Source organism: Roseococcus sp., from assembly GCF_965227005.1.
Taxonomy (GTDB): domain Bacteria; phylum Pseudomonadota; class Alphaproteobacteria; order Acetobacterales; family Acetobacteraceae; genus Roseococcus.
The window spans coordinates 54,535-107,182 of sequence record NZ_CBDDFJ010000042.1 but is presented as its reverse complement, the minus strand read 5'-3'; the positions used below and the strand labels follow the sequence as shown (position 1 = coordinate 107,182).

Sequence of the window (52,648 nt, the reverse complement as noted above, 5' to 3'; positions counted from 1 at the left end):
TCTCGCAGGAGCTGGGCGGCAAGTCGGCCAATATCCTGCTGGCGGATGTCGACTTCCAGGCGGCCGTGACCAAGGGCGTGGTCGGGATGATGGGCAATAGCGGGCAGTCCTGCAACGCGCCCACGCGCATGTTCGTCCCCGCCGAGCGCCACGAGGAGGCCAAGGCCATCGCCAAGGCGGCGGCCGAGAAGCTCGTCGTTGGCGACGTGAACGACCCCAAGAGCAATCTCGGCCCCGTGGTCAGCGGCGTGCAGTTCGAGAAGATCCAGGGCCTGATCCAGAAGGGCATCGAGGAAGGCGCGGAGCTGGTGACGGGCGGCCCCGGCCGGCCGGAGAACCTCAACCGCGGCTATTTCGTGCGCCCCACGATCTTCGCCGGCGTGCGCAACGACATGACCATCGCGCGCGAGGAGATCTTCGGGCCGGTGCTCTCGATCATTCCTTACAAGGACGAGGCCGAGGCCGTGCAGATGGCCAACGACACCATCTACGGCCTCGCGGCCTATGTGCAGTCGGGCGATGTCGAGAGCGCGCGCCGGATCTCGTCGCAGATGCGCGCGGGCAACGTGTTCATGAACTATCCCGTCGGCGACACGGCCGCGCCCTTCGGCGGCTACAAGCAGTCGGGCAACGGGCGCGAATACGGCAAGTGGGCGCTGGACGACTTCACGGAGATCAAGGCGGTCATCGGCTACCAGGCCGCCTGAGTTCCGCTACGGCGCCGCATCCGTTCGGGTGCGGCGCCTCCCGGCCTTGCGCGACATCAGGGGCCGAGGTTCTTCTCGCTCGCCCCGGCCTCGACCCAGCCCTGGACGTAGCCCACCTTCACCGCCACCAGCACTAGCGCGGCGAAGGGCGCGGCGAGCACCACGCCGATCAGCCCGAAGCCCGAACCCATCAGCGCCTGGGCGCCCAGCAGATAGGCCGGCGGCAGATGGGCCGTGCGGCTCTGCACCATCGGCGTGAGCAGGTTGCCCTCGACGTTCTGCGACACGATGAAGAGCCCGATCACCCAGGGCACCAGCGCCGGATCCTGGCCGAGCGCCACCAGCAGCGCCGGCACGACGGAAATCAGCGGGCCGATATAGGGGATGAAGCCGAAGATCGCGGCGATCAGCCCCAGCAGCCCGGCCATCGGCACGCCGAGCGCCCAGAGCCCGCCGCCGATGAAGATGCCCGTCACCACCATCGCGAAGAGCTGGCCCAGCAGCCAGCCGCGCAGGATCTGCCCGGCCTCGTTCATCAGGGTCAGGAAGCGCGGGCGCGCGGCGGGCGCGACGAGCGCCAGGGCCGCCTTGCGATAGGGGGCCGGATCGCTCGCCAGATAGAGGCCGAGCAGCAGGATGAGCACCACGTCGCCCAGCCCGCCCAGCAGCCCGCCCAACCCGCTGAAGGCATAGGTGGCCGCCTGTCCGGCCACGTCGGGCGAGGGGATGAGGCGGCGCGGATCCACCTGTTCGGTGATCCAGCGGCCCCAGCTGTAATCCGCCAGGCGGGCCTTCACGCGATCCACCAGGCCGGGAAGTTCCTGCCGGAAGCTGTCCACCTGTCCGGTGAGCGCGTCGGAGGCGAACCAGATCGCGACGGCGACCAGCGCCAGCGCCAGCAGCGAGACGATCATCACGCCCCAGCCCCGGCCGATCCCCAGGCGCATCGCGATGGGCACGGCCAGGGCGCGCAGGGCCACCGCCAGCAGCGCGCCGGCGAAGACGACCAGCAGCACCCCCGGCGCCAGAATGAAGAGCGCCAGCAGGGCGGCCAGGAGGACGAGCGCGGAAATCATGGAGCGGGACATGCGCGCTGAATGACGCGCAAGCCGCGCGGTTGCCCCGGCTTCCAAAAAAGGGAGGCGCGGCCTTCCTGGCCCCCTAATCCAGCCGGATATTCGCCGCTTGCGCGACCTCGCGGAAGCCCGCGATGTCGCGCGCCAGCACCTCCGCATAATGCTGCGGGGTCGAGCCGCCGGGCACGGCGCCCTCGGCCTCGTAGATGCGCCCCACATCGGCCTCGGCGAGGCTGGCCGCGATGGCCGCGTTGAGGATCCGCAGGGGCTCGGCCGGGATGCCGCGCGGGCCGAGCAGGCCCCACCAGATGGAGGATTCGTAGTCGATGCCCGTCGCCTCCTTCACGGTGGGGGCGGGCGGGCTGCCGGCGGGCGCGCCGGTGCCGCAATAGGCGAGCAGGCGCACGCGATTCTCGCGGATGGCGGCCGAGGCGCTGGCCATGGTCGTGATCAGCATCGGCACGTGGCCGGCGATGAGGTCGGTCACGGCGGGCGGCATGCCGCGATAGGGCACGTGGTTCAGTCTGAGCCCGGCGCGCAGCGCGAAGAGCTCGGTGACGAAGTGGTTGATCCCGCCGGGGCCCGAGCTTGCGAAATCCACCTCGCCCGGATGGGCGCGGCAATAGGCGACGAGCTCCTGGATGGTGCGGGGCGGGAAGTTCGGATTGGTCAGCACCAGGAAGGGCGCGCGAGCGAGCAGCGAGACCGTGTCGAAGCTGCCGATGGCGTCATAGGGCGTGCGCTGGATGGCCGCCGAGGCGGCGAAGCTGCTGCTCGACACCATGAGCGTGTAGCCGTCGGGCGCGGCCTGCGCGACCTGCGCCGCGCCGATCGAGCCGCCGGCGCCGGCCCGGTTCTCGATGACCACCGGCTGGCCGAGGCGCTGCTGCATCTTCTCGGCGAGCGGGCGCGCGATGACGTCGTTCGAGCCGCCGGGCGGGAAGGGGACGACGATGCGCACGGGCCGCTGCGGCCAGGCGGCCTGCGCTTGGGCGATGGCCGGGGTGGCGAGCAGCGCGAGGGCTGTACGACGCTTCATGATGGTTCCTCCGCGCGCAGTCTGGACCAGCGCGCGGTGGCGGTCACGGGCCTCAGCGCATCGGCGGCGAGAACATCATCCCGCCCTGGTTCCACAGCGCGTTCAGCCCGCGGGGCAGCCGCACCGGGCTGTTCGCGCCCAGGTGACGGTCATAGATCTCGCCGTAATTCCCGACGGCCTTGATGGCGTTGTAGATCCAGCGCCGGTCCATCCCGAGGGCCGGACCCAGATCGCCCGTCTGCCCCAGCAAACGCCGGATCGCCGGGCGCGGGCTGTTCAGCATCTCGTCGACATTGGCCTGGGTCACGCCCAGCTCCTCCGCCTCGATCAGCGCATAGGCGACCCATTTCACAATATCGAACCACTGGTCGTCGCCATGGCGTACGGCCGCCGCATAGGGCTCCTTGCTGATGCGGTCGGGCAGCAGAGTGAAGCTCTCGGGGTTGGGGAAGGCCGCGCGGATGGCGGCGAGCTGCGCGGCGTCGCCCGTGAAGCTGTCGCAGCGCCCGGCCTCGAAGGCGCGCCGCGCCTCGTCCTTGTCGGCGAAGACCACGGGCGTGAAGCGGATATTCGCCGCCCGCGACCAGTCCTGCAGGTTGAGCTCATGCGTGCTGGCCGAGGTGAAGCAGATCGAGGCGCCGTCCAGCTGCGCGGCCCGTGCGACGCCGCTATCCGCGCGCACCAGGAAGCCCTGACCGTCGTAGAAGTTCGGCGCGGCGAAGTTGAGGCCGTTGGTCACGTCGCGCAGATAGGTCACGGTCGTGGTGCGGCTCAGCAGGTCGATCTGGCCGGTGGAGAGCGTGGGGAAGCGGTTCTGGCCGGTGAGCGGATGCCAGGCGACGCGGCGGCCATCGCCCAGCACGGCGGCGGCGACCGCGCGGCAGAAATCGGCGTCCATGCCCTGCCACTCGCCGCGGCTGTCCGGCTGGGACCAGGCGGGGTCGCCCGTGGAGATGCCGCAGGCAAGCTGCCCGCGCGCGCGCACGGTGGTCAGCGTCGGCCCGGTCGAGACCGCGTTCTGCGCCTGGACCGTCGTCGCGAGGAGCAGCAGGGTTGCGGCGATGCGCTTGAGCATGGAGGTGATCCTGAGCTGGGATCAGCATTCCTGGCCCATCCGATGGCACGATCCTAGCCATTTCGAAGGCGGTTTCATTGGCCTCGACGCGGGACGTGCCCGTATAGGAGGCAGGGGACATCAGGTCCCAGGGGGGGAATATCATGGGTATTCTTTGGGTCATCATCATCGGCGCGATCGCCGGCTGGCTCGCCGGGCTGGTGGTGAAGGGCGTGGGCTTCGGCCTGATCGGCAATATCATCGTCGGCATCCTCGGCGCCTTCGTGGCGGGATATCTCTTCCCGCAGCTGGTGTTGATTCTGGGCGGCGGGACGATCGGCGTGATCCTCGCCTCCGCCGCGGGCGCGGTGGTGCTGCTCGTGATCGTCGGGCTTATCCGCCGCATCGTCTGACGGTCATGCCGCCGCAAGGGCTCCAGCAGGGTTAGGGATCGAAGGAGGACCCCTGCCCATGTGGAACCGAGTACCGATGATCGCCCCTGGCCGCGGCCATGGCCGTGCCCGCTGGCCTGGCCGTGGCCCAGCCGCGCGCCGACAAGACCAGCGCCGTCGCCGTCCGCCTCTCATCCGGCGCGACGGCGACCTCCTTTAACGGCCGCGTGCGCGGCAATGAAAGCGTGGACTACCGCCTGAACGCGCAGGCGGGACAAGCGATGACGGTCCGCTTCCGGCCGGGCAACGGCAGCGTGGAGTACGTGGTGCTCGCGCCGGGTGGCGACACGCCGATCCATAACAGCCGGACCGCCGGGAACGAGTTCACCGGCACGGTGCAGGCGAGCGGCACCCATATCGTGCGGGTCTTTCTGGCGCGCGGCCCCGCCCGCCGCGCCAACGAGGCGAGCTTCACCATCGCCTTCGGCCTCGACGGCCACGGCGCGCGCGCGAACGACGCGCTGCCGCCCGCAAGGCCGGATTCCACGCTGCGGGCGCCGGATGCCCGCGTGGTCGGGGGGCTGGCGCGGGGCGATGTGCTGACCGTGCGCAGCGGCCCATCCTATTCCGCGCGGACGCTGCTGCGCTTCCCCGAGGGCGCGGTGCTGCGCAGCTTCGGCTGCCAGGATGTGGCGGGCGCGAGCTGGTGCAGCGTCGGGCCGGCCGATGCGCAGCGTCCGTCCGGCTGGGCCTCGGCTCGCTATCTGCGCGAGGTGGCCGCCCCCACCGCCGCTCCTGCCGCCGGCCGCGATTCACGCGTTCCGGGCACGCCGTTTCAGGCGACGGGCCAGGTGGAATGCCGCCTCCAGGGCCAGGCGCCCGTCACCTGCCCCTTCGGCGTGCGCCGCCACGGACCTGGGACGGCGACGGTGGAGATCACCTTGCCGAATGGCCAGCGGCGTTCGCTCGTCTTCCGTAGCGGACAGGTCTCGACCGAGGGCCGCGAGCCCGTCGTCGCCAGCCGCGAGGGGGACAACATGGTCGTCACGGTGGACGGCAACGAGCGCTACGTGATCCCGGATCTGGTGATCCGGGGCGAGTGACGGTGGATTAGCGCGGCGCGACCAGCGCCAGCATCTCCCGCAGGATCCGGTCGCGCAGCTCGGGCGTGATCGGATCCGGCATGAAGAGCAGGTGGAACCAGATGGCGCCCACCGCCATGTCCACCGCCAGATCCAGGTCGAGGTCGCGCCGCACCAATCCGCGTTGTTGGAGCCGCCGCAGCATTCCGCGTCCCATCTCCAGCCGGGGCCAGGTGATGCGAGCGAGCATCACCGCGCGCAGCGCCGGATCGTCCTGGGGCCGTCACTGCAAGGCTGCGCAGAAGATTGCGGTTCCACGGTCGGTAGAGGCGTTGCAGGCTGACATCGAGATAGGCGGCCAGCGCCGCTTCCAACGGCAGCTCGGCCTCGAGGTCCGGCTCCTCCAGCTCATCCAGATAGAACAGGTCGATCAGCAATTCGCCGCGCGAGGCCCAGCGCCGGTAGAGCGTCTGCTTGCCGATGCCCGCGCGCGCGGGCCACGCCCTCCATCGTGAAATCCCCGCAGCCGACCTCCGCCAGGAGGGCCTTCGCCGCGCCGAGAATGGCCACGTCCACCGCGGGATTGCGCGGCCTGCCTGCGCGCACGGGGCTGTGTTCCATCGTCGATTGACATACGGAACGCGGCGTCTTGTTATTCACTCCACAAGGTCCAACGACGTTTCGGGCAAGCTGGCATCACCCGCCTTGCGTCGCAATCAAGGGACTGACAGGGGCGGACTTGCCGGCACCGATCACGGAGGCTTGCGCGATGGAAACGGACGAACTCGGCTTTATGACGGCCGTCGAATTGCGGCGGGCCTATGCGGCCCGCAGCCTTTCGCCGGTCGAGGTGGCGAAGGCCCCTGCTCGAACGGATCGAGGCGCTCGATCCGAAGCTCAACGCGATCACCATGCTGACGCCGGAGATGGCGCTGGCACAGGCGGCGCGCGGCCGAGGCGGCCTATGCGCCCGGGGGGCTCGCCAAGGCCGCTCGAGGGCGTCCCCGTCACCATCAAGGACATGCACGCCACCAAGGGCCTCGTGACCAGCATGGGCTCCTTCGCCACGAAGGACGACGTGCCGGACGAGGACGCGCCCTGCATCGCCCGCCTGCACGAGGCCGGCACGGTCATGCTCGGCAAGACGACGGTGCCCGAATTCGGTTGGAAGGGCGTCAGCCAGGGCACGCTGCACGGGCATCACCCACAATCCCTGGAAGCACGGCTACAATGCCGGCGCCTCCTCGGCGGGCGCGGCGGCGGGGGCGGCGGCCGGCTACGGGCCGCTGCATCTGGGCTCGGATGGCGGCGGCTCCGTCCGCATGCCCGCGCATTTCTGTGGCGTCTTCGGCCTGAAGCCGACCTATGGCCGCATTCCCTACTGGCCCGTGCCGAACAACGACTACGCGACCCATATGGGCCCGCTGACCCGCACCGTCGCGGATGGCGCGATGATGCTGAAGGCCATGGCCGGCCCGCACCCCTGGGACCACACCTCCTGCGAGACGCCGCCGGCCGATTATCCGAACCTGCTGAAGGCCGACCTGCGCGGCAAGCGCATCGCCTATAGCCCCGACCTCGGCCATGCCCGCGTCGATGCCGATGTCGCGGCCCTGGTGGCCAAGGCCGTGACGGCCTTCGAGGAGATGGGCGCCACGGTCGAGCTCGTGCGGCCCGAATGGGGACCGAAGGGCGTGGATCTCGCGCGCTTCTTCTGGCCGGCCGGCTACCTCGCGCGCGCCAACCTCTATCTCGACAAGTGGCGCTACCAGATGGAGCCCGCGCTCGTCGCGATGATGGAGGCGGGGCGCAGCTTCACGGCGGAGCAGTACCACGTCATGCGCGCCGCCAAGCTCGAATACGTCGAGGCCATCCACCGCTCCTTCCAGGACTGGGATTTCCTGCTGACGCCCGCCGTCAGCACGGCGGCCTTCCCCGCGCATCTCCTCCAGCCCGAGGACTGGCCGCAGCATCCCTGGGACTGGCTGATGTGGGCGGAGTTCTCCTACCCCTTCAACTTCTCCGGCAATCCCGCGGCGAGCGTGCCCTGCGGCTTCACCGACAAGGGCCTGCCGGTCGGGCTGCAGATCGTGGGGCGCCGCTTCGACGACCTCGGCGTGCTGCAGGCCTCGGCCGCCTTCGAGGCGGCGCGACCCTGGGCCGACAAGCGCCCGCCGGTCGCGCAACGGGTGCCCGAGGTGGCGGCATGATCGGGCGCCGACAACTTCTAGGGGCGGCGGGCGCGGGGGCCGTCGCGCAACCGGCGCTCGTCGCCGCCCAGAATCAGCGCGTGCTGAAATTCGTGCCCCAGGCCGATCTCGCGCTGCTCGATCCCGTGCAGACCACCGGCCTCGTCACGCGCAATCACGGCCTGATGGTCTTCGACACGCTCTACGGCGTGGACACGGACCTGCGTCCGCATCCGCAGATGGTGGAGGGCCATGTCGTCGAGAATGACGGGCTGCTCTGGAAGATGCGGCTGCGCCCCAACCTGCGCTTCCATGACGGCGAGCCGGTGCGCGCGCGCGACTGCGTCGCCTCGATCCGCCGCTGGGCCTCACGCGACGCCTATGCGGCGACCATGATGGCCGCGGTGGAAGAGCTCTCGGCACCGGACGATCGCGAGATCCGCTTCCGGCTGAAGCATCCCTTTCCGCTGCTGCCCGACGTCCTCGGCAAGCCGGGCACGAATGTCTGCGTCATCATGCCCGAGCGGCTGGCGGCCCAGGATGGTCTGCGCCAGGTCACGGAGATGGTGGGCAGCGGGCCGTATCGCTTCGTCGCCAATGAGCGCATCGCCGGCTCCCGTGCCGTCTATGCGAAGTTCGACGGCTATGTCCCGCGCGAAAGCGGGACGCCGAACTACCTCTCCGGGCCGAAGCGCGTTCATTTCGATCGGGTGGAATGGCTGACCATGCCGGACGCCGCCACCGCCGCGGCGGCCCTGCAGCGCGGCGAGATCGACTGGTGGGACCAGCCCCTCTCCGACTTCCTGCCGCTGCTGCAGCGGCGGCGCGACCTGAAGGTGGAGGTGCTCGATACGCTCGGCTTCCTGCCGATGCTGCGCTTCAACCACCTGCTGCCGCCCTTCGACAATCCGGCGATCCGCCGGGTGATGCTCGGCGCCATCAAGCAGGCGGACTACATGATCGCCGTCGCCGGCGAGGACCGCGCGCGCTGGCGGGACGATGTGGGCTTCTTCGCTCCCGGCTCTCCCATGGCGAGCGATGTCGGGCTGGAAGCCCTGCGCGGTCCGCACGACTTCGAGGCGGTGAAGCGCGCGCTGCAGCAGGCAGGCTATCGCGGCGAGCGCATCGTCTTCCCCGTGCCCACGGATTTCGCCGCGCTGAACGCGATGAGCGAGGTGGCGGGCGACATGATGCGTCGGATCGGCCTCAACCTCGACTACCAGGCGCTGGACTGGGGCACGGTGCTGCAACGCGTCGCCTCGCAACAGCCGGCCGACCAGGGCGGCTGGCACATCTGGGCGAATTACACGCTGGGCGTGAGCTGCGTGAATCCGGCCTCCCATGCCTATCTGCGCGGTATCGGCCGGGCCACGACCTTCGGCTGGCCGACGAGCCCGGGGCTGGAGGCGCTGCGCGACCGCTGGTTCCAGGCGCCGGACCTCGCGGCCCAGCAGGCCGCCTGCCGCGAGATGCAGGCGCTCGCCTTCCAGGAAGTGCCCTACCTCCCGCTCGGCGTCTTCTACCAGCCGACGGCCTACCGCTCGAACCTCGAGGGGGTGCTCAAGGGCTTCCCGCTCTTCTGGAACGTGCGGCGGGCTTGATCAGGCCGCCTTCGCCTCGCGGCGGTACTTGGTGAGCAGGAACTCGGTGTAGCCGTTCGGCTGCGCCGCGCCCTCGAGCACCAGCGCCGCCGCCGCCCGGAAGGCGACGCCGTCGAAGCCCGGAGCCATCGGCGTATAGGCCGCGTCGTCCTTGTTCTGCTTGTCCACGACGGCCGCCATGCGGCGCAGCGTCTCGACCACCTGCTCCTGCGTCACGATGCCGTGGCGCAGCCAGTTGGCGATGTGCTGCGCGGAGATGCGCAGCGTCGCGCGGTCCTCCATGAGGCCGACATCGTGGATGTCGGGCACCTTGGAGCAGCCCACGCCCTGGTCCACCCAGCGCACGACGTAGCCGAGGATTCCCTGCGCGTTGTTGTCGAGCTCGGCCTGGAGATCCTGCGCGGGCCAGTTGGTCTGCGTCGCGACGGGCACCGTCAGCAGGTCGGCGAGCTGGGCGCGGCGGCCTCCCTGGGCGATCTCCGTCTGGCGGGCGGCGACGTCCACCTGGTGGTAGTGCAGCGCGTGCAGCGTGGCGGCGGTGGGCGAGGGGACCCAGGCGGTGTTGGCGCCCGCCTTCGGATGGCCGACCTTCTGCTCCAGCATCGCGGCCATGGCGTCGGGCATGGCCCACATGCCCTTGCCGATCTGCGCCTTGCCGCGCAGGCCGCACATCAGGCCGATATCCACGTTCCAGTCCTCATAGGCCTTGATCCAGGCCGTGCCGCGCATGTCGTTCTTGCGGATCATGGCGCCGGCCTCCATGGAGGTGTGCATCTCGTCGCCGGTGCGGTCCAGGAAGCCGGTGTTGATGAAGGCCACGCGCTCGGCGGCTTCCTTGATGCAGGCCTTGAGGTTCACGGTGGTGCGCCGCTCCTCGTCCATGATGCCCATCTTGAGCGTGTTGGGCGCCAGTCCCAGCACCTTCTCCACCGCGCCGAAGAGCGACACGGCCCAGGCCACTTCCTCGGGGCCGTGCATCTTCGGCTTCACGATGTAGACGCTGCCGGCGCGGCTGTTCAGCCGCTGGCCGTTGATGTCGTGCATCGCGATCAGGCTGGTGACGAGCGCATCCAGGATGGTCTCGGGAATCTCCGCGCCGTCGAGCGTGGCGGCGTCCGTCATCATGTGGTGGCCGACATTGCGCACCAGCATCACCGAGCGGCCCGGCAGGGTCAGCGTGCCGCCATCGGGCGCGGTGTAGCTGCGGTCCGGATTGAGCCGGCGCGTGATGACCTTGCCGCCCTTCTCCAGATCGGCGTTGAGGTCGCCCTTCATGAGGCCGAGCCAGTTGCGATAGACGTCGACCTTGTCCGCCGCATCCACGGCCGCGACGCTGTCCTCGCAATCCTGGATGGTGGTGAGCGCGGCCTCCATCACGAGGTCGGCGATGCCGGCCGTATCCGTCTTGCCGATCTCGCTGGCGCGGTCGATGCGCAGCTCCAGATGCAGCCCGTTGTGGCGGAAGAGCAGCGCCGTCGGCGAGGCGGGCTCGCCCGTGTAGCCGACGAACTGCTCGGGGCGCTTGAGCGGCACGGAGCCGCCGCCCTGCAGCGCGACATCCAGCGCGCCGGCCTTCACCGTGTACTTCAGCGCCTCGGCATGGCCTGCGCCCATCAGGGGGACGGCCTGGTCGAGCACCTTGCGCGCGAAGGCGATGACCTTGCCGCCGCGCGTGGGATTGTAGCCGCTGCCGCGCTCGGCGCCGTCGGCCTCGGGGATGGCGTCGGTGCCATAGAGCGCGTCGTAGAGGCTGCCCCAGCGCGCATTGGCGGCGTTGAGCGCGTAGCGCGCGTTGTTGACCGGCACGACGAGCTGCGGGCCGGCGACGCCGCCCATCTCGACATCGGTATTGGCCGTGGTCACGGCGAAATCGGCGGGCTCGGGCAGCAGGTAGCCGATCTCGCGCAGGAAGGCCTCGTAGGCCGGCGCGTCGATGGGCTTGGCGGGGTTGGCGCGGTGCCAGGCGTCGATCTTCGCCTGGAGGTTGTCGCGCTTGGCCAGCAGCGCCGCGTTGCGGGGAGCGAATTCGCGCAGGACGGCCTCGAAGCCGGCCCAGAAGGCGGCGGCGTCCACGCCCGTTCCAGGCAGGGCTTCGCTCTCGATGAAGCTCTTCAGCGGTTCGGCAATGTTCAGGCTCATCGGGGGCGCTCCTTCGGACGTCTTTGCCCATGAGCCTTAACCGGCAATCCCGTGAGGGGAAAGGGGCGCACGGGTTGCCGAGCTTTGGGGTTAAGGCGCAGATTGACTTAGCGAAACGAAGGATGCGCGCCATGGAACACCCCTCGCACACCACCCAGCACTGGAATGTCCGCAAGCCGGCGGGCCGGGGCGAGAAGGGGATGGTGGCCAGCCAGTCGCGCGACGCGGCCGAGGCGGGCGTGGCCATCCTGCGCGCCGGCGGTACGGCGGCCGACGCGGCGGTGGCCGCGGCCTTCGCGCTCGCGACCGTCGAGCCCTGGAATTCCGGCCTCGGCGGCATCGGCTTCACCCAGGTGATGAAGCCCGGCGGCAAGGCCGAGACCTTCGACTTCGGCCCCGTCGCGCCGCGCAGCCTCGATGCCTCGGCCTATCCCCTCTCGGGGCGGATGAAGAACGACCTCTTCACCTGGCCCGAGGTCGTGGGCGACATCAACATCCACGGTCCGAAATCGGCGCTGATCCCCTCGGCCGTCGCCGGCTACAAGCTGCTGCACGAGCGTTACGGCCGCCTGCCGATCAAGGACGTGCTGGCCCCGGCGATCGCGCTCGCGAAGCGCGGATTGTCGCAGGACTGGTTCGCCACGCTGAAGATCGCCAACAGCGCCTCCGTGCTGCGCCTCTATGACGAGAGCGCGCGCATCTACCTGCCCAACGGCCTGCCGCCCGTGCCGCCCTATCAGGGCGCGCCCGGCTATTTCAGCCAGGGCAAGCTGGCCGACACGCTGGAGCGGCTGGCGAGCGCGGGACTGGCCGATTTCTACCATGGCGACATCGCGGCCTCGATCGCGGCCGACATGAAGGCGATGGAGGGCTTCGTCACCGCCGCCGACCTCGCCGCCTGCGAGGCGCGCGTCCTGCCGGCGATGGAGGCCACCTTCCGCGGCCGCAAGCTGATGCTCGCCAACGGCTTGACCGCCGCGCCCACGCTCAGGCGCCTGCTCGCCATGATGGAGCAGGCCCCCTACGGCGCGGTGCCGGACGCGGCCTGGTATGCCTATCTCGCCCGCTCGCTGCGCGCGGCCTATGCCGAGCGCCTCGCCGGGCTGGGCGAGGGCACGCCGACCGAGGCCGAGCCCGTGGGCGCCGATAGCTGCACCACCCATCTGACCGTCGCGGACCGCGACGGGATGATGATCTCCATGACCACCACGCTGCTCTCCTCGATGGGCAGCCGCGTGGTGCTGCCGGGCACGGGCGTGCTGATGAACAACGGCGTGATGTGGTTCGATCCGACCCCGGGCAGCCCCAACGCCATCGCGCCGGGCAAGCGGCCGCTGTGCAACATGTGCCCGGTGATCGCGCTCGACGCGAAGGGCAATCCGGAGATCGCGCTGGGCGCCTCGGGCGGCCGCAAGATCATGGCCTCGGTCTTCCAGCAGCTCACCTTCGTCGCCGATTTCGCGATGGAGCCGGAGGCCGCCGCGCATCACCCGCGCCTGGACGTCTCGGGCCCGGACGGCGTGATGGCCGACAAGCGGCTGGGCGAGGCGACGCTCGCGGCTCTGGCCGCGGACGACAAGGTCGAGGTGGTCGAGCACACGGTCGCGCCGGGCAACTTCGCCTGCCCGAACCTGATCCTGCAGCGCGGCGGGATGCGCGTCGGCGTGTCGGACGTGATGTCGCCCTGGTCGGCGGCGATCGCGGAGTAGCCTGCCCTCGGCGCTCCCCTCAGGGAGCGCCGATCCTGACCTCGACGGGCATGCCCGGTACCAGGCGCGTGGCCGCCAGCCGCGCGGCGGCCTCCGCGTCGAAGGCGAGGCGCGTGCGGAAGACCGGCAGCGCGGTCACGGGGTCGACCGTCCGCTCCGTGGCCACCTGCTCCAGGCGCGCGGTCACGGGCGGCGGCGGCAGGCCCGCGACGTGGATCCGCGCGACCCCACCGGCCGCCAGACGCTCCACATCCCGGCCCCGCAGCTCGGTTTCCACGAAGAAGCGGTCCGGCCCCGTCGTGATCCGCAGGAGCTCCTGCCCTGGCGCGACGGCCGTGCCCGGGGCCTGCACCGTCAGTCCCGTCACGATCCCGGCGATGGGCGCGCGCACGTCCAGCCGGCTCAGCTGATCCTCGAAAGCGGCCAGGCGCTCCTGCGCGGCGGCCAATCCCGGCTCCGCCTCCCGCAGCCGCGCGGCGACCTGCTCGGTGAAGTCCCGGCGCAGTTGCAGGGCCTGCAGCTCCGCCTCGCTGATCGTCTGTTCGAGCTGGGCGACGGCGGTGGTGTGGTCGGCCCGCTCGCCCTCCAGCCGCGCGATGCCGCGCTCCAGGTTCAGGACGCGCGAGCGCTGGGAGGACCCGGCGCCGAGGCCGTCCATCTCCAGATACAGCGCCTGGATCTGGCGCGTGCGGGCCTGGCCCTGCGCGGCCATGCCGCCGATCTGCTCGCGCAACTGGCGGCTGCGCTGCTGGAGCGTCGCCAATTGTCCGTCCAGCGTGGCACGGCGCTCGCGGAGAAGGTCGCGCTGCTCGGTCATGGCCGCGACGAGGCCCGGCTCGGCACCGACCGTCAGATCGGGCCGGCCCGCCTGCTCGGCGCGCAGCCGCGCGACCAGGGCGCCGAGCGACGTCGTCTGCGCGCGCAGAAGGCCGGCCTGGGAGGCGAGGCGGCTCGGATCGAGGGCGATGAGCCGGTCGCCGGCCGCGACGCGGTCGCCCTCCGCGACGAGGAGCCGCGCGACATAGCCGCCGTCGCGATGCTGGACGATCTGGCGGCTGGGCTCGATCACGAGCCGGCCCATGGCGCGGGATGCGGGATCGGGCGGCATGAGGAGGGTCCAGCCGCCATAGGCCAAGGCGGCCAGGCCCAGGAAGGCGGCGGTGCCGAAGAGCAGGCCGCGCCGGCGCGACGGCCGCGCGGGGCCGGCGAGGCGAGGGACGTGCGGCGGCGCCTCGTCGCGCGGGAAGAAGGACGCGTCGTCGAGGCCGGGTCGGGTCGCGAGGGGGGCGGTGGGAGGGGGAGGATCCTGTTTCGGCGGCGCGTCGGGAACGACGATGCGGATGCGGACGCTGTCCGTCGTCCCGGCGGTTTCGGCGGGACGGGGCGGCGGTTCCGCACGGGTTCGCCTCGGCACGGCCTCGCGCTTGGGGAAGATGCCGGGCTGCGGCCGAACCACTTCCGAGACGGGGGGCTGGGCCTCGGGCTCCGGAGGCGGAGCGGGCGGGGCTTCCGCCGCTGGCCGACGCCGCCCGGGCTGCTGTCCGAACCGGATCAGCCGCACGTCTTTGAGCTTCGGCGGCGGGGGTGTCGTCATGTTGCGGCCCTGGCCCACGCCAGAAGCGCGTCGGCATTTCGGGGGATTTTACAGCAAGGCCGCGGCTTGAGGTAGCGTCGCAATTCCGGAAGTTTCTCCATTCGAAGAAACGTAGGTCAAAACTTCCGATGTTTCTCTGGCGGATTTTCGCGAATCAGCCCGGTGAGGGTTCGCTCTAGCTGTGCAGCCCCGGCGCCTCATGCCCCGTGCGCGCCACGTATTCGGTGTAGCCGCCGCCATATTGATGGATGCCCTCGGGCGTCAGCTCCAGCACGCGGTTGGACAGGGCGGCGAGGAAATGCCGGTCATGCGAGACGAAGAGCATGGTGCCCTCGAACTGCGAGAGGGCCGCGATCAGCATCTCCTTGGTCGCCATGTCCAGATGGTTGGTCGGCTCGTCGAGCACCAGGAAGTTCGGCGGGTCGTAGAGCATCTTGGCCATCACCAGCCGTGCCTTCTCGCCGCCCGAGAGCACCTTGCAGCGCTTCTCCACATCGTCGCCCGAGAAGCCGAAGCAGCCGGCCAGCGAGCGCAGCGACCCCTGGTTGGCGCGGGGGAAGGAGGATTCCAGGGCCTCGAAGACGGTCTGGTCGCCCTCCAGCAGCTCCATCGCGTGCTGGGCGAAATAGGCCATCTTCACGCTGCCGCCCATGGTGACGCTGCCCTGGTCGGGATCGGTCGAGCCGGTCACCAGCTTCAGCAGCGTGGACTTGCCCGCGCCGTTCACGCCCAGCACGCAGCAGCGCTCGCGCCGGCGGATCAGCAGGTCGAGCCCCTCATAGATCACGCGATTGCCGTAGCGCTTGTGCACGCCGCGCAGGTTCACGATGTCCTCGCCCGAGCGCGGCGGCGCCTGGAAATCGAAGCTCACCGTCTGGCGGCGCTTGGGCGGCTCCACGCGCTCGATCTTGTCGAGCTTCTTCACCCGGCTCTGCACCTGGGCGGCATGCGAGGCGCGCGCCTTGAAGCGCTCGATGAACTTGATCTCCTTGGCGAGCATCGCCTGCTGGCGCTCGAACTGCGCCTGCTGCTGCTGCTCGTTCATGGCGCGCTGCTGCTCGTAGAACTCGTAGTCGCCGGAGAAGGAGGTGAGGCTGCCGCCGTCGATCTCGATCACCTTGTTGATGATGCGGTTCATGAACTCGCGGTCGTGCGAGGTCATCATCAGTGCGCCGTCATAGCCGGCGAGGAACTGCTCCAGCCAGATCAGGCTCTCGAGGTCGAGATGGTTCGACGGCTCGTCGAGCAGCATCACGTCGGGGCGCATCAGCAGGATGCGGGCCAGGGCCACGCGCATCTTCCAGCCGCCCGAGAGGCCGCCCACATCGCCGTCCATCATCTCCTGGCTGAAGCTGAGGCCGGCGAGGACCTCGCGCGCCTTGCCCTCCAGCGCGTAACCGCCGAGGTCCTCGAAGCGGGCCTGGACCTCGCCGAAGTGCTCGATGAGGCTGTCCATCTCGTCCATGCGCTCGGGGTCGGCCAAGGCGGCCTCCAGCTCGGCGAGCTCGGCCGCGACGGTGCTGACGTCGCCCGCGCCGTCCATCACCTCGGTGACGGCGCTGCGCCCGGCCATCTCGCCGACATCCTGGTTGAAGAAGCCGATGCTGATGCCGCGATCGGCCAGCACCTGGCCCTCATCGGGCTGCTCCTGGCCGGTGATCATGCGGAAGAGCGTGGACTTGCCGGCGCCGTTGGGGCCGACGAGGCCGATCTTCTCGCCCTTCTGGAGGCCGGCCGACGCCTCGATGAAGAGGAGCTGCTGGCCGTTCTGCTTGCTGATGTTGTCGAGGCGGATCATGGGCGGGCGGGGCCGGAAACAGTTGCGGCGCGCTTATGCCCAGCCCTGCCGCCCGAGGATAGGCCCGGCGGCAGACCCCCGGCATGCGGTTTGCGAGGCCCCCTGTCGGGACACCCCTTCCGGCCGGGATTGCCAGATATCTGCCCAATCTTTCGGCAGGAAGGTTGAACGGGAGATTACGAAAAATGCAACGTCGCAGTTTTCTTGGGGCTTCTGCCGCAATTATCGGCACCCCCGCTCTGGTCCAGGCGCAGCCGGCCGCGTGGCCGACGCGCGGATCCATCCGCCTGGTCGCCCAGTTTCCTCCCGGCGGCCTGGTCGACACCATCGCCCGCCTCATGGCGCCTTCGCTGAGCCAGGCGCTGGGACAGACCGTGCTCATCGAGAACCGCGCCGGCGCGGGCGGCGTCATCGGCACGGATTTCGTCGCCAAGGCCCCGGCCGATGGCTATACCCTGCTGGTCAGCCACGCCTCGGTGCACGTCTTCTCCACCGCGACGCTGCCCTCGCTGCCCTTCGACCCCATCGCCGACTTCACCCATATGGGCCTGCTGGTCGAGGCGCCGAACGTTCTGCTGGTGAAGGCCAGTTCGCCCTTCCGGACGTTGGAGCAATATGTGACCGCGGCGCGCACGCAGCCGGTGCGCTTCGGCTCCTCGGGCATCGGCTCGGCGCCGCATCTGCTGGGCGCGATGCTCTCCGGCGAGGCGAATGCGCCGAACCTGGACCACGTGCCCTATCGCGGCAGCGCGCCTGCCCTGCAGGACCTGATGGGCGAGCAGATCGAGAGCCTGATCGACCCCGTCACCACCAATGTGCAGATGTTGAAGGACGGCTCGCTGCGCTGCCTGGGCATCTCCACGGCGCAGCGCCTTCCGGCGCTGGCCACGATCCCGACCTTCGCCGAGCAGGGCTTTCCGCGCCTCACCTCGGCGCAGTGGCTGGGGCTCTCGGCGCCGAAGAACCTGCCGCAGCCGATCGTGGAGCGGCTGACGGCGCTGATCCCGCAGATCCTGGCGCGGCCGGAACTCGCGGTCCGCTTCGAGGATCTGCAGACCATGCCGCCGGCGGCGCCCGTCCTGGGCACGGCTTTCACGGACCGGATCAAGGCCGAGATCAACGAATGGACCGGGGTGGCGCGGCGCTACAGCATCAGCGCGGCGTAGGACGCGAGCGGACCCGGGCGAGAGCCCGGGCCCGCGGACTTGCGGTCACGCCGCCAGCGGCAGGCGGTCCTTGCGGCATTGCATCAGCGGCTGGATCCGCGTGCCGAAGATGTCCATCCCGGCGAGGAAGTCGTCGAAGCAGAGCATGATGCCGGCGACGCCCGGCATCGCCGCCACCTCGTCCAGCAGGCGCGCGCAGGTCGCGGGGCTGCCGACGATCGTGCCCATGTTAAAGTTGATGGGCGAGGGATTGCGCTGGACCACCGCGGCCATCGAATTCTCCTCGGTGCCGACGTCCTGCGCCGCATGGCCGAGCAGGTGCCGCAGCGCCTCCCGATCCGCGCCCTTCTCGTAGCCGTCCCATTTGGCGAGGGCGGCCTCGTCCGTCTCGGCGGCGATCACCATGAAGAGCATATAGGCGCCGACCGGACGTCCCGACTTCTTCGCCGCCTCCAGCACGCGGGCGGGCACGGAGGCCGACTTCGTCGGCTCGTTCACGCCCTCGCCGAGGCAGAAGTTATAGTCGCAATAGGTCGCGCCGAATTCCATCCCGCGATCGGACTGGCCGGCGCTCACGATCCTGGGGCGCTGGGCGGGACGGGGGCTGAGCTTGCAGCCGTCCATCTGGAAATACTCGCCCTTGAAGTCGGAATGGCCCGTCTCCCAGAGCTCGCGCAGGATCTGCACGTATTCGGTGCTGTAGTCGTAGCGCTTGCCGAAATGGCCATCGCCGGGCCAGAGCCCCATCTGGCTGTACTCGACCTTGTGCCAGCCCGAGACGATGTTCACCCCGAAGCGTCCGCCCGAGATGTCGTCGATCGTGCTGGCCATGCGCGCCACGATCGCGGGCGGGATGGTCAGCACGGCCGTGGAGGCGAAGAGCTTGATGCGGCTCGTCACCGCCGCGAGGCCGGCCATCAGCGTGAAGCTTTCCAGCCCGTGATCCCAGAACTCCGTCTTTCCGCCGAAGCCGTGCAGCTTGATCATCGACAGCGCGAAATCCAGGCCGTAGCCCTCGGCCTTCTGCACCACCTGCTTGTTGAGCTCGAAGCTCGGCATGTATTGCGGCGCGTTCTCCGAGATCAGCCAGCCGTTGTTGTTGATGGGAATGAAGACGCCGATATCCATGATGGTGCTTGCCCTCTCGCGTCGTGCCGGCCGCTTCGGCCGTGCCGGCGGGCAAGCAAGGCCCATGCCATGTAAGGGGTGCCCGCGCGGCGTGACGGCGCGCTGGACAGCGGCGGCGCGCCCGAACAACATCCCGCCCGAATCAGCCCCGGCGCAGTCCGGCGGCGGCACCGCCTGGAGGAACTGTCGTGAAGCTCACCATGCCGGAGGAGATCATGCTCCTTCTTCTCGACGACAAGACGGGCCGACCGATCGGTCTGCCGCCGCCGGCTGGCGACTATGCGGTGGCCAGCGCCATCCTCATGCAGCTCTCGCTCGACAATCACATCGACACCGATCCCGAGCGTCTGATGGTGACGAGCCACAAGCCCACCGGCGATGCCGTGCAGGACGAGGCGCTGACGCTGATCGCGACCAATCTGGGCATGCGCGACAGCCGCCACTGGATCGTCGAGCTGGGCCGCCAGGGCGAGCACTACCGCACCATGATCCTCGACCGGCTGGTGGCGAAGGGCGTGCTGAGGAAGGAGGAGGGACGCTTCCTCTGGGTCTTCGCGGACCGGCGCTACCCCAAGGCCGCCGAGGGCGAGGCCGATGTGATGGAGGTGCGCGCCCGTCTGCGCTCCGTCCTGCTGAACGACGACATCCCCGAGCCGCATGACGCGCTGATGATCGGCCTGGCGCGCGCGAGCGGCATCATCCCGCTGATCCTAACGCCGGCCGAACAGGACCGCGTCGGCAAGCGCGTGGACCAGGCGGCCGACATGGAGGAGCTGGGGCGGACGCTCTCGGCCGTGACGCGGGAAGTCTATGCGATGATGCTGGCTTTCGCCGGCGCGCATTGAAGAGGCTGGGGCGAGGGGCGCTGCCCCTCGCGCCTCAGTTGGCGGGCGCGGTCGAGGCCCGCAGGATATAGGCCATCAGATCCGCCCGCTGCTGCTCGTTGCGCAGCCCGACATAGGACATCGACCCGCCGGGCACGAGCGCCTTGGGATCGGCGATATAGGCGAGCAGGTTCTCCTCGCTCCACACCAACCCCGCGGCCGCGCGCTCGCGCATCGGCGTCGAATAGCGGAAGCCTTCGATCGAGGCCGCCGGCCGCCCCAGGATTCCGAAGAGGTTCGGTCCCACGCCGCTGCGCCCGCCCTGGTTGATGGTGTGGCAGGCGCGGCACTGGTTGAAGACGCGCTGGCCCGCATCCGCGTCCTGCGCCATGGCGCCCATCGGCGCGAGGGCCACAAGGCCCGCCATCATCAAAGCTCGCATCCGTCCGCCCCTGCTGTCGTCGGCCTGCATTGTGGACCCTCTGGGCGATCCGGCAAGCGGTGGACGGGCGCGTCGCTTTGCCGTCATCCTGCCGGCAAAGGGAGAGAACGATGAGCGGCAACCGGTTGAAGGTCTTCCTCTCGCACGGCACCGATACCTTCGCGGGCTATTTCGGCGAGGCCGCCCTGGCCGAGCTGCGAACCCATGCGGACGTCGTGCGCAACACCACCGACCGCGATCTGCGCGACGGTGAGCTGGCGGAGGCTGCGCGGGGCTGCCAGGCCATCATCGCCTTCCGCGGCTCGCCCGGCACGCCCGCCACTTTCGCGGCCTCGCCCGAGCTAGTGGCCTTCCTGCGCTGCGCGGTGGATATCAGCACGATCGACGTGGCGGCCGCGTCCGCGCACGGCGTCCTGGTGACGCGCGCGACTCCGGGCTTCGTGGATTCCGTGGCCGAGCTGGGCCTGGGCATGATCCTGGACCTCGCGCGGGGCATCTCGCGCATCGGGCAGCAATACCGGCGCGGGGAGATGCCGACGCCGGGCCGCAACCTGCAGCTCTCGGCCTCGACGCTGGGGATCATCGGCTATGGGCGCATTGCGCGACGGCTGGAGCAGATCGCCCTCGCTCTCGGCATGACGGTGCTGGTGCATGATCCCTATACGTGCCCCGAAACGAGCCTGGAGCAGGTGCAGGCCGAGGCGGATTTCCTCGTCTGCCTCGCGATCTCCAGTCCCGAGACCGCGAACCTCATGGGGGCGGCGGCCTTCGCGCGGATGAAGCGCGGCGGCTTCTTCATCAACCTCTCGCGCGGCGAACTTGTGGACGAGGCGGCGCTGGAAGCGGCGCTGGATTCCGGCCATCTCGGCGGCGCCGCGATGGATGTGGGCCGCGCGCCCGACCAGATGCCGAGCCCGCGCCTGGCGCGCCGGGCCGATGTGGTGGCCACGCCGCATATCGGCGGGGTGACGCCCCAGGCCGCCTATCACCAGGCGATGGACACGGTCCGGCAGATCGCCGCTTTGGCGGCGGGACGCCTGCCCGAGGGCGCGGTGAACGCGGCCGAGGCGAGCCGCCTGTCGCGGCTGGGCATCGATCCGCGCCGATCCTGAACGAAACCAAGAAGGGAACTGCTTCCATGACCGAGATCACGATCTTTCCCGGCATCGTCGAATGGACGGGCGAGAACCCCGGCATCTCGCTGAAGGAGGACCCCAACGGCCCCTTCACCACGCTCGCTTCCTTCTTCCGCGTGATGCTCTCGCCGCATGGGCGCGGCCATGCGCTGGTGCTGCTGCAATCGCCGGGGGAGGCCTCGCCGGGCAATGTCTGCCTCACGGACAATGAGCCGCTCGCGCGCTGGCTGATCGCGGAATACGTCACGCATTTCGGGGCCTGGCGCGGCCTGGCGGGGCTGGCCTCCATCAGCTTCCGCAAGCTCGACAGCGTGCAGGCCGATGGCGACACCGTCACGCGCTACGGCGAGACGGTGAAGGCCGGCGACATGACCGTGAAACTGGACTGGTCGGGGCTTGGAAAGCCCTTCTGCTTCGCTTTAGCGCCGGCGCAGTCGGCCACGGGCCGGCACCACATGCCCAGCCTCTTCGTGGGTTGCGCCAAGGCGACCATCACGGTGAACGGCCAGGCCCGGCCGGGCGCGCCGATCCCGCGCGAGATCGCGGGGCAGCGCATCTCGACGGCGATGCTGGCCTTCTCGGAGACCTGGATCCGCGTCTGAGGGCGGATCCAGGAGCAGATCCCGATCAGGCTGCTTGGCCTGATCGGGTGAAGCTGGTCGGAAAACAACAGGCCGGAGCTTTTGAAGTGAGCCTGTTCGATCGGAAAAAGCTTCAGGCCGCATCGTCCCGGGCGAAGCGGATGGTCACCCGCAGCCCCTGGCCCGGCGAGGAGACGACGTCCAGCCTCGCTGCGGCATTCTGCCGCAGCGACTGAACGATCATTGCGCCGAGCCGGTCGGGCTTGGGCCATTCCACGCCCTCCGGAAGACCGTTCCCGTCATCGGCGATGACGACGCGGCAGCCCTTCTCATCCACCAGGCTGTGCAGGGTGATGGTCCCGCCGTCCCGGCCCTCGAAGGCGTGTTTCAGCGCATTGGTCAGGAGCTCGTTGACCACGAGCCCCGTCGGCATCGCGACATTGACCGAGACGGGCCAGGAATCGACCTTGAGGTCGAGCCGGATGCCCTCCACCGCATGCGCGCGCATCACCGCGGCGGCGATCTGGCTGAGATAGATCCCGAGGTCGATCGTCTCGCCCGCATCGGCTTCCGACATCGAGCGGTAGAGCAGGGCCAGGGCTTCGACGCGGCCGGCCAGCCGCTCGAAAGCGCCGCCCACGGCATCGTCGGGCATGTTGCGCGTCTCCAGCCGGATCAGCGCGGTGATCATCTGGAGGTTGTTCTTCACGCGGTGCTGCAATTCCCGCAGCAGCGTGTCCTTCTCCTTCACGCGCTTTTCATAGGCCTCGAGCTGCGCCGCGTCGCGCTCGCGGTTCTGCGCCATGGCCAGAAGGCGGAAGACGGGCGCGCCCTGATCGTCCTCGATCAGGTTCAGCCACACGTCGATGGCGAGCGGCGTCTCGCCCTGGGTGATCTGGAAGAGGCCGACATAGTCCTCCACGCCGGGATCGGTCGCGGCGGCGTCCAGGGCCTCGATCAGCTTGCGTTCGCCATCTTCCGCGCCGGCGACGGCGGCGACCAGGCTCCAGGGCTTGCCCACGATTCCCGAGGCCCCCTCGCCGGCAAGGCGCTGGAACTCGGGATTGGCATAGGTGATCCTCTCGCGCGGCTGCAACTCGGCGACGGCGACGGCGAAGGGGAGATGGTCGAGGAACTGCCGAAACCGGTCATTCTCCAGCGCGCTCGCCAGATCCGGCGTATCGAGCAGCCCGCCGAGCGGGGCGGGCTCGTCGTCACGAGACGTCATGGGCCAAGCCTAACCTTCGATATCTGGTCGCCCTGTGTCGCCTTTCGCCAAGGCGCATGCAAGCGTCAGACAAATTCCTTGGAATATGCTTCAGGCGAGAAGCCGACGAGAATGGTCCGGCCCCGGGTCAGAACGGGCCGCTTGATCATCGAGGGCTGCGCCACCATCAGCGCGATCGCCTTGGCCTCGTCGAGGTCCTCGCGCTCCGCCTCGGGCAGCTTGCGGAAGGTCGTTCCGGCGCGGTTGAGCAGCTTCTCCCAGCCCACCTGGCCGGCCCAGGTTTTGAGCGTGGCGGCGTCGATGCCCGAAGCCTTGTAGTCATGGAAGGCATAGGCGGCGCCTTTGGCATCCAGCCAGCCGCGCGCCTTCTTCATCGTGTCGCAGTTCTTGATGCCGTAGATCGTCAGGGTCATCGTCGTCGTCCTGAAGGGAGGGCCGACCATTGTCCAAGGCCCGCGCGATTGTCGAGAGCCGGCGGGCCGCAAGCCGCGAACCGCGCGAAATCCCTCTGGTCGTGCCGCCCATACCCACTATATGGGGCCGCAGAGGACGACCTCCCCACCACGGGTTACGCATGTCCGGGACGACCCGGCCCCTGTTCTGGAGGGCCGTATCATGGCCTGGATCTATCTCGTCGCCGCCGGAATCCTGGAGATCGTCTGGGCCTTCGCGATGAAGCAGTCGCACGGCTTCACCCGCCTCGTTCCCACGGTGGTCATGCTGGTGGCGATGCTGGGCAGCGTCGGCCTGCTCACTCTTTCGATGCGCGTGCTGCCGCTCGGCACCGCCTACGCGATCTGGACCGGGATCGGCGCGATGGGTGCCTTCCTGGTCGGCGTGATGGTGCTGGGCGAGGCCGCGAGCCCGATGCGGATCGCGGCCGTGCTGCTCATCCTTGCCGGGCTGGTGCTGATGAAGCTGTCCACCAGCGCCTGACCCGGCGGATCAGGCCGCGAGCTTCACGGCCCGGCGGCCGGCCCCGTCCAGCCGCAGGCTGATCAGGGCGACCACGAGACCCGCGCCCGTCAGCGCGGCGGCGGCCAGAGGCAGGGCGGCGAGGCCCGGCCCATGGTCGATGGTCACGCCGCCGATCCATGCGCCCAGGGCATTGCCCAGGTTGAAGGCCGCGATATTGAGGCTGGAGGCGAGGTTGCGTCCGGCCAGACCGGCCTTCTCCAGCACGCGCAGCTGCAGGGGCGCGACCGTCGCGAAGGCGGCGACACCCAGCGCGGCCAGCATCGCCACCGCCGGGATCTTCGACCACAGCGCCGGCGCCAGGAGCACCAGCACCGCGGCCAGTCCCGCCAGGGTCAGGATCAGCGAGCGGCCCAGCCCGCGATCGGCCAGCTTGCCGCCCCAGATATTCCCCACGGCCAGCCCCGCGCCGAAGACCAGCAGGATCGGCGAGACCGCCGCCTCGGAGAAGCCGGTGACCCGCGTCAGGATCGGCTGCACATAGGTGAAGACCGTGAAGAGGCCCGCGAAGCCCAGCACCGTCATGGCGAAGCCGAGAAGCACCTGCGGCCGTGCGACGGCCCGCACCTCCTCGCGCAGGGGCGTGGAGGCGTCGTCGCGGCCGACATGGGCGGGTACGAAGACCGCGAGGATCGCGAAGGCCGCCACGCCGATGGCGGCCACGGCCCAGAAGGTGGCCCGCCATCCGAGCTCCAGCCCGAGCCAGGCGCCGAAGGGCACGCCCAGCAGGGTGGCGACCGTCAGCCCCGTGAACATGGTGGCGATGGCCGAGGCGCGCTTGTCCTCGGGCACCAGGCCCGTCGCCACGACGGAGCCGACGCCGAAGAAGGTGCCATGGGCCAGCGAGGTCAGCACGCGCGCGGCCATCAGCGAGGCGTAGTCCGGCGCCAGGGCGCAGGCGATATTGCCGAGGGTGAAGATCGCCATCAGCGCGAGCAGCACGATCTTGCGCGGCATGCGGCGGCTGGCCAGGGTCAGCAGGGGCGCGCCGACGAAGACGCCGAGCGCATAGCCCGAGATGAGCAGGCCGGCCATGGAGATCGAGACCTGCATCTCCTCGGCGACCTGCACGAGCAGGCCCATGATGATGAATTCGGTGGTGCCGATGCCAAAGGCGCCGGCGGTGAGGGCAAGAACGGCGATGGGCATGGCCCGGGCTCCGAATGATGTCTGGATCCCAGGATGGTGCGGCGCAGCGAGTGGAGTTAGGTTGCGGGTGGTCCAATCATCCGTGAGATGAATTCATCATGCCGCGCCTGGACACCAACCGTGCCGCCGAGATGGAGGTCTTCGTCCGCGTCGTGGAGCTGGGCGGCTTCACGGCCGCCGCGCGCGAATTCCGCCTGACGCCCTCGGGCGTGAGCAAGCTCGTCTCGCGGCTGGAGGCGCGGCTCTCGGCGCGGCTGCTCAACCGCTCGACGCGGCAGCTCCAGCTCACGCCTGAAGGCCAGGCCTTCCATGTCCGCGCCGTGCGCATCCTGGCCGAGATCAGCGAAGCCGAGCGCGAGGCGGCGGCGGGCGCCGCACCGCGCGGGCATCTGCGGGTGAACAGCAACGTGGTCTTCGGCCGGCGTCTCGTCGTGCCGCTGGTGCCCGAATTCCTGGCGCTGCATCCGGAGGTGACGCTGGACCTCGTACTGTCGGACATGGTGATCGACCTGATGCAGGAGCGCGCGGACATCGCCATCCGCGTGGGTCCGATGCGCGATTCCGGGCTGATGGCGCGCAGGCTGGGCGCGAGCCGGGTGGTGGTGGTGGCCTCGCCGGACTACCTGGCGCGGCACGGCACGCCGGCGCGGGTGGAGGATCTGGCGCGGCATCGGGGCATCGGCTGGACCTTCCAGCGCCTGCGCAGCGCCTGGCCCTTCCGCGACGGCGTCTCCGCCGCGCCGCCGCCGGTGGCGCGGGCGGGGGACGGCGATGTGGCGCGGGAGCTGGCGCTGGGCGGCGTGGGCATCGCGCGGCTGGCGATGTTCCATATCGGACCGGACATCGCGGCCGGCCGGCTGGTGCCGCTGCTGGAGGCCTTCGATCCGGGCGACCGCGAGGACATCCACGCGGTCTATCTGGGGCAGGGCGGTCCCCTGCCGGCGCGGGTGCGCGCCTTCCTGGATTTCCTGGCCGAGCGCATCTCGGTCGAGGATTAGGGGGCGCGGGGGCGGGGCCCCCGCCGCCGTTTCAGCTCAGCCGCAGGCCGAGCTCCTGGATGAGCTTGCGCTCCTCCTCCATGGTCTGGCGCACATAGGCCGTGTAGTCTGCGCTGTTCTTGTACATCGGCGCCATGTCGTAGCGATCGAGCACGCTGATATGCAGCGCGTCGGTCACGGCGCCCTTGAAGGCCTCGTCCAGCGCGCGGGTGATGCCCGCATCCATGCCCTTCGGCCCGCCGATGCCGTAGGGGCTGACCGAGACGATGTCGATGCCGCTCTCGCGCAGCGTGGGCACGTTGGGGAAGGACTTGGCGCGCCCCTCGCTCCAGACGGCGAGGCAGCGCATCCGCCCGTCCTGCACCTGCGGTCCCCAGCCCGAGCTGTCGGCGAGGATGTGGATCTGCCCGCCCAGCAGGGCCTGCATGTTCTCCGCGACGCCGCGGAAGGGCACATGCGTCCACTCGATGCTCTTCGACTTGGCGATCTGCTCCATGGTGAGGTGCAGCGAGGTGCCGACGCCCGGCGAGCCGTAGTTGAGCTTGCCCGGCTCGCGCCGCGCGGCCTCGAGGAGCTCGGCCAGCGTCTGCCAGGGCGCGTCCGCGCGCACCACGATGCCGAAGAGATAGCCGGTGATCAGCGAGATATAGGTGAAGTCCGCCAGCGGATCGAAGAGCGGGCGGCTGTTGAGCAGCGGCTGGCGCATCACGCTGATGGGGAACTGGCTGAGCGTATAGCCGTCCGCCGGGGTGGAGAGCAGGAACTGCGCCCCGAGCACGCCTCCCGCGCCGGCGCGGTTCTCCACGATGACCGGCTGGCCGAGCCGCTTGGAGGCGGCCTCGCACAAGGCGCGCATGGCGATGTCGGAGGTGCCGCCGGGCGCCCAGGGAACGAGCATGCGGATGGGTCGGCTCGGGAAATTCTGCTGCGAATAGGCGGGCGCGGCGAGGCCAGCCGCCAAGGGCAACGCGAGGGCGCTGCGGCGGGTGATATTGGACATGTCGTTCCTCGTTGTTGCTCTCTCCCGAGCATTGCCGCAACTCGGCGGACCGGCAAGGCCGAGGCCCGCTGGCCGCCTCAATCCATCCGCAGGCCCAGGCGACGCACCGCGTCGCCCTCCTCCTGGTTCAGCCGCCGCGCGAAGGCCGCGTAGTCCTCGGGGCCCATGTAGCGCAGCGGCATGTCGAAGCGGTCCAGCATGGCGACGTGCCTCGGGTCGAGCAGCGCGGGCTTGATCGCATCATGCAAGGCGCGAACGAGGCCGGGGTCGGTGTTCTTGGGCGCGGCCAGGCCGAAGGGGCTGTCGGAGACGATGTCGATGCCCGTCTCGCGCAGCGTGCGCACCTCGGGGAAGCCGCGCGCGCGCTCTGCCCCCCAGGTGACGAGCAGGCGGAAGGTGCCGTCCTGCACCAGCGGCGCCCAGCTCGTGCTGTCGGCGGTGCAGTCCACCGCGCCGCTGAGCAGCGCCTGGGCCGTGTCGGTGCCGCCGCGATAGGGAACGTGCAGGAAGGGCGCGCCGGTCTCGGCGGCGATGCGCTCCATGGCGATGTGCGAGCTCGATCCCGCGCCGGGGGAGGCATAGCTCACCCGGCCGGGATTCGCCTTGGCATGGGCGAGCAGGTCCTCCCAGCTCCGATAGGGGCTGTCGCCGCGCACCACCACGCCGAAGCAATAGCCGGAGAGGTGGATCACCCAGGTGAAGTCGGCCATCGGGTCGAAGGGCGGGCGGCGCATCATTGCGGGGATGCGGAAGGCGGTGATGGGGATCTGGCCGATCATGTGGCCGTCGCCGCGCGGCTCCTGCGCCAGCAGTGTCGGGCCCAGCGTGCCGCTCACGCCGGGGCGGTTCTCGGTGACGATGGGCTGGCCGAGATTGCGCCCCGCGAGCTCCGCCAGCAGCCGCAGATGATCCGCGGAACCGCCCGGAAGCCAGGGCACAACCAGCCGGATGGGCCGGTTGGGAAATCCGGTCTGCGCCAAGGCGGGCGCGGCCAGGGGAGTCGCGAGCAGGGCGCGACGGAAGATGCGGGTCATGCCGCCATTTTCGAGGGACCGGGCGCATGGAGCAAGCGGCCGCATGCGCCCGGCCAGGCCGCGGCTAGGGATGGAAGGCGGCGCTGAGGTCCGAGAGCATCTCGCTTTCCGCCTGGGAGACGCGCGAGGTCAGCCCCAGGAACCCGCCGGCCGCATCCGCCACCTTGTGCGCCTGGCCCATCACCTGGAGCTCGAGCTCGCGGCGGGCGTGGAGGTCCATCGGCTTGGTCAAGGCGCGCACATAGTCCTTCCAGGCGGCGGCGAGTTCCGGACCGGGCTTCTGGCGCAGCCAGCTCTCCAGGAGCGCGTGGCCGGGCGCGGCGTGATGGATGCCGCCCTGCGCCGCGGCGTCCATCACCGCGTCGATCTCGAGGCCCGACAGGTCGCCATCCGCCCAGGCGACGAGCACCAGCGGCACCAGGGTCAGGGCGGAGAGCGTCTCGGGGCCCAGGCCCAGAGCGAGGATCCGGTCCAGCACGGCGGCATCCTCGATGTGGGATGCGGTGGCGAGGGCCGCACGGCGGTCGGACTGTGCGCCGGCCTCGGCCAGACGGCGGCGGAGCTCCTCGTTCTGCTGCGCGAAGAAGGCCTCTTCCAGGCCGGAGCGGCGGTCGTCGAGGAAACGGTCGGACATGGGGACGCTCTCCATTTTGCTTCAGGACCAACGAGTTCAGGGCGGCCGGGTTGCGGCAGAGGTCGATCCCTTTGGGAAGGATTGGAATGGAGCAGGGCTGTGGCAAGGGCCGCGTGCAACATCCCTGATGCAGGGCGAGGTGAGGGAAGGCGACGGCTTGAATTCCGGCGGAAGGAGTAATGTGCCAGGGACAGAAGCGAACCACCGGATGACCCGGTGGCGTTGCCCCGTCCAGGAAAATGAACCCCGTCTCGATTTGAATTTACTCGCCGTAGCCCACGACGCGCCCATTCGTCAGATTTACAAAATGGGTTTGATATCTAGGGTCGGCCGTCAGGCCCATGTAAATTCTGTATTGCATAGATTCCGTGTTGTTTCGTGTATGCACACTCACCGGATCTCCCAGGACGGCGATAACTTGCTGCTTCGTCATGCCGATCTGAATTTCCCCAATAGATTCTGGATTCGAGCATGCCGTTATGGAAATAGATATTAGTGCAGTGGCGATGAAATTTCTCATAATATCTCCTGATGCTGGATCGAGATAATGCTTCAGCCCATGAGGGGCGGTGGGCGAAAGCCTGAATGGCCATCCCCATGGGTCAACGGATCGGAGTGGTTGCAATGGGCGGCAGGCGGGCTTGCGCCGCCACCCGGGTCCGCCTTCGCGGAAGCGGACCTCGGGCGCGACATTCAGTGGGCGGCCCCTGGCTTCAGCGGCGGGTATTGTTCACCGGAGGCGGGATGCGTCCCTCGCGCCTCGGCTCTGCTGCGGCCGAAGAGGTCGATCAGGATGGGCAGGACGATCAGGATGATGAGCGGCAGGACGGTGGTGCCGCCGACCACGACGACCGCGAGCGGTCGCTGAAGGTCGCTGCCGATGCCGCTGGCCAGGGCCATGGGCAGCAGCCCCACCATCGCCGCCATGCAGGTCATCATCACCGGCCGCATCCGGTCCACGCCGCATTGATGGATGGCGTCCTTCCACTCCAGTCCCTGCGTCTGCAGCAACCGGAAGTGCGAGAGCAGGATGATGCCCTCCATGACGGTGATGCCGAAGAGGGCGAGGAAGCCGATCGCCGCCGGGATGCTGAAGGACAGACCGACGGCATCGAGCGCGGTGACACCGCCGATGCAGGAGAGCGGCAGGATCGCCATGATGAGCAACGTGTCGCGGATCGAGTTGAACTGGACGTAGAGCAGCACCGCGATGAGAGCGAGGGCGAGCGGAACCACGAGCTTGAGGCGTGTGATCGCGTCCTGGAGATTGCGGAACTCGCCCACCCATTCGAGACGGTAGCCGGGCGGCAGCTCGACGTTGCGGAGCACACGCTCCTCCGCCTCGGTCACCGCGCTCTGCGGGTCACGGCCGCGGACGGAGAACTTCACGGGCACGTAGCGCGCGCTGTCCTCGCGGTAGATGTAGCTGGCGCCGGAGACGAAGCGGATGTCCGCCACATCCCGCAGCGATGCCCCTGATGTCGCATCGACGGGGACCCTGCCGATCGCCTCGATATCCTGGCGATGGGGGGCGGCCAGCCGGATCATGATCGGGAAGTTGCGGTCCGAGCCCTCCTCATAGAGGCGCGCCGCTTCCTGCCCGCCGATGGCCGCCTGGATGGCCGAGTTGATATCGTTGATGCTGAGGCCGTAGCGGGCGGCGCGCTCTCGATTGATGCGAATGGAGATCGTCGGCTGGCCCAGCGTGCGGAAGGCCGCGAGATCGGTGATGCCCGGGACCTGCGCCATCTCGCCGCGGATCTGGTTCGCCAGGCGGGCGAGCACGTCGAGCTCGGGGCCGATCACCTTCAGCGCATTGGCGCCCTTCACGCCGGAGGCGGCCTCCTGGACGTTGTCGCTGATGTACTGGCTGAAGTTGAAGTCGATCCCGACGAATTCGCTTCGCAGGCGGGTCTCGATCGCGGCCACGAGCGCATCCTTGGTGCGGGCGGTGGTCCAGGTGTCCTGCGGACGCAGCGGGATGAAGAATTCCGCGTTGAAGAAGCCGGCGCTGTCCGTTCCGTCGTCCGGGCGGCCCTGCTGCGAGGTCACGGTGATCACTTCCGGAAATTCGGTCACCGCGCGGCGCAGGCGATTCACCGTCTCGTTGCCCTCCTCGAGCGAGATGGTCGCGGGCAGGGTGGCGCGCATCCAGATGCTGCCCTCCTCCAGCGTCGGCAGGAACTCGCCGCCCAGGCGCGAGAACTGGAAGCCGCCGGCGGCCAGCAGCACCAGCGCGAGGCCGAGCGTGGCGGCGCGGGCGGCCATCGCGCGGCTGTACAGCCACTGATGCGCGACGGCGAGCCAGCGGACGATCGGCATGGTCCGCTCCCGCGTGTTCTCGTTGAACAGCAGGCCGGCCAAAGCGGGCGCCACGGTGAAGGTCGCGATCATCGCGCCGGCGATGGCATAGGCATAGGTCTTGGCCATGGGTCCGAAGATGCGGCCCTCGATGCCGCCCATGGTGAAGAGCGGCAGGAAGGCGGCGACGATGATGAGCGCCGAGAAGAAGATCGGCGTCGCGACTTCGGCACCGGCGGTCAGGATGGTCATGTGAACGCGGGACAGCCCGCGTGGAGAGCCCCGTAGCCTGGACGAGCGTCCTTGATGGGCCATGTGCAGGTGGCGGTAGATGTTCTCGACGAGGATGACGGTCGCATCCACCAGCAGCCCGAAGTCGAGACTGCCGAGGCTGAGCAGATTGGCGCTCTCACCCCGTAACAGCATGATGATGACGGCGAAGAAGAAGGCGAAGGGGATGGTGGCGCCGACCACGAGCGCGCCACGCAGGTCACCCAGGAAGATCCACTGGATGAAGACGACCAGGCAGATGCCGATGATGATGTTCTTCACGACGTGGTGCGTGGTCTGGTCCACCAGCTCGCGCCGGTCGTAGATCGGCACGATGTGCACGCCCGGGGGGAGGATGCCGCCGGCATTGAGCGTGCGGAGTTCCTCCTGCACGGCCCGGATGGTGGGCAGCGTCTCCTCGCCGCGGCGCATCAGCACCACGCCCATGACCACGTCGTCCGCCGCGTCCTGGCCGGCGATGCCCAGGCGGGGCAGGCTGCTCACCTCTATCCGGGCAACGTCGCTCACCAGCACCGGCACGCCTCCGGAAGCGGTCAGGACGACGTTGCCGATATCCTCGATCTGACGGATCAGCCCTATTCCCTGGACCACCGCCGCCTGGGGGCCGACGTTGACGATGCCCGCACCGACCGTGGCGCCGCCCTGGCCCAGCGCATCCGCGACCTGGCGGATGCTGAGCCCGTAGGCCGAGAGCCGGGGGAGGTCGATCACGACGTTGAAGGCCTTGCTCGGGCCGCCATAGGCGGTGACGTCGACGACGCCGGGGACGCGCTTGAACCGCCGCTGCAGGATCCAGTCCTGGATGACCCGCAGATCGGCGGGACTGAAGCCGGGGGGGCCTTCCACCCGGTAGCGGAGGATCTCGCCGATGGGAGACCAGGGGCTGATCTCGGCCAGCACGCCACTGGGCAGGTTGATCTGGCCCAGGCGGTTCAGCACGTATTGCTGCGCCTGCTCGTAATTGACCCCGTAGGTGAACTGCGCCTGCACGACAGACAGGCCGAAGAGGCTGGTGCTGCGGGTGGTGCGCAGGTTAGGCATCCCGGACATGCCCACCTCGATGGGGATGGTGATGTAGCGCTCGATTTCCTCGGCGCTTTGACCCGTGCTCTGGGTGATCACCACGACCGTTGGCGGCACGGGATCGGGGTAAGCCTCGATATTGAGCCGCACGAAGCCGAAGGCACCGGCGGCGACGAAGGCGATGAAGAGCAGGACAACCAACGCGCGTTTTTGCAGTGAGAATGCGATGAGCTGACGCATGAACCACCCAGTTTGTGACGACCTCAATTCATTCAGTTTATGTTCAGCTTCGCTCAATCATGTCAAACTGATTCAGCAATTGTTCAGCTTCAATGTGAGTCAAAAATTTCTATGATAATTTAATTTAGTAAATTCAATTGGTTAAATGGAGAGCCGCATTGGCTTTGAGAGGCTTTCTGTGCACAGATCAAAAAATTACAGAAATTTAAGTTATTCAATCTGTTCAGATTTGGTTAATCTTTGGCCCGCCGCGAGCCGATTAGCGCCTTCTGGATGGAATCGCCATGACCCTGCTTGATCAAAAGTCCTCCCAGATCGATCGGAGCCAGCAGTCGCTCGCCTCTGCGGAGCCCGTCGCCGCCCCCTCCGGCAAATCCCGCAGGAGCTGGTACGTCCTGGGCGGCGCCCTGGCCGTCGGCGGCGCAGCCGTGTTGCTGTGGCCGCAGGAGGCGGCGAAGCCCGTCCCCCGCGTCGCTGCGAGCAACGATGCGGGCTACAGTGAATTCCGCCTCAACGCCTCCGAGCTTCGCGCGCTGCGCATCGAGCCGGTCACCAGCCGCGAATTCCGCCCCGAGCGCATCGCCGAGGGCCGCATCGCCTATAACGACGACCGCTCCACCCCCATGCTCTCCCCCTATACGGGCCGCGTGACGCGCGCTTTCGCCCGCGTCGGCGATCGGGTTGAGGCCGGTGCGTTGCTCTACGAGATCGAAACGCCGGACGTGACCGGCGCCGCCAACGACCTGCTCGGCGCGCTGGACAACGTCCAGAAGGCCAATGTCGCCTTGGCCCAGGCCCGGCGCGAGGATACCCGCCAGGCCTCGCTCTTCTCCGCCCGCGCCACCTCGCAGCGCGAGGTCGAGCAGGCGCGCGCCGCCTCGGCTTCGGCCGAGTCCGATCTGCGCAGCGCTAATGCCCAGGCCGAGGCCAATCGCGACCGCCTGCGCGTGCTGGGCCGCACGCCCGAGCAGATCGCCGAGATCGAGCGCACCCGCCAGGTCAGCGGCGTCATCACCGTCACCGCGCCGCTCGCCGGCACCGTCACCCAGCGCCGCGCCGGTCCCGGCCAATGGCTGACAGCCGGGCAGGGCGATCCCGTCTTCACCATCACCGATCTCTCGACCATGTGGCTCGTAGCCAATGTTCGCGAGATGGACGTGCCGGCCATCCGCATCGATCAGCGCGTGGACGTCACGGTCGGCGCTCTTCCGGACCAACGCTTCGACGCGCGGATCGTGCGCACTGCCGCGGGCCTCGACCCGACCACCCGGCGCCTCACCGTCATGGCGGAGATTCTGGACCCGAATGGCGAGTTGCGTCCGGAGATGTTCGCCACCTTCCATATCAGCGTGGGCGAAGCGTCCCTCGCGCCCGCGATTCCTGCCAGCGCGGTGGTTGTCCGTGGCGACGAGACGAGTGTCTGGCTGGCCCTGGCGGACGATCGCTTCATCATGCGGCCGATCACCCTCGGCGTTCGCCAGGACGGGATCATTCAGGCTCAGGCTGGCCTTGCCGTGGGCGAGAGGATCGTCACCGGCGGTGCGCTCTTCATCGATCGGGCGACGCGCATCGATTGATTTTGCCGGCGCGTCCACGATGCGGCCGATCCCACAACTTGCCGTCTTTGTGCCGCTCCCGACCGGGGCTCGCCTCGTCGCGAGCGCATCGGATCCGGGATTGGTGCGCCCCTTCGCTCAATTCTGACTTCATAGGATATGTGATGACCGCGCGTATTCACCGTCCGGGCCGCTTCATGCTGCGTTCCACTCTTGTCGTGGCCTTGTGCTGCCCTGCGTCTTTTGCTCTCGCTCAGGCGCAACCGAGATCTGCTGGCGCCGGCATGCAGGTCCTGCCGCTGCCCGGCCATGCCCGAGTGGTGACGATGGCCGAGGCTGAGCGCCTGCTGCTGGACCGCAACCTCACCGTGATTGCCGCCCAGCGCGGCATCGACGTAGCCCGTGCGCAGCGGCTCGTCGCCTCCTCCCTCCCGCCGGCCCAGTTGAGCGCCGGCAACACTGTCGGTGAGTTCAACGAGACCCAGAGCAGCGGCATCCGCGGCGCGCGCTTCCATGGTCCCAACAACAACATCAGTATCGGGCTGCAGGTTCTGGTGGAGCTCGGCGGCAAGCGCGAGCTGCGCACCCGCTACGCCAATGAGAACATCGCGGTGGCCGAGGCGCAGGTGCTCGATGCCCTGCGCAACCAGATCTTCGCGCTGCGCCAGAACTTCATCGCCGCTCTCGCCGCGCGCGCCAATCTCGAGGTCGCGCTGGCCAATCGCGGCAGCCTCGACCGCACCGAGGCGCTGCTGCGCCGCCAGCTCCAGGACGGCGCGCTGCCCGAGGGCGACCTGCTCCGCTTCCAGGCGAGCCGCGTGCCCTTCGAAGCCGACGTGACCACCGCCGCCCAGGCCTATGCCGCCGCGGTGGCGCAGGTGGCCGTGTCCCTGGCGCTCGACGCCGCCGCCTCCGTGCGGGCTCCAGCGCCGAGCCGCGACCCGATGCGCGTGGCGCTGCCGGCTTTGGCCATCGACGTGCGCGGCCGGTTCGACACGGTGCCCGATATCGGCGTCTCGCGCGGCACGCTGGGTGATGCGGTGCAGAGCCGCGCGGATGTGGTCGTGGCCTCGCGCCAGGCCTCGGCCGCCGGCGCCAATACCGCGCTGACCGAAGCGCAACGTTGGCGCGACGTGACGGTGGATGGGGGCTGGAGCCGGTCGCGGCTGTCGCAGGACGCGCCCAATGCGGGCTACCCGCTGACCGCCAGCAACCAGTTCACCCTCGGCCTGTCGGTGCCGATCTTCACCAGCCGGATCACGCGGGGCAACATCGGCGCCGCCCAGGGCGAGCAGGCCCAGAGCGAGGCTCAGGCGCAGAACACGCTCCTCCAGGCCCGAGCCGACTTTGCCACCGCCTGGTCCGCCTACGAGCAGGCACGCGCCCTGCTACGCCTTTACACCGGCGGCGCGCTGAGCCGGGCGGAGCAGGCCTATCGCAGCTCCGAGCAGGCCTATCTCGCCGGCGGCCGCAACCTGCTCGATGTGCTGGACGCGCTGCGCACGCTGAACGCGACGCGGGTCGCGGCGAACGATGCGCGGGCGCAGTACCTCACCGCGCTGGCGCAGCTGGAGTTCGCGACGGGCGTGGGGGGAATCTCGGCGAAGTTATAGCAACTGGCGCTTGTGTTGTGTTGACGGTGACGACCAGACCGCAGGGTGGTTTCGGCTGATCGCTTCTCAGCGTTGAGAGCTGCGGTGAGACAGAAAACATCGTCACAGCCGCCCCTTCACCTCTGGGAAATCGTGGAAAACCCGCACCGAGCCGAACTCTCGACCGTCGAGCGAGCGCATCTCCTTCGGCGTGGGGCGCGTGAACGACGAGCCTGTGGAGCATCCACTCTTCGATACCCGCGACGCCTGGCTCGCCGCCGACGCCATGCCGATGTTCCCGGCCGCCCAGAAGCGGCTCGGCACGGTCGGCGCCGGTAACCGCTATGTGGACCTGTTTCGCGAGGTGAAGGAGGGTGTGGAAGAAGCCGGTAGTCCGATGTGAATCGGCATTAATTTTGGATGGCGTTCAGTATAATTATTTAATTAAATCTATTTTTAAATAATATAAAACATTAATTTCCAGATTTACAGGTATAGATCGATATTTATGATGTCTGATTCATGATGGGATAGTAGAATTTCGTGATAAAATCGGTAAATCAGAAAATAAACTTGTTAAAATTTTGCAAATACACTCAAATAAGCAGCTTCATCCCAGCTCTGTCGCAGAGAAATGCGGCTTCTCGCAAATATCTATGAGGTAAACGGCGGCTGACGCGACCACTGATAGCCCGCCCGTGCCTTCTCAAATCCATAGTTGAACAGCGGCGTCATGTAAGCCTGATCGAAAGGCTTTTCATAGGCGACCGTGAAGTCGCGCCCGATATAGGCCATGCGGAACTCGACGCCGTCGCGCTCGGCGTTCAGCCAGATGCGAACCGCGTCATTGTAGCCGCTGGAGGCGGTCATGGTGGCGATCGCGCGTTGGGCGATGCTCACCGTCCGCCGGTTGGTCGAAGCCCAGTCTGAATCCAGGCGGGCGTTGCGGATCATCCAGGCATGGACCGGCGGCACCGGTCTACGGGCACGAATGCTGGCGCGCCGGTGCTCCGCCACGGCCGTGGGATAGAGGAAGGCCTGTGCCACTGCACCGCCGTCGACGTGCAGCTCATGATACGTCCGTCCGTCCACCTCCACGTCGAAGAGCACCGGCGGGAAGACGCCGGGTATCGCCGCGGAGGCCAGCAGGATACGCCGGATCAGGTTCGGTGCCCGCGGATCATTGCTATTGGCGATGGCGCCGATGTTCCAGATCACCGGCAGCTGGGTGTCGAGATTGGTGGTCCCCACGAGCAGCAGTCGCCCCTCGCGGTATCCCTGCGCGATGGCCGACAGCATGGCGGTATCCATCTGCCGGGAGATGGTCGCGAAGAGCGGCGTTGTGTCGGACATCGCGTCGTCGAAGATCGCGGCGGTGAAGTGGCGCTCAACGGCGACATCGGCCAGCGTGATGCCGGTATAGACTTGTTTCAGCGCGGCATCCGCCGAGGCGCCGACGAAGGCAAAGGGTGCCGTCAGGGCACCCGTACTGACGCCGGTGACGAGGTTGAAGACGGGACGCGAACCTTGCTGCGACCAGCCGTTGAGCAGGCCGGCGCCGAAGGCTCCATCCTCGCCGCCACCGGAGATCGCCAGCAAGTGAAGCGGCGGGTTCGCCTCGTTCGGGCTCAGGCCGAGGAAAGCGCGCCGTCGTGCGAGGGCTGCCATGTATTCCTGCGTGATCGCCGCGGAGCCGTCTCCGGCAAGGAAGCGCTCGTTCGGCAGGCCCAGCACGGAGGCGCGGTGAGACTGGCCGCTCGGTACGGCGGGCTCGCGGACCGGCAGGGCGCAGCCGGAAAGGGTGCCGCCCCCGAGGAGGAGCGCGGAGCGGCGGGAGAGCTGAGGCATATCGTGTTTTTTCCAGTCTGCTCAGAAGCTCACATTGACCACGAACATCGGGCCGCCGAGCGACAGGCTCTGAACCGTGGAGCGGCTGCTTTGCTCGAAGGACAGATGCCGGTAGAGGGCCGACAGGCTCACGCTGCCCATTCGGTAGCCGATCCCGGAAGCGGCCTGCCAGGTCAGATCAGACCCTCCGGTGCCGATGTCGAAGTAGTAGGGCATGAAGAAGCCCGTCTGCCCGAGGTTCAGGCTGCCGCGGAAGCCGGCGATCCCGTTCCAGATGTCGGTCCGCGTCGAGACGCGTCCCGATCCGCCGAAGCTGGCGCCGTTGCCGCGAGGGCCGGCGACGTTGAGCTGCAGTCGGTAATCCGTGCGCGCCTCGACATCGGCGAGACGAAAGCCCGCGAGCACGTCGAGATGGCCCCAGTCGCCCTGGAGCGCGGTATAACCGCCGGCGAGGGTCCAGATCGTCGTCCGAAGCACGGTGCCCGTCCCGGTCTGCAGGGACCGGGAGATCGGGCGCGACGGCAGGCCGAAGAAGTCGAGCGAGCGGATGTCGGTCTCCTTCGCTCCCACATCCATGAACATCAGGTCGGTCAGCACGGAGAAGCGGCCGCGCCGGGCCTCGGCCGAAAGCATCGCCGCGAAGTTGAGCCCGGGCAGGTAGTCGCCCGGGCTGCTCGATGCCGTGGTGTTCAGCCTTCCGCCGAGGGCGGCGGGCAGGTCGAAGCGGAGCCCCGTGCTGATCTCCGGCAGCCAGAGATAGGGCGCGATGTTGAATCGCCACGCCGATGGATCGGCCGTGGGCGACGGCACGGCGGGCGGCTGCTGCGCCGCCACGCCCGTCGCCGCGGCAACCGAGAGGAGCGACGCTGTCGCGATGACGCGCATACGGCGCGCGCGCCCGCTCTCGTGACGGTTCATAACCGACGTGCCTCGACTCAGAGCTTCTGGATCGCGGGCGGCGCCCAGCTGCCGTTGAGCACGGCGGCCTTGGGTGCATAGAGCCGCATTGCCAGGCTGATCGGGCCGCGTGGCGGCGAAGGCAGCCAGTTCGGCCGCTTCTCGGCGCCTGGATCCTCATGCTGGATGTGGAGGTCGAGCGAGCCGTCCGCGTTGTAGGTGAGCGTGTCGCGATCGCCGATGGCGAAGCGGTTCAGCGGATTGGCGACCTGGAAGCCGTCGGCATCATACAGCGTCAGCGACCAGAACGCATTGACCGGCGGCAGCTCGGCCTTCTCGAAATGCATGGTGTAGCGGCCTTCGCCCGTCAGGGGATTGCCCCGGGCATCGGCGATGCTCAACGGGTAGACCGCATCCTCCGGCGGGTTCGCCCCGAGGCCGAGCTGCGCGATGATGGCGCGCTGGAGATAGGAATTGCCGTAGACGCCGATGGTGTCGGTATTCATCTGCCAGCCACGCACCACCCGGGCGATGGTCGGCAGCTTCTCGACCATGAGACGCGCGCCGTCGGCCGCGCCCTCCCCGAGGGCCTGGCGCAGCGCCGGAGACAGCGCCTGCGGGTCGAAGCCCTGCCCAGGGACGATGCCGATGCGGGCCAGTCGCGCGACGAGCGACCAATCGGAGTCGTGCGGTGGGTGCAGCCTCATCAGCTCCGCCGCCATGCCGAAATAGGCAGCGGGCTGCATGGTATCGACCTGCACCTTCGGCGGCGTCCGCATGTCCACGCCCGGGTCGATCGTCACGCTCGGCGGCAGCGCGGGCTGGCCGCGCCGCGCCAACGACGTGATGCGGAGGCCGTCCTGCACCTGGTGCACGGCCGGATAGTCGGACGGGCCGTTGGTCTGCGTCCGCCCCACGATCCAGACATAGGGCGTCGGCGCGTCGATCCGACGCAGGCCCGCCGGCAGGGCGCCGGTCCAGCCGCGCGGGACAACGGCGAACTCGGCGGCCTGCGTCCCGCTGGTGCGCTGGCCGGGGACGGCGAAGGAGTCGCTCCACATGTCGAGCATCTGCAGGAGGTAGTAGCGGCCGCCGGTGTCCGGCGTGGAGACGACCATCGGCCCCTGGGTCAGGTCCAGCCAGGCGACCGAGTAGAGCGTGTCGAAGTTGGGCCGCACCACCTCCCGGAACTCGGCGCCCGGATAGGCGCGGATATGCACGAAGGAATTCATGGGGCCGCGGCCCGGCATCCGACCGGCTTCGATGTTCGTGACCTGGCGCCGGGTCATTTCCATCGTCACGAGCGGATAGAAATAGAGATAGGCCTCGCGGGCGATGAGGCGTGCCTCGTCGGGCGCCGCCATCGGAACAGGGTTCGCGGCCGCGGTCTGCGCCCATGCGGACCGGAGCAGGCCGGCACCCGCGAGGGCGCCGCCGGTGCCGAGCAGAATTCGACGTTGAAGCGTCATGATCAGGAACCTTGTTCAGTTGGAGCTGGCGTTGCGGGGAGCGGTGCGCCGCTGGTCACGGTGGCGGAACCACCAGGTAGACGACGTCCGGGCCCTGCATGTACGGCCGCAGCCAGGCTTGGCCGCAGCGGTAGTAGGTGACGGAGCCCGCTCGCTGCGTCGTGCAACCACCCGGCAGCACGGCGATCGTCGCGCCGGTCGTCAGCCCCGCCGGGGAAGGGACAATCGCGCGGGCCTCGGCCGAACCCGCGATCGCGCCCGCGACCGTGCCGGCCACGATTCCGGCGGCGATGGTCCCGGCCAGCGGCGCGACCGGACGCGCATAGCCGGGATAGACGGGAACCACGGGGACCGCGACGACCGGCGAGCGATAGCCTGGCCGCACGACGGCGCCGGCTCGCCCGTAGGGCCCCACGGCGACGGCGCCACGCGGGCCGACGGCGGCGGCTCCCCCATGAGGCCCAACCCCGAAAGCCCCGCGATGCCCCACCACGGCGCTGCCGCCGCGCGGCCCCGTGGCGGTGGTCCAGGCCGCCGCGCGCTGGCTGGCCGGCGTGGCCAAGGCCAGCAGGCAAGCGCCGCCAAGCAAATAGAGGGTCCGACGCGAGATCACGGCGACGCTCCTTCCGGACGAAGCGCCAGCGTTGCGGGGACCGCCCCTGGCGGCGGCACGAAGTTGAAGGCGTTCGCGGCGAGGCGCGGCGACAGGTTCCAGTCCTCGAAGTCGATGGTGATCCGGCCTGGGGTGTCTTCGCCCCGTCCCGTCAGCGAGATCCGCAGCGGCAGCGCGCGGGAGCCGGCCTCCAGCCAGATCTCCCAGTCCACGGCGGGATTGCGGAGCGCGAAATGGTCGACCGCGATGCCGCGCACGACGCTGCGGCCGACGACGACGCCTGTCGTCTCGCTGCCGGAAACGAGAGCCGCGTAGGGATCGGCCGCGAGGAAGGGCCGCACCGCGATGTCGATGCCGAGCCGATCCTCGAGCCAGCCCACCGCACGCTCGAGATCGCCCGAGAGCGGGCTGGCCGCATAGACGTTCGCCACGGGGTTGAGCAGCGTCACGGTGGAGCCGTCGTAGGACAGGGTGAAGCTGCCGAGATCGCTGCCGACCGAGGCAGCCAGACGATCGGGCTTGCTGATCGCGAGGGCCGCACTGCCACCGAGCAGGACGCGCTGCCCGTTGGCCAATGCGCCCTCGTGGAGCGTGCTGGTGCGCACGGTGAAGGCCGTTGCCGCCGTCAGCGTCGCCGACATGCGCCGCAATCTCGTCTCGACCAGGGGCTCCGTTGTCGCGCCCGGGTTCTCACGCCCGGACCCGGTGTCGCCCGGCGCCGGGGCGGCCGTCGCGATGCCGCAGCCAAGGCCGAGCAGAAGGGCCGCGAGGCTTCGTGCCACGCGCCATTTCAAAGGGCGTCGCTCCAGATGGATGCGTGTCATGCCTGTTCTCTTCCTGCCGGCACGTCAGCGCATCGAGACGACGACCGCGTCGCCGCCCAGATTGAGCATGAGGCCCGTGCGATGGGCGCTGAGGCGCATGATCACGCCGTCGGCGTTCTGGAGCCAAAGATCGCCCGCACTGGCCTGCCCCAGGGCGAAGCCGTAGCGCGCCTGAGCATATTCGCCGGCGAACCGCGACGGGTCCTGCAGGTTGTAGACTTCGCCGACGGCTTCGATCGAGGAGGCGCCGATGCCGCCGATGCCCAGCCCCGTGACGGTGAAGGGATGGCTCCGGCCGTGGAATTCGAGTGTGCCCGTGCCGTGGCTGCCGCTACCGATATAGGCGACGCTGACCATCTGCATCCGGACCCTGCCGTCGGGGCGTCGGCCCTCGATGGCGGCCGGGCCGATGCGATCGTTCTGGCAAGCCGAGGCGAGCAGGAGAGCCGCGAGCAGGGCCATGGTGCCACTGCGGCGGTCGATGACCCGAAGCCGCTTCATCGACCCGTCCGCGCATCGAGGTCGCTGGCGACGTACAGCATGCGAAGTTCCTCCACGGGTGCACCTGCCGCTGTGTCGCGGGGCCGAAACCCAGTTGCGCCCGCCTTAGGGAGAGCGGCCGCACGATCCGGTTTTCGTTCGGTGGAGGAAAGCCCGAACGATATCGAAAATTTCGCTGAATGGCTCGCACCGTTGCGCAGACGGGAATTGGGCGCGCTACGCGGTGCCGTGTATCCGCTCCAGCGTCGCGGAGGGCGCCTCGCCGAAGGCGCTGCGGTAGTCATGGGCGAACTGCCCCAGATGCCAGAAGCCATGGGACAGCGCGACGGATTTCACCATCGGGCGCGGACCGTCGCGCGACAGCAGCGCGGCGCGCACCATGCCCAGCCTCCGGCGCTTCAGATAGCGGTGCGGGCTGATCATGGAAGTGCTCTGGAAGGCTTCGGAGAGAGCCGAAGCCGATACCCCGAGGGCGTCGCAAAGCTGTGTGGTGTAGATGGGGCGATCGACATGGGCGCGAAGGTACTCGTCGGCCGCGAATACGATGCGCTTCCTCGCTCGCGAGCTTCGAGGGGGAGAAATCGGCGCGTCATTCCCGACCGAGGCCACAAGTTCGTGGAAGGCCTGGAGAAGCGCCTCGCGCAGGGCTCGGCGCGGCTGCTCTCCCTCGAACACCATGGGCGCCTCCACGACCATCGTGCCGGCCGCCCGAGCCAAGCTCGTAATTCTCGTCCATGCCGAGAGCGACGGGCGGAGCAGAACATTCGAGCCAGGCCGGAAGAGCGCCTTGCCGGCCGAAGCCTCCGCAAGCGCGCCGACCAGGTTGGTGGAAAAGGTCACCAAAGCGAACTGGACGTCGTGTTCGCTCGAACGCAGCACCTCCGCGCCGCTTCCATAGAGGCCGAAGCTGCGAGGTCCGGACGCGACGCCGTTGATGAGGAGGTTCTCGTCAGGGTTCAAGGCGAGATGGAGGAGCGCCCTGTCAGGAGCGACCGCGGCAAGACACATATGCGCGGAGCATGCTCCGACCTGAAGCGTCATGTCCTCCAGCAGAAAGCTCGAGGAGGAGGCGGCAAAGGGGCCCTGACGCAAAGGAACGAGGCGTAGCTGTGCGCCGTGGAGGCCGGCGCCGGCCAGCTCCGGATCGGAGAGCTCCTCGCGCATCACTCCGTGGGGAAGTGTCTGCTCTTGCTTCACCATTCCTCCGTACACCGCACAAAACGAGACGTTTTTGCAACGAATTCGATCACCTACAAATATGTAGATACGATGAAGCGCGGCGTCCGAAGATCAGGAGGGAGTATATTTCGTAGCTCGCGCAGGATGGAATGCCTCCCACCCGGAATATTTGCGATATTTTGAGGGCGATGCTGGATCCGCGAGAGATAACTGGCAGCGCAGGCTCGTGTCCCAGGCCTGATGAAGCAAGTCACAAGCCCGCATGATCGCACTTTTAATCGTCGAGGCGCTTGTCCGGATGAGTCGTGGTGGGTTTCAATGCACCAGTTAGGGAGTCGGTTGAGGCGCTCCCATCTGCGCATCGAGATCTGGGACACGGGACGCGGCATTCAGGACACGCACCTCAATCGGATCTTCGAGGAGTTCGAAAGGCTGGAGACCGGCAGTCGCACGCCGGGCTTTGGCCTGAGCCTACCGATCGTTCGCTAGCTTTGCCTGCTCATCCGGCCGCATGTGGAGGCCTGCGGGCGTCCAGCATGCGGTACAGCGCCGTAAGACGAATCTTCACCATCTCCTCCGCCAAGTTGAGGTCGCGGCCGATTTCCCTGGTCGACCGGCCCGCCAGCAGGCGTTCCAGCACCTCACGCTTCTGCGCAAATTCGGTAGAGGGAGCTCGGCGCTACTAATCCACGAGGCGCCATGCATGGCCCCCCAAATGTCAGCTTCACTCCGTACGTGTCTTGGGAGCGGATCTTCCGCCTTTGGCCCCATCCTGCCGGGCACCGAAGTGCGCCCAAAGCCGTATCAATGTTTCGAGCTTCATCTCGATAGCGGACACAGCGAAACCGCCGCCGCCTGCGCCATTGGCGCGGGTCAACAGGTCCGAAGGCCTGGGGCAACGCCACCTAGTTCGCGTGTGAGATCATCGGCGACATTGAGGAGGACGCCAGAAGCGCTGGCTGCGGCGTCCTGGGTGAAACGGGTCAGCGGCCCCGTCAGGCACAAGGCGCCGGCGAAATTCCGCCCCGGGCCGAAGACAGGCGTGGCCATGCCGGCGACATGCGGATCGCTCACCCCACCGGTGTAGATCGGCAGAGCGATAGTCGCCACCTCGTCTCGCAGCGGGACGCTCCCGAACACCCGCAGCACATGAGCGATGGCGGATTGATCCATCGGCAGCAGGTCGCCCTGCCGAACATGCAGACGAAGCCGGTGCGGCGAGTCGACCCGGTAGAGGCATTGCCGCTGCTGTCCGCTGCGGACATAGAACGACGCGCTCTCCCCGGTCTCCGCCACCAGTCGCTCGAGCGCTGGCATGACGCTCGCCTCGACCCGGAAAGACTGCTGGTAGATCGAGCCGAGGCGAAACAGCTCCGCCCCCAGCCGATAGGATCCATCCGACTGGCGGACGAGGAAGCCGTGCTCCTCCAGCGAGATGGCCAGCCGCATGATCGTCGTCTTCACGAGGCCGGTCCGCGCGGTGAGCTCGGCCAGGGTGACGGCGTCGTCGCCCCGGCGGAAGGCGGACAGCAGCGTCATGGCCCGCCCGGCCGAGGCCACGCCGTCCAGGGAAGTCTTCGCTCGGTTCAAGGCGGTCATGGCCAAAGCGATACGGTCCGTGCGACGCCGCAGCAAGCGTCAGTCTTGCTGGGAATAGAGCGGCAACCCGGGAAAAGGGAGTTCGGCACGGAGGATCGTCCCCGTCTCGGATTCCGTGATGAACAGGCTTCGTCCCTCCGCGCCGCCGAAGGCGAGGTTCGTCGTGGACCAGCCCGCGGCCGAAGCGAGGCGTGCCAGCGGTTCAGCGCGCGGCGAAAGGCGCCAGACCGTCCCGAATCCCGCATGGGCCACCAGCAGGCAGCCCTCGGTGTCCAGTGCGAGCCCGTCCGGCCCGCTGGGGCCGCCATGGAGATGGCAGAAAATGCTGGCCTTGGTCACGCTGCCATCGGCATGCAGCGGCAGGCGCCAGATCTGGTTGGCCCGCGTCACCGCCACCAGCAGGAAGGCGGCGTTCGGGGCAACGACAATGCCGTTGGGGCTTGGCACCGTGCCGATCAGGCAGTCCAGTCGTCCATCCGTGGCGAGGCGGTAGACGCGCCCGGTCGGATCCTGCAGCCCGGTCTGGCCCTGGTCCGTGAAATAGAGCTCGCCCGAGGGGCCGAAGACGAGGTCGTTGACGCCCTTGAAGCTTTCCGACCGTGCCGTTTCCAGGAAGGGCGTGACCGATCCGCTATTCGGATCGAGCAGCATGATCCCCCGCCCGTAGTCGGTGATGAAGATGCGCCCGTCCTTGTGGATCTTCAGGCCGTTGGGCCAGCCATCGTATTCCGCCACCTGCTCCCATTCGCCCTCGGTCGAGATGCGGAAGATGCGGCCGAAGGGGATGTCGGTGACGTAGAGGCGGCCCTGCCGGTCGAAGGAGGGGCCTTCCAGGAAGGAGTCCACGGGCTGCCCCGCCCGGTTGGCGTCGCTCCACGCCGTCCGCCGCGGCTGGCGGAAGCGGTCCGGGAGGCGGGTGAAGACCGTGGTCTCGATCCGCGGCGGCGGCGCGAAGAAGCTCATGGCGCCTACTGCCGCTCGATGCCGCCGGCGGCCACGACCTCGCGCCAGCGCCCGGTCTCCTGGGTCAGGACCTCGGCGAAGGCGGCCGGCGTGATCCCGCCCGGCTCGGAGCCGAGCTCCGCGACAAAGGTCCGCATCTCCGGGGTGGCGAGCGCCTTCGCCGCCTCCTGGTACAGCCGCTCCATGATCGGTGCCGGCGTGCCGGCCGGCGCCGCCAGTCCGGACCAGTTCGTCACGCCGAAGCCAGGCAGCCCGGCTTCCGCGAAGGTCGGCACGTCGGGCAGGGCCGCCACGCGGTGCTCGCCGCTGATGGCCAGCGCGCGCATCTGCCCGCCACGGATATTCCCCAGTGCCGAGCCAGGCGAGATCATCACGAGGTCGACCGTGCCGGAAAGCAGGCCGATGACCGCCTCGCCGGCGCCGCGGAAGGGCACGTGGTAGAGCTTCACCCCGGCCGCACGCTCGAAGGCCAGGGTCGAGAAATGCGGCGCGCTGCCCATGCCGCCCGTGCCGTAGGTCAGCTTCTCCGGATCGCGCTTCGCCGCCGTCATCAGCGAGGCGAGGTCGGCATAGGGCGAGTTGCGCCCGACCGCGAGCAGGACGGGCGAGAAAGCCGTGACCGTGATCGGGGAGAAGGCCGTCGCCTGGTCGAAGGGCAGCCGGCTGAAGAGGTAGGGCAGCATGGCGTAGGTGTTGTCCATCGCCAGGAGCGTGTAGCCGTCCGGCGCGGAGCGGGCGGCCTCGGCCGCGCCGATCGTGCCCGTGGCGCCCGACTTGTTCTCGACCACGAAGCTCTGGCCCATCTGCTCCGACAGCTTCTGGGAGATGCGGCGCGCCAGCGTGTCCACGGCGCCGCCGGGCGCCCAGGGCACGATCACGCGGATCGGGCGGCTCGGATAGGCGGGTTGCGCGCGGGCGAGAGCCGGAAGCGAAAGAGCTCCGAGGGCGCCGAAGAGGGTCCGGCGGGGAAGGGAATGAGGGCAGGTCGACACTTGCGTTTCCTCTCCAGAATGGTTTATTTCGAAACGTCGTTGCGTTTCATGGGTCGCTTCTGAACCCCGGCCGCAGCCCTGTCAACAAATGGCGCATCAATCGGCGCCCTGCTTCGGGAGGGGCGATCATGGCCTCAGGATTCCGCATTCTTCGACGCACCGCCTGCGTGGCGCCCGCGCTGGTCGAGAGCTTCCGCTCGCTGCCGGTCGCCAATGTAAGCGACGTCATGGCCCGCATGACGGCCGCCGGTCCGCGCCTGCGCCCGATGCACGCCCAGGGCGTGAAGCTCGCCGGCCCGGCGCTGACGGTGAAGACGCGCCCGGGCGACAACCTCATGGTCCACAAGGCGATCGCGCTGGCGGCGCCGGACGACATCATCGTCGTGGATGCGGGCGGCGACCTGTCCAACGCGATCATCGGCGAGCTGATGCTGGCGCAGATGGTGAAGCGCGGCCTCGCCGGCATCGTCATCAATGGCGCGATCCGCGACAGCGCCGAGATCCGCGCGCAGGAATTTCCGGTCTTCGCCGCCGGCGTGACCCATCGCGGCCCCTACAAGGACGGGCCCGGCGAGATCAACGTGCCGATCGCCATCGACGGCATGGTCATCGCGCCGGGCGATCTTATCCTGGGCGACGACGACGGCCTGCTCTGCGTGCCCCTGGCCGATGCGGAAACGGTCCTCGCCGCCGCTGCCGCGAAGCACGCGGCCGAGGTGAAGCAGATCGCCAATATCGAGGCCGGGACGCATGACGCCTCCTGGGTGGATGCCTCGCTGCGACGGCTGGGCTGCGAGGGGCTCGACTGACATGCTCCAGCGACGCCACCTTCCGCTCGTCGCCCTGGCTGCCGGGGCCGGCGAGGCCCGCGCCCAACCGCGCGGCTGGCCGGTCGGCCGCGCCATCGAGGTGGTCGTGCCCTTCGCGCCCGGCGGCGGCATGGACGTGATGACGCGCGCCTTCCTGCCCTTCCTCCAGGCTGCCTTGCCCGGCTCGACCTTCGTCGTGACGAACCGCGCGGGCGCCGGCGGGCAGATCGGCACCGAATGGGTGGCCAATGCGCCGCCGGACGGCTTCGCCCTCTGCGCGGCGGCCTTTCCCTTCCTGGTCAGCACGCCGATCGAGCGGCCGGTGCGGTGGAAGCCCTCCGAGCTCACCTATCTCGCCAATGTCGTCGACGATCCCTGCGGCCTCTTCGTCGCGCCGGCCTCGCCGCTGCGCGGGTTGCAGGACCTCGTGGCGGCAGCGAAGCGCAGCCCGGGCGACCTGCCCTACGGCACGGCCGGCATCGGCGGCGACGACCACATCGCCATGCTGCTGACCGAGCAGGCCGCCGGGATCCGCCTGAGCCACGTGCCCTTCAGCGGCACGGCCCAGATCATCCCGCCGCTGCTGGCCGGCCAGCTCGACATCGGCGCCTTCAACATCAGCGAGGCCCTGCCGCTGCTCCGCGAGGGGCGGCTGCGCTCCCTGGGCCTCGCCGCGGCCGAGCGCTCCCCGCTGGCACCGGAGATCCCGACCTATCGCGAGCAGGGTGTCGACGTGCTGGCCAGCGGCGGGCGCGGCTTCTTCGCGCCGCCAGGCCTGCCACCTGCGATCCGAGATCCGCTGCTTCAGGCCTTCGCCGTCGCGCTGGACGCGCCGGGATGGGCCGCCGCCGCCGAGCGGCAATCCCTGCCGCTCCGTCCGCTGCTCGGCGACGCCTTCCGCTCGATGGTCCTGGGCGCGGAGACCTCCCTGCGGGAGCTCTGGGCGCGCCATCCCTGGAAGGAATAATTTTCTCGTGACCGACCTGGAAACTGCCCCATGACCCTCGCCAACCGCCCTAACGTCCTCGTCTCCGCCGCCCGGCTGGCGCCGGAGGCGGTCGAAATGCTCGAGGAGGCCGGCTACGCCGTGCATTGCACCAGCGGTTATCCGGACGAGCAGGAGCTTCTGGCGCAGATCGCGGCGCATCGCCCGGTGGCGATCCTGCATCGCCAGGGCATCATCAACGCGACAGTGATGGATGCCGCCGCCCCCGGGCTGGCGGTCCTGGCACGCCACGGCGCTGGGATCGACGGCATCGACATTCCCGCCGCCCGCGCCCGCGGCCTGACCGTGACCCGCGCTGCCGGCGCCAATTCCCGCTCCGTGGCCGAGCACGCCATGGCGCTGATGCTCGCCATGCTGAAGGATATCCCCTCGGTGGTGGGCAACATGCGCGACGGGATGTGGGAGAAGACCTCGCGCATGACCCGCGACATCGACGGCATGACGCTCGGAATCGTCGGCTATGGCGCGATCGGATCCAAGGTCGCGCGCCTCGCCACCGCCTTCGGCATGAAGGTCCTTGCCTACGATCCCTATCTGCCGGGCGCGGGCCTGCCCGGCCCCGGCGAACGCGTCGCCGCGCTGATCGACCTGCTGCCGCACGCCGAGGTGCTGACGCTGCACTGCCCGCTGGAGGCCGAGACCCGTGGTCTGATCGGCGCGACCGAGCTGGCGTTGATGCCGAAGGGTGCCATCCTCGTCCACACCGCCCGCGGCGGCATCGTGGACCAGGAGGCGCTCCTCGCCGCGCTGGATTCGGGACAGCTGAGCTGGGCGGGCATCGACGTCTTCGTGAAGGAACCGCTGGAGGAGGGCAGCCCCTTCCGCACCCATCCGCGCATCGTGCCGACACCGCACCTGGCGGCGAACACGCCGCGCGGCGCGACGGGCATGGCCTGTGGCGCGGCGGAAAGCATCATCGCCGTGCTGGCAGGGCGACTGCCCGCGCTGCCGGGCGCCGTGGTCGTGCCGGGCGGCCTGCCCGCGCATCTATTGGCGTCAGCCTGATCGGACGGGGAGGAAAAAATGACACTGACATCTTCGCGGCGGCACCTGTTGACCGTCCTTGCTGCCACACCGCTCGCCAGCCCGGCCCTGGCCCAACCCGCCTGGCCCGCTGCGCGCCCGATCGAGATCGTCGTGGGCTTCGCGCCCGGAGGCGGCACCGACGTGATGCTCCGCGCCATAGCTTTGTTCCTCGCGGCCGAATTGCCCGGCGCCAACTTCGTCATCAACAACCGCCCCGGCGCCGGCGGCGAGACCGCCTATGTCGTGCTGCAGGGCGCGCGGCCGGACGGCTACACCATCGGCGGCCTCAACACGCCGGGCTATCTCTCGGTGCCGATCGAGCGCCGCGTGCGTTACGACCGGGCCAGGATCCGCACCATCGCTCGCCTCGTCGACGACCCGACCGCCTTCGTGGTGCATCGCGATTCCCCCTATGAAACGCTGGCGGACCTCATCGCCGACGCGAAGCGGCGCCCTGGCGAGATCAGCATCGGTTCCTCTGGCGTGGGCACGGACGATCATCTCGGCCTGACACTCTTCCAGGCGGCGACCGGCACCGATTTCATCCATGCCCCCTATGCCGGAGCGGCGCTCGTGAAGAACGCGGTGCTCGCGCGACACATCGACGTGGCGGGGCTGAACCTTGGCGAGATCGGGATGCTGGGGCAGGACAAGCCCGCGCTGCGTCCGCTCGCCGGCATGGGCGCGCACCGTTGGGACCTGATGCCGGATGTCCCCACCTTCCGCGAGCTTGGCTACGATGTGCTGATGACGAGCGAACGCGGCATCGGAGCGCCGCGAGGCGTGCCCGACGAAATCGCGCTTCGACTGCAGGAGGCGATCGCGCGCTTGGTCGCCAAGCCCGAATGGGAAGCCAAGGCGCGCCAATTGGAGTTGCCTATGGCTTATCTGCCGGGCGCTGAATGGGAGGCGCAAATGCCGGCGCAGGAGGCCCGCTACCGTCGGATCTGGGAACGCACGCCCTGGCAGCCATGAGGCCGTCCACCACGGTCGGTTTCTGGTTCCGACAATATTCGACGTATGGGGACGAGAGCGGCCCGTCCGCTTTGCGGCCGTCTCCGCCGTCCGTAGGGCGTTGCATTCTTCCCGGAAGCGGACGCGAACGACCGGGCGGCCTATGGCTGGGTTGGATGGTCAACGGACTCTCGGCTCCGCTCCTTGATGGGCTATAGGCCGATATGATCCGGTCGCCAGCTTCAAGGCATGGCGTCGCACGTCCGGCGGCCAAGCGATCATGCGTTCGGCAAAGTCCTGCTCCTCGCCGGCGAACAAGGATCGGATAGCATCCTCGAACCCAGGAAAATCACCGGCCAGAGCGTTCAGGAAGCGGTAGGCGGCTTCGCGCGCGGCTTTAGCTTGGGTCTGGCCGCCATCGGAACGGCGAGCATCATCAACGAGACGCCGCAAAACCTGCGACGCCCCGCCAGCTTGCGCGGAGAGCCATTCCCACTGCCTCGGAAGTAGCGTGACCTCTCTGGCAACGACACCCAGTTTCGGCCGCCCACGCCCGCGAGGCTCTGCATCGGTGCCCGAAGCCGTTTGCGTCTTGGCCGTCGTTGCCTCCCGTCTCTCCCTTTCGGTAAGGCGGACAACGATTTCGGCGGTCGTGCCTCGCAGATCCAGGTCCACAACGGACCCTGAAGCATCGTCGAAGACGAGAATGGACACGTCTGGGCGATCGCCCTCGGCGGCCTTGATCGCCAAGGCCACGTCAATCAGCAATCCGGCGGCAAATTGCTCCGTGTCGGCGAAAGCCGTGCACGACTTGGATAGGAAATCGGACATCAGGGCCCTCCACGCCCATAAATTACCCGGTTAAAAATTAGATAGTCAATATAATCCGGGTAATATTGTCTTCCTGGACCGCTCCGGCTAACTGTCGCCGCTGTAGGGAGGCGCTCGCATCATGAGAAGCGAAGATCGGAAGGCGGCGGTATGGGCGAGCGCACCCAGCGCATGGGCGAGGTGGTGCTGGAGCATCTGCGCGCCGGCGGCCTGGCCGAGGCCAAGGCCATCGAGGCGGCGCGCGAGATCGCCGGCATCTTCGGTAAGATCAAGGATGCCAAGGACGACAACCCTACGCGCATCGAGCAGCTCGCCTTCATCGCCCCCGAGGAGCGGGCCGGCGCCCTGGCCCTGGCCGACCGCGTGCTGGCCGGAGAGAAGATCGAGGCCAAGACCGCGGCCCTGCTGCGCACAGCCGACACTGCTGCCGACATCGCGCTCTTCGGCCGCATGCTGGCCGCCGATCCCGACTATAACCGCGAGGCGGCGGCTCAGGTGGCCCATGCCATCACCACCCATCGCGTGACGGTGGAGGACGACTACTACACCGCCGTGGATGACCTGAAGACCTCGGCCGAGGATGCCGGGGCGGGCTTCCTGGGCGAGGCGGGTTTCGGCTCGGGCGTCTTCTACCTCTACCTCTGCGTGGACCGCGAGTTGCTGCGCAGGAACTTGGCGGGCGATGCGGCCCTGGTTTCAACGGCGCTGGGCGCGCTGGCCGAGGCGGCGGCGACGGTCGCGCCGAGCGGCAAGCAGAACAGCTTCGCCGCCCATGGCCGCGCGGGCTTCGTCCTGGCCGAGAAGGGCGACCGCCAGCCGCGCACGCTGGCCGGCGCCTTCGCCAAATCGGTGACCGGCGACGATATGATGGAAGCCTCGATCCAGCGCCTGCTGAAGTTCCGCACCGATATGGACAAGGCCTATTCTCAGGTGCCGGATGAGGCGAAGGCCATGCAGGTCGGCGGCGCGGGCACCCTCGCCAACATCATCGAATTCTGCCGAAGCTGACCATGGGCCAGTACCTGACCTTCGCCCTCGTCGCCCCCCTCGCCTCCTTCGGCGCGCTGGCGGTCGGCGAGCGGCGTTCCGGCTGGAACCGACCGGCGCGCTCGGCGGTGCTGGGGCTCATCGGCGCCTGCCTCGGTGTCGATCGGGAGGATGATGCCGCGCAACAGGCTCTCGCCGAGGATTATGGCCTGGCGATCCTCTGCCACGCGCCGGGGCGGCTGCTCGCGGATTACCACACGGCGCAGGTGCCCTCCGCCCAGCGTAACCGCCGCTTCGCGACCCGGCGCGAGGAGCTGGCCGAGCGCGACCTGAACACCGTCCTCTCGCGGCGCGACTATCGCAGCGGGGCCTGGCATCTGGCCGCGCTCTGGCCGCGCAAGCCCGGGGCCCATTGGCCGCTGGAGGCGCTGGCCGCAGCGATGCGCGCGCCGCGCTTCGTGCCCTATATGGG

General features: G+C 68.8%; 49 protein-coding genes and 3 pseudogenes (1 of these 52 cut by a window edge). 23 read left to right on the top strand and 29 right to left on the bottom strand.

Annotated features, from left to right (window positions below; all coding sequences use genetic code 11):
* Nucleotides 1-707: aldehyde dehydrogenase family protein (locus tag ACO057_RS23510; RefSeq protein ID WP_421996100.1), on the top strand; the 707-nt coding region annotated here is incomplete at its 5' end.
* 56 nt (nucleotides 708-763) lie between these two features.
* Here the strand turns inward: ACO057_RS23510 and ACO057_RS23505 are convergent.
* The 3 genes from ACO057_RS23505 to ACO057_RS23495 form a co-directional block, all read right to left on the bottom strand.
* The gene (locus ACO057_RS23505; protein ID WP_421996098.1) at nucleotides 764-1,795 is read right to left on the bottom strand and encodes an AI-2E family transporter; all 1,032 of its coding nucleotides are present in this window, start codon (nucleotides 1,793-1,795) and stop codon (nucleotides 764-766) included.
* A gap of 73 nt (nucleotides 1,796-1,868) precedes the next feature.
* On the bottom strand, nucleotides 1,869-2,822 hold the full coding sequence (locus ACO057_RS23500) for a Bug family tripartite tricarboxylate transporter substrate binding protein (RefSeq protein WP_421996096.1): 954 nt from the start codon (nucleotides 2,820-2,822) through the stop codon (nucleotides 1,869-1,871).
* 52 nt (nucleotides 2,823-2,874) lie between these two features.
* On the bottom strand, nucleotides 2,875-3,897 hold the full coding sequence (locus ACO057_RS23495; RefSeq protein ID WP_421996094.1) for an amino acid ABC transporter substrate-binding protein: 1,023 nt from the start codon (nucleotides 3,895-3,897) through the stop codon (nucleotides 2,875-2,877).
* 143 nt (nucleotides 3,898-4,040) lie between these two features.
* On the opposite strand from ACO057_RS23495, the gene ACO057_RS23490 reads away from it, so the two are divergent.
* Both ACO057_RS23490 and ACO057_RS23485 read left to right on the top strand, forming a co-directional pair.
* Entirely contained in the window at nucleotides 4,041-4,289 is a 249-nt protein-coding gene (locus ACO057_RS23490; protein ID WP_421996092.1) for a GlsB/YeaQ/YmgE family stress response membrane protein, read from the top strand.
* A 98-nt stretch (nucleotides 4,290-4,387) separates the two neighbouring features.
* On the top strand, nucleotides 4,388-5,371 hold the full coding sequence (locus tag ACO057_RS23485) for an SH3 domain-containing protein (RefSeq protein ID WP_421996090.1): 984 nt from the start codon (nucleotides 4,388-4,390) through the stop codon (nucleotides 5,369-5,371).
* 7 nt (nucleotides 5,372-5,378) lie between these two features.
* Here the strand turns inward: ACO057_RS23485 and ACO057_RS23480 are convergent.
* Nucleotides 5,379-5,615: pseudogene (locus tag ACO057_RS23480) on the bottom strand (TetR-like C-terminal domain-containing protein); the annotation flags it as partial.
* 504 nt (nucleotides 5,616-6,119) lie between these two features.
* Here ACO057_RS23480 and ACO057_RS23475 point away from each other — a divergent pair.
* The 3 genes and pseudogenes from ACO057_RS23475 to ACO057_RS23465 form a co-directional block, all read left to right on the top strand.
* Nucleotides 6,120-6,488 (top strand): annotated as a pseudogene (locus tag ACO057_RS23475) (amidase family protein); the annotation flags it as partial.
* Between the two features lie 61 nt (nucleotides 6,489-6,549).
* Complete coding sequence (locus tag ACO057_RS23470) at nucleotides 6,550-7,560, top strand: amidase family protein (protein ID WP_421996102.1); 1,011 nt, start codon at nucleotides 6,550-6,552, stop codon at nucleotides 7,558-7,560.
* Nucleotides 7,557-9,140, top strand: coding sequence for an ABC transporter substrate-binding protein (locus ACO057_RS23465; RefSeq protein ID WP_421996088.1), 1,584 nt, complete (start codon nucleotides 7,557-7,559; stop codon nucleotides 9,138-9,140). The genes ACO057_RS23470 and ACO057_RS23465 overlap by 4 nt, the downstream gene beginning before the upstream one ends.
* On the opposite strand, the gene ACO057_RS23460 is transcribed toward ACO057_RS23465, so the two are convergent.
* On the bottom strand, nucleotides 9,141-11,279 hold the full coding sequence (locus tag ACO057_RS23460) for a malate synthase G (RefSeq protein WP_421996086.1): 2,139 nt from the start codon (nucleotides 11,277-11,279) through the stop codon (nucleotides 9,141-9,143). It lies immediately after the preceding gene.
* A gap of 131 nt (nucleotides 11,280-11,410) precedes the next feature.
* Here ACO057_RS23460 and ACO057_RS23455 point away from each other — a divergent pair, with 131 nt between their 5' ends.
* Complete coding sequence (locus tag ACO057_RS23455; RefSeq protein WP_421996084.1) at nucleotides 11,411-12,988, top strand: gamma-glutamyltransferase; 1,578 nt, start codon at nucleotides 11,411-11,413, stop codon at nucleotides 12,986-12,988.
* Between the two features lie 19 nt (nucleotides 12,989-13,007).
* Here ACO057_RS23455 and ACO057_RS23450 read toward each other — a convergent pair whose 3' ends face one another.
* Nucleotides 13,008-14,582, bottom strand: coding sequence for an HlyD family type I secretion periplasmic adaptor subunit (locus tag ACO057_RS23450; RefSeq protein ID WP_421996082.1), 1,575 nt, complete (start codon nucleotides 14,580-14,582; stop codon nucleotides 13,008-13,010).
* 175 nt (nucleotides 14,583-14,757) lie between these two features.
* Nucleotides 14,758-16,380, bottom strand: coding sequence for an ABC-F family ATP-binding cassette domain-containing protein (locus tag ACO057_RS23445; protein WP_421996080.1), 1,623 nt, complete (start codon nucleotides 16,378-16,380; stop codon nucleotides 14,758-14,760).
* Between the two features lie 185 nt (nucleotides 16,381-16,565).
* On the opposite strand from ACO057_RS23445, the gene ACO057_RS23440 reads away from it, so the two are divergent.
* Nucleotides 16,566-17,546, top strand: coding sequence for a Bug family tripartite tricarboxylate transporter substrate binding protein (locus tag ACO057_RS23440; RefSeq protein WP_421996078.1), 981 nt, complete (start codon nucleotides 16,566-16,568; stop codon nucleotides 17,544-17,546).
* 45 nt (nucleotides 17,547-17,591) lie between these two features.
* Here the strand turns inward: ACO057_RS23440 and rutA are convergent, their stop codons facing one another.
* Nucleotides 17,592-18,674 carry a pyrimidine utilization protein A gene (gene rutA, locus ACO057_RS23435; protein ID WP_421996076.1) on the bottom strand — a complete coding sequence of 361 codons (1,083 nt, stop codon included), beginning with the start codon at nucleotides 18,672-18,674 and terminating at the stop codon, nucleotides 17,592-17,594.
* A 188-nt stretch (nucleotides 18,675-18,862) separates the two neighbouring features.
* On the opposite strand from rutA, the gene ACO057_RS23430 reads away from it, so the two are divergent.
* Nucleotides 18,863-19,519 (top strand): GOLPH3/VPS74 family protein, encoded by a 657-nt coding sequence (locus tag ACO057_RS23430; protein WP_421996074.1) that lies wholly within the window; start codon nucleotides 18,863-18,865, stop codon nucleotides 19,517-19,519.
* A 34-nt stretch (nucleotides 19,520-19,553) separates the two neighbouring features.
* Here ACO057_RS23430 and ACO057_RS23425 read toward each other — a convergent pair whose 3' ends face one another.
* Nucleotides 19,554-19,928: a c-type cytochrome gene (locus ACO057_RS23425; protein WP_421996072.1), complete on the bottom strand. Its 375-nt coding sequence runs from the start codon at nucleotides 19,926-19,928 to the stop codon at nucleotides 19,554-19,556.
* A gap of 122 nt (nucleotides 19,929-20,050) precedes the next feature.
* On the opposite strand from ACO057_RS23425, the gene ACO057_RS23420 reads away from it, so the two are divergent.
* Both ACO057_RS23420 and ACO057_RS23415 read left to right on the top strand, forming a co-directional pair.
* Nucleotides 20,051-21,052 carry an NAD(P)-dependent oxidoreductase gene (locus tag ACO057_RS23420; RefSeq protein WP_421996070.1) on the top strand — a complete coding sequence of 334 codons (1,002 nt, stop codon included), beginning with the start codon at nucleotides 20,051-20,053 and terminating at the stop codon, nucleotides 21,050-21,052.
* A gap of 26 nt (nucleotides 21,053-21,078) precedes the next feature.
* Nucleotides 21,079-21,678 carry a hypothetical protein gene (locus ACO057_RS23415; protein WP_421996068.1) on the top strand — a complete coding sequence of 200 codons (600 nt, stop codon included), beginning with the start codon at nucleotides 21,079-21,081 and terminating at the stop codon, nucleotides 21,676-21,678.
* A 112-nt stretch (nucleotides 21,679-21,790) separates the two neighbouring features.
* Here the strand turns inward: ACO057_RS23415 and ACO057_RS23410 are convergent, their stop codons facing one another.
* Nucleotides 21,791-22,885 carry a sensor histidine kinase gene (locus ACO057_RS23410; protein ID WP_421996066.1) on the bottom strand — a complete coding sequence of 365 codons (1,095 nt, stop codon included), beginning with the start codon at nucleotides 22,883-22,885 and terminating at the stop codon, nucleotides 21,791-21,793.
* Between the two features lie 65 nt (nucleotides 22,886-22,950).
* Complete coding sequence (locus ACO057_RS23405) at nucleotides 22,951-23,298, bottom strand: ArsC family reductase (protein WP_421996064.1); 348 nt, start codon at nucleotides 23,296-23,298, stop codon at nucleotides 22,951-22,953.
* A gap of 202 nt (nucleotides 23,299-23,500) precedes the next feature.
* Between ACO057_RS23405 and ACO057_RS23400 the strand changes: the two genes are divergently transcribed.
* A complete protein-coding gene (locus tag ACO057_RS23400) occupies nucleotides 23,501-23,821 on the top strand; it encodes a DMT family transporter (RefSeq protein WP_421996062.1) in 321 nt (106 codons plus the stop codon).
* Between the two features lie 9 nt (nucleotides 23,822-23,830).
* On the opposite strand, the gene ACO057_RS23395 is transcribed toward ACO057_RS23400, so the two are convergent.
* Nucleotides 23,831-25,009: an MFS transporter gene (locus ACO057_RS23395; RefSeq protein ID WP_421996060.1), complete on the bottom strand. Its 1,179-nt coding sequence runs from the start codon at nucleotides 25,007-25,009 to the stop codon at nucleotides 23,831-23,833.
* 98 nt (nucleotides 25,010-25,107) lie between these two features.
* Here ACO057_RS23395 and ACO057_RS23390 point away from each other — a divergent pair, with 98 nt between their 5' ends.
* Nucleotides 25,108-26,007: a LysR family transcriptional regulator gene (locus ACO057_RS23390; protein WP_421996058.1), complete on the top strand. Its 900-nt coding sequence runs from the start codon at nucleotides 25,108-25,110 to the stop codon at nucleotides 26,005-26,007.
* A 31-nt stretch (nucleotides 26,008-26,038) separates the two neighbouring features.
* Here the strand turns inward: ACO057_RS23390 and ACO057_RS23385 are convergent, their stop codons facing one another.
* From ACO057_RS23385 to ACO057_RS23365, 5 genes are all read right to left on the bottom strand, one after another.
* Nucleotides 26,039-27,007, bottom strand: coding sequence for a tripartite tricarboxylate transporter substrate binding protein (locus ACO057_RS23385; RefSeq protein ID WP_421996056.1), 969 nt, complete (start codon nucleotides 27,005-27,007; stop codon nucleotides 26,039-26,041).
* 77 nt (nucleotides 27,008-27,084) lie between these two features.
* Nucleotides 27,085-28,041: a tripartite tricarboxylate transporter substrate binding protein gene (locus ACO057_RS23380; RefSeq protein ID WP_421996054.1), complete on the bottom strand. Its 957-nt coding sequence runs from the start codon at nucleotides 28,039-28,041 to the stop codon at nucleotides 27,085-27,087.
* 64 nt (nucleotides 28,042-28,105) lie between these two features.
* A complete protein-coding gene (locus ACO057_RS23375; protein ID WP_421996052.1) occupies nucleotides 28,106-28,675 on the bottom strand; it encodes a hypothetical protein in 570 nt (189 codons plus the stop codon).
* Between the two features lie 262 nt (nucleotides 28,676-28,937).
* Nucleotides 28,938-29,195, bottom strand: a complete 258-nt coding sequence (bamE, locus tag ACO057_RS23370; protein ID WP_421996050.1) for an outer membrane protein assembly factor BamE domain-containing protein — start codon at nucleotides 29,193-29,195, stop codon at nucleotides 28,938-28,940.
* A 173-nt stretch (nucleotides 29,196-29,368) separates the two neighbouring features.
* Entirely contained in the window at nucleotides 29,369-32,530 is a 3,162-nt protein-coding gene (locus ACO057_RS23365) for an efflux RND transporter permease subunit (RefSeq protein WP_421996048.1), read from the bottom strand.
* A 284-nt stretch (nucleotides 32,531-32,814) separates the two neighbouring features.
* On the opposite strand from ACO057_RS23365, the gene ACO057_RS23360 reads away from it, so the two are divergent.
* From ACO057_RS23360 to ACO057_RS23350, 3 genes are all read left to right on the top strand, one after another.
* The gene (locus ACO057_RS23360) at nucleotides 32,815-34,107 is read left to right on the top strand and encodes an efflux RND transporter periplasmic adaptor subunit (protein WP_421996046.1); all 1,293 of its coding nucleotides are present in this window, start codon (nucleotides 32,815-32,817) and stop codon (nucleotides 34,105-34,107) included.
* Between the two features lie 263 nt (nucleotides 34,108-34,370).
* Nucleotides 34,371-35,699 carry a TolC family protein gene (locus tag ACO057_RS23355; RefSeq protein WP_421996044.1) on the top strand — a complete coding sequence of 443 codons (1,329 nt, stop codon included), beginning with the start codon at nucleotides 34,371-34,373 and terminating at the stop codon, nucleotides 35,697-35,699.
* Nucleotides 35,700-35,898: 199 nt separating this feature from the next.
* A complete protein-coding gene (locus ACO057_RS23350; protein WP_421996042.1) occupies nucleotides 35,899-36,081 on the top strand; it encodes a hypothetical protein in 183 nt (60 codons plus the stop codon).
* 251 nt (nucleotides 36,082-36,332) lie between these two features.
* On the opposite strand, the gene ACO057_RS23345 is transcribed toward ACO057_RS23350, so the two are convergent.
* The 7 genes from ACO057_RS23345 to ACO057_RS23315 all read right to left on the bottom strand — a co-directional run bounded on the left by ACO057_RS23345 (nucleotide 36,333) and on the right by ACO057_RS23315 (nucleotide 42,994).
* Complete coding sequence (locus ACO057_RS23345; protein WP_421996040.1) at nucleotides 36,333-37,412, bottom strand: patatin-like phospholipase family protein; 1,080 nt, start codon at nucleotides 37,410-37,412, stop codon at nucleotides 36,333-36,335.
* A gap of 135 nt (nucleotides 37,413-37,547) precedes the next feature.
* A complete protein-coding gene (locus ACO057_RS23340; RefSeq protein ID WP_421996038.1) occupies nucleotides 37,548-38,444 on the bottom strand; it encodes a hypothetical protein in 897 nt (298 codons plus the stop codon).
* Nucleotides 38,445-38,461: 17 nt separating this feature from the next.
* On the bottom strand, nucleotides 38,462-39,892 hold the full coding sequence (locus ACO057_RS23335; RefSeq protein WP_421996036.1) for a DUF1254 domain-containing protein: 1,431 nt from the start codon (nucleotides 39,890-39,892) through the stop codon (nucleotides 38,462-38,464).
* A gap of 55 nt (nucleotides 39,893-39,947) precedes the next feature.
* Nucleotides 39,948-40,505 carry a hypothetical protein gene (locus tag ACO057_RS23330; RefSeq protein WP_421996034.1) on the bottom strand — a complete coding sequence of 186 codons (558 nt, stop codon included), beginning with the start codon at nucleotides 40,503-40,505 and terminating at the stop codon, nucleotides 39,948-39,950.
* Nucleotides 40,502-41,329 carry a DUF2092 domain-containing protein gene (locus tag ACO057_RS23325; RefSeq protein WP_421996032.1) on the bottom strand — a complete coding sequence of 276 codons (828 nt, stop codon included), beginning with the start codon at nucleotides 41,327-41,329 and terminating at the stop codon, nucleotides 40,502-40,504. Before ACO057_RS23325 ends, ACO057_RS23330 begins: the two co-directional genes overlap by 4 nt.
* 24 nt (nucleotides 41,330-41,353) lie before the next feature.
* Nucleotides 41,354-41,830 (bottom strand): hypothetical protein, encoded by a 477-nt coding sequence (locus ACO057_RS23320; protein WP_421996030.1) that lies wholly within the window; start codon nucleotides 41,828-41,830, stop codon nucleotides 41,354-41,356.
* A gap of 216 nt (nucleotides 41,831-42,046) precedes the next feature.
* Nucleotides 42,047-42,994, bottom strand: coding sequence for a helix-turn-helix domain-containing protein (locus ACO057_RS23315; protein ID WP_421996028.1), 948 nt, complete (start codon nucleotides 42,992-42,994; stop codon nucleotides 42,047-42,049).
* 255 nt (nucleotides 42,995-43,249) lie between these two features.
* Here ACO057_RS23315 and ACO057_RS23310 point away from each other — a divergent pair, with 255 nt between their 5' ends.
* Entirely contained in the window at nucleotides 43,250-43,498 is a 249-nt protein-coding gene (locus tag ACO057_RS23310; RefSeq protein ID WP_421996026.1) for a sensor histidine kinase, read from the top strand.
* Nucleotides 43,499-43,508: 10 nt separating this feature from the next.
* On the opposite strand, the gene ACO057_RS23305 is transcribed toward ACO057_RS23310, so the two are convergent.
* The 4 genes from ACO057_RS23305 to ACO057_RS23290 form a co-directional block, all read right to left on the bottom strand.
* Nucleotides 43,509-43,649, bottom strand: coding sequence for a LuxR C-terminal-related transcriptional regulator (locus tag ACO057_RS23305; RefSeq protein ID WP_421996024.1), 141 nt, complete (start codon nucleotides 43,647-43,649; stop codon nucleotides 43,509-43,511).
* Between the two features lie 233 nt (nucleotides 43,650-43,882).
* On the bottom strand, nucleotides 43,883-44,608 hold the full coding sequence (locus ACO057_RS23300) for an IclR family transcriptional regulator (RefSeq protein WP_421996022.1): 726 nt from the start codon (nucleotides 44,606-44,608) through the stop codon (nucleotides 43,883-43,885).
* Between the two features lie 39 nt (nucleotides 44,609-44,647).
* A complete protein-coding gene (locus ACO057_RS23295; RefSeq protein ID WP_421996020.1) occupies nucleotides 44,648-45,571 on the bottom strand; it encodes an SMP-30/gluconolactonase/LRE family protein in 924 nt (307 codons plus the stop codon).
* A gap of 5 nt (nucleotides 45,572-45,576) precedes the next feature.
* Nucleotides 45,577-46,563 (bottom strand): Bug family tripartite tricarboxylate transporter substrate binding protein, encoded by a 987-nt coding sequence (locus ACO057_RS23290; RefSeq protein WP_421996018.1) that lies wholly within the window; start codon nucleotides 46,561-46,563, stop codon nucleotides 45,577-45,579.
* A 128-nt stretch (nucleotides 46,564-46,691) separates the two neighbouring features.
* On the opposite strand from ACO057_RS23290, the gene ACO057_RS23285 reads away from it, so the two are divergent.
* The 4 genes from ACO057_RS23285 to ACO057_RS23270 all read left to right on the top strand — a co-directional run bounded on the left by ACO057_RS23285 (nucleotide 46,692) and on the right by ACO057_RS23270 (nucleotide 50,379).
* Nucleotides 46,692-47,372, top strand: a complete 681-nt coding sequence (locus ACO057_RS23285; RefSeq protein WP_421996016.1) for an RraA family protein — start codon at nucleotides 46,692-46,694, stop codon at nucleotides 47,370-47,372.
* Nucleotide 47,373: 1 nt separating this feature from the next.
* The gene (locus tag ACO057_RS23280) at nucleotides 47,374-48,339 is read left to right on the top strand and encodes a Bug family tripartite tricarboxylate transporter substrate binding protein (protein ID WP_421996014.1); all 966 of its coding nucleotides are present in this window, start codon (nucleotides 47,374-47,376) and stop codon (nucleotides 48,337-48,339) included.
* Nucleotides 48,340-48,369: 30 nt separating this feature from the next.
* Nucleotides 48,370-49,383 carry a hydroxyacid dehydrogenase gene (locus tag ACO057_RS23275; RefSeq protein ID WP_421996012.1) on the top strand — a complete coding sequence of 338 codons (1,014 nt, stop codon included), beginning with the start codon at nucleotides 48,370-48,372 and terminating at the stop codon, nucleotides 49,381-49,383.
* Nucleotides 49,384-49,515: 132 nt separating this feature from the next.
* Nucleotides 49,516-50,379 (top strand): tripartite tricarboxylate transporter substrate binding protein, encoded by an 864-nt coding sequence (locus tag ACO057_RS23270; RefSeq protein WP_421996010.1) that lies wholly within the window; start codon nucleotides 49,516-49,518, stop codon nucleotides 50,377-50,379.
* A 159-nt stretch (nucleotides 50,380-50,538) separates the two neighbouring features.
* Here the strand turns inward: ACO057_RS23270 and ACO057_RS23265 are convergent, their stop codons facing one another.
* Nucleotides 50,539-51,189, bottom strand: a complete 651-nt coding sequence (locus ACO057_RS23265) for a DUF2239 family protein (protein ID WP_421996008.1) — start codon at nucleotides 51,187-51,189, stop codon at nucleotides 50,539-50,541.
* An 81-nt stretch (nucleotides 51,190-51,270) separates the two neighbouring features.
* On the opposite strand from ACO057_RS23265, the pseudogene cas7e reads away from it, so the two are divergent.
* Together cas7e and cas5e are read left to right on the top strand one after the other, a co-directional pair.
* A pseudogene (gene cas7e / locus ACO057_RS23260) lies at nucleotides 51,271-52,197 on the top strand (type I-E CRISPR-associated protein Cas7/Cse4/CasC); the annotation flags it as partial.
* Between the two features lie 2 nt (nucleotides 52,198-52,199).
* Nucleotides 52,200-52,648, top strand: partial view of a type I-E CRISPR-associated protein Cas5/CasD gene (cas5e, locus tag ACO057_RS23255; protein ID WP_421996006.1) — the 5' portion only. 292 nt of this gene lie beyond the right edge of the window; 449 of the gene's 741 nt are visible here — the first part of the coding sequence; the start codon lies at nucleotides 52,200-52,202; its stop codon lies beyond the right edge, outside the window.

Excerpts from the sequence above, each read along its gene's own strand:
- ACO057_RS23505 (WP_421996098.1), bottom strand. The coding sequence starts at position 1,795 with ATGTCCCGCTCCATGATTTCCGCGCTCGTCCTCCTGGCCGCCCTGCTG.
- ACO057_RS23500 (WP_421996096.1), bottom strand. The coding sequence starts at position 2,822 with ATGAAGCGTCGTACAGCCCTCGCGCTGCTCGCCACCCCGGCCATCGCC.
- ACO057_RS23495 (WP_421996094.1), bottom strand. The coding sequence starts at position 3,897 with ATGCTCAAGCGCATCGCCGCAACCCTGCTGCTCCTCGCGACGACGGTC.
- ACO057_RS23490 (WP_421996092.1), top strand. The coding sequence starts at position 4,041 with ATGGGTATTCTTTGGGTCATCATCATCGGCGCGATCGCCGGCTGGCTC.
- ACO057_RS23485 (WP_421996090.1), top strand. The coding sequence starts at position 4,388 with ATGGCCGTGCCCGCTGGCCTGGCCGTGGCCCAGCCGCGCGCCGACAAG.
- ACO057_RS23465 (WP_421996088.1), top strand. The coding sequence starts at position 7,557 with ATGATCGGGCGCCGACAACTTCTAGGGGCGGCGGGCGCGGGGGCCGTC.
- ACO057_RS23460 (WP_421996086.1), bottom strand. The coding sequence starts at position 11,279 with ATGAGCCTGAACATTGCCGAACCGCTGAAGAGCTTCATCGAGAGCGAA.
- ACO057_RS23455 (WP_421996084.1), top strand. The coding sequence starts at position 11,411 with ATGGAACACCCCTCGCACACCACCCAGCACTGGAATGTCCGCAAGCCG.
- ACO057_RS23450 (WP_421996082.1), bottom strand. The coding sequence starts at position 14,582 with ATGACGACACCCCCGCCGCCGAAGCTCAAAGACGTGCGGCTGATCCGG.
- ACO057_RS23445 (WP_421996080.1), bottom strand. The coding sequence starts at position 16,380 with ATGATCCGCCTCGACAACATCAGCAAGCAGAACGGCCAGCAGCTCCTC.
- ACO057_RS23440 (WP_421996078.1), top strand. The coding sequence starts at position 16,566 with ATGCAACGTCGCAGTTTTCTTGGGGCTTCTGCCGCAATTATCGGCACC.
- rutA (WP_421996076.1), bottom strand. The coding sequence starts at position 18,674 with ATGGATATCGGCGTCTTCATTCCCATCAACAACAACGGCTGGCTGATC.
- ACO057_RS23425 (WP_421996072.1), bottom strand. The coding sequence starts at position 19,928 with ATGATGGCGGGCCTTGTGGCCCTCGCGCCGATGGGCGCCATGGCGCAG.
- ACO057_RS23420 (WP_421996070.1), top strand. The coding sequence starts at position 20,051 with ATGAGCGGCAACCGGTTGAAGGTCTTCCTCTCGCACGGCACCGATACC.
- ACO057_RS23415 (WP_421996068.1), top strand. The coding sequence starts at position 21,079 with ATGACCGAGATCACGATCTTTCCCGGCATCGTCGAATGGACGGGCGAG.
- ACO057_RS23410 (WP_421996066.1), bottom strand. The coding sequence starts at position 22,885 with ATGACGTCTCGTGACGACGAGCCCGCCCCGCTCGGCGGGCTGCTCGAT.
- ACO057_RS23405 (WP_421996064.1), bottom strand. The coding sequence starts at position 23,298 with ATGACCCTGACGATCTACGGCATCAAGAACTGCGACACGATGAAGAAG.
- ACO057_RS23400 (WP_421996062.1), top strand. The coding sequence starts at position 23,501 with ATGGCCTGGATCTATCTCGTCGCCGCCGGAATCCTGGAGATCGTCTGG.
- ACO057_RS23395 (WP_421996060.1), bottom strand. The coding sequence starts at position 25,009 with ATGCCCATCGCCGTTCTTGCCCTCACCGCCGGCGCCTTTGGCATCGGC.
- ACO057_RS23390 (WP_421996058.1), top strand. The coding sequence starts at position 25,108 with ATGCCGCGCCTGGACACCAACCGTGCCGCCGAGATGGAGGTCTTCGTC.
- ACO057_RS23385 (WP_421996056.1), bottom strand. The coding sequence starts at position 27,007 with ATGTCCAATATCACCCGCCGCAGCGCCCTCGCGTTGCCCTTGGCGGCT.
- ACO057_RS23380 (WP_421996054.1), bottom strand. The coding sequence starts at position 28,041 with ATGACCCGCATCTTCCGTCGCGCCCTGCTCGCGACTCCCCTGGCCGCG.
- ACO057_RS23375 (WP_421996052.1), bottom strand. The coding sequence starts at position 28,675 with ATGTCCGACCGTTTCCTCGACGACCGCCGCTCCGGCCTGGAAGAGGCC.
- bamE (WP_421996050.1), bottom strand. The coding sequence starts at position 29,195 with ATGAGAAATTTCATCGCCACTGCACTAATATCTATTTCCATAACGGCA.
- ACO057_RS23365 (WP_421996048.1), bottom strand. The coding sequence starts at position 32,530 with ATGCGTCAGCTCATCGCATTCTCACTGCAAAAACGCGCGTTGGTTGTC.
- ACO057_RS23360 (WP_421996046.1), top strand. The coding sequence starts at position 32,815 with ATGACCCTGCTTGATCAAAAGTCCTCCCAGATCGATCGGAGCCAGCAG.
- ACO057_RS23355 (WP_421996044.1), top strand. The coding sequence starts at position 34,371 with ATGCAGGTCCTGCCGCTGCCCGGCCATGCCCGAGTGGTGACGATGGCC.
- ACO057_RS23340 (WP_421996038.1), bottom strand. The coding sequence starts at position 38,444 with ATGAACCGTCACGAGAGCGGGCGCGCGCGCCGTATGCGCGTCATCGCG.
- ACO057_RS23335 (WP_421996036.1), bottom strand. The coding sequence starts at position 39,892 with ATGACGCTTCAACGTCGAATTCTGCTCGGCACCGGCGGCGCCCTCGCG.
- ACO057_RS23325 (WP_421996032.1), bottom strand. The coding sequence starts at position 41,329 with ATGACACGCATCCATCTGGAGCGACGCCCTTTGAAATGGCGCGTGGCA.
- ACO057_RS23320 (WP_421996030.1), bottom strand. The coding sequence starts at position 41,830 with ATGAAGCGGCTTCGGGTCATCGACCGCCGCAGTGGCACCATGGCCCTG.
- ACO057_RS23315 (WP_421996028.1), bottom strand. The coding sequence starts at position 42,994 with ATGCGCGAGGAGCTCTCCGATCCGGAGCTGGCCGGCGCCGGCCTCCAC.
- ACO057_RS23310 (WP_421996026.1), top strand. The coding sequence starts at position 43,250 with ATGAAGCAAGTCACAAGCCCGCATGATCGCACTTTTAATCGTCGAGGC.
- ACO057_RS23300 (WP_421996022.1), bottom strand. The coding sequence starts at position 44,608 with ATGACCGCCTTGAACCGAGCGAAGACTTCCCTGGACGGCGTGGCCTCG.
- ACO057_RS23295 (WP_421996020.1), bottom strand. The coding sequence starts at position 45,571 with ATGAGCTTCTTCGCGCCGCCGCCGCGGATCGAGACCACGGTCTTCACC.
- ACO057_RS23285 (WP_421996016.1), top strand. The coding sequence starts at position 46,692 with ATGGCCTCAGGATTCCGCATTCTTCGACGCACCGCCTGCGTGGCGCCC.
- ACO057_RS23280 (WP_421996014.1), top strand. The coding sequence starts at position 47,374 with ATGCTCCAGCGACGCCACCTTCCGCTCGTCGCCCTGGCTGCCGGGGCC.
- ACO057_RS23275 (WP_421996012.1), top strand. The coding sequence starts at position 48,370 with ATGACCCTCGCCAACCGCCCTAACGTCCTCGTCTCCGCCGCCCGGCTG.
- ACO057_RS23265 (WP_421996008.1), bottom strand. The coding sequence starts at position 51,189 with ATGTCCGATTTCCTATCCAAGTCGTGCACGGCTTTCGCCGACACGGAG.